Here is a 56817-nt window from a genome sequence, read left to right as displayed (position 1 = left end):
GAAGATCGGAAACAGCAGGTGGAAGGCACCCGCCGCCAGCATATAGCCGATCTCGTAACCGGCCACCATGATGCCTGATGCATGCGGCCGCACCCGCTCCGGCACCGTCTCCATCAGCAGCGACACGGATACGGTCCACTCCCCGCCAAAGCCGATCCCGAACAAAATCCGCAACACCATGAACGAAGCATAGCTCCATGCGAGCCCGCTCAAGCCGGCCGCACAGGAGAACCACAGCACTGCCGCCATGAAGACGATCTTGCGCCCATACCGGTCCGCCGCATAGCCCCACCCAATCGTCCCGACAATCTTGGCAAGACCGGTCGCCGTGATGATCAGCGTCATGGCCGGCAAGCCCGCGTGGAACACCCCGCCGAGGTGAGGCAGCAGGAACAGCAGCATGGCGAAATCGAAGGAATCCAATGCCCATCCCGCCGTCGCCGCAGCCACGATATGCCAATGCTCGCCCAACAGTTGCCACTGCCCCTTCTCGCCGGGCGATGTGGCATCGCGTGGCCCCGGCGTTTCCGACGTCTTGTTCCCGTCAAATTGATTCACGTTTCCTCTCCTCCCTCTCGCCTGTCTCGATACACGGACAGACCGCAAAAGCACTGTCAGAACAGCTCGTTGATCCCCATCGTGATAGCCAGTTGGTGCGACGCGTGCACGGCATTCAGCGTGGTATTCGTGATGTAACTGCCGTGATAAGTGGTGTAGTCGCTTTCCAGATAGAGCCTCGAGCGTTTCGACAGCGAATACACGAGGCTGGCGATCGCCAGGTTTTTTCGACCATTCGATGACGGGATATTCGTCACGTAATAGCCCGCTCCTAATTGGGTAAAGGGCGTGACGTCGTACGTCAAACCGCCCCAATAGTTTTCAGTCCGCGTGGTCGGGTTAGGACGGGCGTTGCCGGTGCTTTCGCTCATGAATCCGCCGGCCAGGCGCAGCGTGCCGAAGCGCAGTTCGGTACCGGTGGCCACGTAGTCGTCGGGCTGGTAGATCGTGCCGACGAGCACGGTACGATGGATATACGTGCCGCCGATATTGAAAAAGCCCACCTTGTATTGCAGACCCACGCCCCGCGCGGTGCCGGCGTTGAAATCGCCGGCGATGCCCCCCGGCGCGATCTCGGCACTAAACTTGAACGGCCCGTACGCGCCCTTGTACTTGATATCGTTATTGAAGTGCGTCCCGTCCACGGCCGGCGATAGCGGCAGGATGGCCGGATAGGAAAAATGAAAGGGGTCGTAGTCGTAGATGATGTCGTGACCGAGCGTGTATTGCCGCCCCAAGTCCAACGATCCGTAAGGGCCGCCGAGGCCGACATACGCGAAACGGTTGAACAGCAAACCCGTGGTGTTATCCAATGCCCCCGTGGCGGTATTGAATCCGGATTCGAGCATGAAATGCGCGTTCCACCCGTTGCCCAGGTTTTCCACGTCGCCGAGATCCCAGCGATTTGCCGAAAACCAGCCGTTGGAACTCATCGTATATTGCTTGGCCGTACCGTTGCTGATGTAACGCACGCCTCCGTCGATATCGCCGCTCAGTGTCACCGAATTTTGGGCGTGGACCGCGCAATACGCCGCCATGCCGCATACCAGCACGCAAGTGTGCCGAAGCTTTATTTTCATTGTAGGCCGCTCGATAGTCTTATCGTTCCGGCTTCGGCGGACACAAGGTCGTGTGGCACTGCGTCGGTATTCGCCCGCGCACCCACGCCTCGCGGCTAAGCAGTGCGATGCGCTCACGCGCTCGCCTACCTGCCGTTCATGTCGGGTCTCCTCCGGCATGACGCCACCGGCGTGCTCTTCGTCTCCAAAAGAGCCTCACTAAGCCGGACTATCGAAAATACTGGCCGCAGCGCGCAGGCACGTCTATTGAATAAACAGGCCGACGGCTTGACGAAACGGTTAAGGGTCCGCGCGGTATCAGGGCTAGCCCCTATCGGCTCGACGGCATCACAAAAAGGAAAAACGACCTGCCGGGAAGCGTTCTTCCCCACCCCTGCTTCGCAACCGTGAGCGTGAGCGGCAGCACGCCACTCAGCTCCCCTGCCCGTTCGATACACGCCCCATCCTCCCTGCGACAAACGAACAGCGCGCCATTCGCGTAGAGGTCGGAAAGCGCAAGCCAGCGCGTTTCCAGCGGCCGCACCGGATTCCAGTAGCGCGTGGTGCCCGCCCCGTAAAAGGCAATCGACCCCGCGTCCTGAATCGATCCGGCGACGATGGGCATGGCATGTCCCCTCTGCTGCTGCCACACACGGTGTGCCGCTTCGGCCAGCTCGATGCGGGGCGCGATCGCCCCCTCTGTGCCGCGCAATGCGCCCCCATAGCCCACGAGGGCGCTCACGGCGAGAACGCATGTCCAATACATCAGCATCATGGGCAAGACGCGCTTTGCCACCAATGCGACACCACGATCCTCGAGGGCCCACAACCACAACGGCACAATGGCGAACCACTGTGCCATGCCCCAGACAGACGCCATTTCGGTCTTCGTCACAAGGGCAAGCCCCGCTACCACGATCATGGGGCCGAATGCGAGCCACCAGACATCGGGACAGCGTGACGGTTTGACACTCGCTTGCAACATCGCCCCCAGCGCCTTGAATCGATGCTGACGAACGAGTACCAGCAAGACGACGCTGCTTGGCAACAGGTAGGCGAATTGCGCGAGTGCATACATGCCAAGGCGGCGCGTGGCTGCCGTGCGCGTTCCACCGCTACGATGCTGCGCGTAGGCCAGCGTTGGAAAGTCCTCACTGATCAGCCAGTGCAGATGCGGGAGCAGCACGATCGTGCCCGACATCACGATCCACAGTGACGCTGGCCGCAATAGTCGCGCACGCCAGACCGGCCGCGCCAATGCAGCGAGCAGCAGCGCGGCCAACAGCACCACGGAGAAGTACTTGCCCAGCACCGTGGCGCCTGCGAGCGCACCCAACAACACCGCGGATCGCCAGCCGCCCCCCTGCATGAAGCGCACGAAAAAATAGGCCGTCCACGGCCATAGCGACAGCAGCACCGCGTTCGCATTGAACTTGATCGCAAGGGTTGAATACAGCGGCGAAACCGCCATCGCCAAGCCGGCAATCACGGCGAGATGATGCGGTAGAAACCGCCGGGCAAGTGCGGCGATGCCCAGCAGCCCCAGCATGGCGTTCAGCGCCGACAACGCAAAGTACGCGATATCGAAACGCGGAAACACCATAAACCACGCTGCGGTGATCCACGCAAAAAGCGGCGGATGTTTGGCATACCCCGGCTGCCATTCGATGCCCCAGATATAGTTCTCAACCATATCGCCGGGCACATCGAGATTGCCGCGTGACAGCCAGGCAGCAAGTGTCCAGATGAACACGTGTGTCGCGAGCATTGCGCTCAGCGTCAAGGGGCTGAAACGGGCAACGCTTTCCCGCGCGACAGCCCATCGTCGCCGCGCGGCACAAGGTGGGGAAAGAGAGCGATGCGCACGGGCACCATCGAGCGAGGAGCGGTCCTGCATCTTGTCGTCTGGTGGACGACGCAAGCACCCGAAGACCGTTGCTGTTCGCGTCGTGCTACGTTGATCAGACTTGAACCGCCATGGGGGGCAGGACAGTGTGACGGGAAAGATGCCGATAGTTACATGCCTGTCCGGCAGCGCGCGCGAAACCTGACCTTTGTTGAAATAAAATCAGTTAAGCGAAGCATCCCGTCACGCTGCTTGATCCGACAATGACGGTTTATTCGAAACGACCCTTGGAAAACCGCGAATCATGCGCGATTCAGGCGATCCTCACTTCGCCACGCGCGCCACGCCGAAGGGATTGTCGACGGCATAGGCCCAGCTACCGTCCGGGCGCCGTCGTGCCACGTCGGTGCCGGTACCGCTTGCATCGGCATGGCCGTCACGCCCGATGAGACGCCAATTCACGATAATCAGGCCGGCAGTGTCGGATGACAATATTTCCATATCGCCGCCCTTCAGGGCCGAGTACTGTTCGCGAAATTTCTTGAAGGCGGCCAGAATGGCGGTACGACCACGGTGCTTCACGCCGTCGGGCGTGACGAAAATACTGTCTTCGTCGTAGAGCGTCGCCAGACCCGCGAAATCACCGTTATTGAAGTATTCTTCGGTGAACTGCGCGACATCCGTTGGAGATTGCGCGAGACGATATCCGCCTTTTTCGGCGTGATTGTGAATATGGGCGGGGGAGTGTCCCTGTGCCCACGCCGTTGAAGCGATACCCGCCGATAAGATGAGGGCCAGCGTGGCGGATAGGAACGGCTTCTGCATTGAGACACCTCGATACCTTGGTTGATGTCTCGCCACAATAGCCTGCGTCGGGGCAAGCAATAACCGCCGACCGTCTCAAATCACGCCACTATATTCAAACCGGTGTGGTCACCGACTCACCGCGAAAAACGCGTTGCGCGTTTTCGATAAACAGTGTGACCTGCCCTTCCACGGCCTCGTGAGAGGAGCCGGCGACGTGGGGCGACAGCACCAGCGTCTCGAAGCCCAACAGCGGCTCCGGCTTGGCCGGTTCCGATTCGTAGACATCGAGCCCGGCACCGGCAATCGTCTTGTTTTTCAGGGCCTCGGCCAGCGCGGCCGTATCCACCGCGCTGCCTCGCGCGACGTTGACGAGGAAGCCCTTCGGACCCAGCGCCGTCAGCACTTCAGCGTTGACCATATGGCGCGTGGCGGGGCCGCCTGGCATCGCCAGCACCAACACATCGCACCATGTGGCCAAGGCCAGCACATTGGCGAAGTAGGCATACGGCAGCGCGTCGCGCTTGTTGCGCGTGTGATAGGCGACTTCGCAATCGAATCCCAGCACGCGCTTGGCCACCAGCTCGCCGATGCGCCCCATGCCGACGATACCCACCCGCTTGCGGCTCAAGATCGGCAGCAGATCCTGCCCGTCGCGCCAGCCGCCGTCATGGACAACCCGATCGAACTTCGGCACTTTGCGGAAGGCGCCGAGCATCAACGCCAAGGCGTGGTCCGCCACCGTGACCGCGTTCGAACCGGCGCCGTTGCTGACGGCGATGCCTTTCGACTTCGCATGATCGATCGCCAGGTTCTCGGTACCGACACCGTAAGCGCTCAACACCTTCAACTTCGGTGCCGCATCGATCTCCTCGGGGGAAAAACCGATCGATCCATTGGTCAGCACCGCCACCGCTTCCGCCAGCCGACTCCGCGCTTGCTTGCGTTCCGCGTCGTTCGTGGCCATCACCACCTCGAACGCATCGGTGAGCAAGGGCATGTATTCCGCGGGAATCGGGATATTGAGATAGAGAACGGGTTTCATATTTTTGAGATAGCGTCAGCGGCGCCGAAGCAGGAAAGTGAATACCTTCTCATGCACACTGCTCTCGACGATCGTATTCCCCGTCTGCTTTGCAAACGCCGCGAAATCGCGTTGCGAGCCGGGATCGGTGGCAGTCACTTTCAGGATCTGCCCGGTGGTCATATCGGATAAGGCCTTCTTTGCCCGCAGGATCGGCAACGGGCAATTCAGCCCGGTCGCGTCCACTTCCTTGTCTACTGCTACCGTCATCTATTCCGGCCGGATAGCGCTCCGGCGCCTCCTTTGATGTCTTATGCGGCGGTCACGTCGCGCAGATCCGCGCCAAAGCGCGCCACCATCTCTTCGGGCGTGTCCCATGCGCACATCAGCCGGCACCCACCGGCCGCGATGAAGTCATGGAAGACCCATCCCTTGGCGCGCATCGCCGCACTGACGGCGGGCGCCATGTCGGCGAAGACGGCATTGGCCTGCACCGGATGCGCGATTTTGACACCCGCCGAAGCGACTTCCTGCGCCAGACGCTGCGCCATCGCATTCGCATGGCGCGCATTGCGCAACCACACGTCGTCATCGAGCAGACCGAGCCACGGTGCCGAGATGTAGCGCATCTTCGAGGCTAATTGCCCGGCTTGCTTGACGCGATAGGCGAAATCTTCCGCGCGCGCCTTGTCGAAAAAGACGACGGCCTCCCCTACCGGCAAACCGTTCTTCGTACCGCCGAAGCACAATACGTCGACACCCGCCTTCCACGTGACCTCGGCCGGCGTGACTTGCAGCGATGCCACGGCATTTGCAAAGCGCGCGCCGTCCATATGCACCGCCAAACCGTGCCGATGGGCCAGGTCGCTCAAGGCGCGCACTTCGTCCACGCTGTAGACGGTGCCCACTTCGGTCGACTGCGTCAGCGTCATCGCCTTCGGCCGCGGCCAATGGATATCGTTGCGGCGCGTGATCACCGATTCGACCGCGACCGGATCGAGCTTCCCGAGCGGGCCGCGCGACGTGATCAGCTTCGAACCGTTGGAGAAAAACTCCGGCCCGCCGCATTCGTCGGTCTCGACGTGGGACAGCTCGTGGCAAATCACCGACTGGTAGGACTGACACAGCGACGCCAAGGCCAAAGAATTGGCCGCCGTGCCGTTGAACACGAAAAACACTTCGCAGTCCGTTTCGAACAGATTGCGAATGCGATCGCAGACCTGCTTGGTCCAGCTGTCGTTGCCGTACGCGACCTCATGCCCGGTGTCGTTCGCGTTCACCAGATAACGCATCGCTTCCGGGCAGACGCCGGCGTAATTGTCTGATGCAAAATCCTGCATGCTCATGGTCCTGTGCTTATCCCCAAAGGCGATAACGTCGATGAATGACCGCTGGCATCGCGGCACGAAGGATCGCGCCGCGATGCCTGTCGCTTAAGCCGGCAGCTTCGACGCCACCCAGCCCGACACGCTGGCCAATGCAGCCGGCAACGCCGCCGCATCGGTACCACCGGCCTGCGCCAGATCCGGGCGGCCACCGCCCTTGCCGCCGATCTGCTGCGCGACCATATTCACCAGTTCACCGGCCTTGACCTGCTTCGACGCTTCCGGCGTCACGCCGGCCACCAGGCTCACGCGGCCATCGGCAACCGATGCCAGCACGATTGCGGCATGCTTCAGCTTGTCTTTCAAGCGGTCCACGGACTCACGCAGCACCTTGGCATCGGCACCGTCGAGGACGGCGGCCAATACCTGCACGCCACCGATTTCCACGGCCTGTGCCAACAATTCGTCGCCTCGGCTGGAGGCCAGTTTCGACTTCAACGCGCCCAGTTCCTTCTCCAACGCACGCACCTGCTCCTGCTGCTGCGCGATACGCTGGGTCAACTCCGACGGTTGGACCTTCAGGACCTGCGCCGCCGCGTTCAGACTGTCGTCGAGACGCTGCACGAAGCGCAAGGCGTTATCGCCGGTGATCGCCTCGACACGGCGAATACCCGCCGCCACGCCGCTTTCCGACGTGATCTTGAACAGGCCGATGTCGCCGGTCCGCGTCACGTGCGTGCCGCCGCACAGTTCCATCGAGCTGCCCAGCTTCAGCACGCGCACTTCGTCGCCATACTTCTCGCCGAACAGCGCCATCGCGCCTTCCTTGACGGCATCGTCATACGACATCGTGCGCACCAGCGCGGCCGCGTTCGACAGTACTTCGGCATTGACGCGTTCCTCGACGCGACGGATTTCGTCGGCCGACATCGGCGAATGATGCGCGAAGTCGAAACGCGTCTTGTCCGGATCGACCAGCGATCCCTTCTGTTGCACATGGCCGCCCAGCACTTCGCGCAAGGCCTTGTGCATCAAGTGCGTCGCCGAGTGGTTCCGACCCGTGCGGGCGCGACGCACGCCATCGACCTGTGCCGCCACGACGTCGCCCACTTTCAGCGTGCCTTGCTCCAAGGTACCGTGATGGCCGGATACGTCGGTCTGCACTTTCTGCGTGTCGTGCACGGCGAAGCGCGATGCATCGGTCGTCAGCAAGCCCTGGTCGCCGACCTGACCACCCGATTCGGCATAGAACGGCGTGTGATCGAGGACGACGACCGCGTCCTGTCCCGCCTGGACCGTATCGACCTTCGCGCCGTCGACATACAGCGCGATCACGCGCGCATCGTCGGACACGATAGCGTCATAGCCGAGGAACGACGTTTTCTCGCCGGCGTATTCGAGACCGGCAGCCATCTTGAATTTGCCGGCCGCGCGCGCCTGATTGCGCTGCCGCTCCATCGCCTGGTCGAATGCCGGCTCGTCCACCGCGATCTGTCGCTCACGACAGACGTCGGCGGTCAGATCCAGCGGGAAACCGTAGGTGTCGTGCAGCTTGAACGCCAGTTCGCCGGACAGCGTCAATGCCGCCTCCGGCGACGTGCGCGTGGCTTCCAGCTCGCCGATCGCCGCTTCCAGGATCGTCATGCCATGCTCGATCGTCTCGAAGAAGCGCTCTTCCTCCTGACGCAGGATATCGGTCACGCGACCCTCTGCCTGCGCCAGCTCGGGATAAGCCTCGCCCATTTGCGCGACGAGGTCGGGCACCATCTTGTGGAAGAACGCGTCGCGACGGCCGAGCTTGTAGCCGTGACGGATGGCGCGACGGACGATACGACGCAGCACATAGCCGCGTCCTTCGTTACCCGGAATCACGCCGTCGACGATCAGGAAAGAACAGGCGCGAATATGGTCGGCAATGACTTTCAGCGAGTTATTGCCGAGATCGGCCACGCCCGTTTCCCGCGCCGCCGCCTTGATCAAAGCCTGGAACAGGTCGATCTCATAATTGCTGTGGACGTGTTGCAGCACGGCCGCCACGCGTTCGAGGCCCATGCCGGTATCGACGCAAGGCTTGGGCAGCTTCGTCATTGTGCCCTGCGCGTCCCGGTTGAACTGCATGAACACCAGGTTCCAGATCTCGATGAAACGATCGCCGTCTTCGTCGGGCGATCCCGGCGGGCCGCCCCAGATTTCCGGGCCGTGATCGTAGAAGATCTCCGAGCAAGGGCCGCAAGGACCCGTGTCGCCCATCTGCCAGAAATTGTCCGAGGCGTAACGGCTGCCCTTGTTGTCGCCGATGCGAATGATCCGCTCGACCGGCACGCCGATTTCCTTTTCCCAGATGCCGAATGCCTCGTCGTCCTCGAAGTAGACGGTGACGGTCAGCTTGTCCTTCGGCAGCTTGAACACTTCGGTCAGCAATTCCCAGGCGAAATGGATCGCATCGCGCTTGAAGTAATCGCCGAAGGAGAAGTTGCCGAGCATCTCGAAAAACGTATGGTGGCGGGCCGTGTAGCCCACGTTTTCGAGGTCGTTGTGCTTGCCGCCGGCCCGCACGCTGCGTTGCGCGGTGGTGGCGCGGCTATAGGGCCGCGGGTCATTGCCCAGGAAGACGTCCTTGAACTGCACCATGCCGGAGTTCGTGAACAACAGCGTGGGGTCGTTCGATGGCACCAGGCTGGACGAACGGACGACCGTGTGTCCCTTCGATTCGAAGAAACCCAGGAACTTGCTACGGATATCGGCGGCTTTCATGACGTATCTGACGTGTGTGGCGTGCGGCGGCAATGTCGGCATCCGCTGCGCGAGGGCGCAGCGCGACTGCAATAATAGTCGGCGCGCATACCGGAACACCCCATCGAACCGGTCCGGGCATGACATCCCGAGACGACGATGGCGCGGATCCGTGTGCGCGCCGGACTGGCCTGCAGGGGCCGAAAGGCGCCCCAAACGGCCGATTATACCGTTTGCCCTTGCGCTGTGATGCCTCGCGTGTGGCTTCGGACGCCGCCGCGCCCCGCTTTCTCCTTGAATGACGCCAGATATGCGGTCATTTGACCACGGTCGCTACGCCGCGCCCGCGTGGATCCGCCTGCGGCACCGGTGCGTCGCCCTGCACCTGAACCGCCTGAACGTCGGCACCGGAAGTCGTGGGTCCCGACACCGCCTGCGCCAGCGGCTGCTTGTCGTGCACGATCGATGTGATGACGAGATATTCCACGAGCGGGCCTTGCAGGCTATCGGGGCGCCCGGCCCCGCCTGCGTCGAGCGCCAGGATCGCCTTGCCGCCGTCGGTCAGAATCGTCGGCGCCATCGGCGAGACCGGACGTCGGCCCCCGGCGATCGCATTGCCGTGTGCGCCGGACTGGGATTGTGCAGGATCGCGACCGTCCGCCTTGGCAGTGCCGGCGTCTTCGCCCGTCGACGCAAAGCCATCCATCGCGTCGTTCAACAGGAAGCCCGCACCCGGCACGACCACGCCCGAGCCGAACGGCGCATTCATCGTCATCGATACGGACACCGCATTGCCCCAGCGGTCGACGATCGCATACTGCGTGGAAATCGCCCGGGCCGGCTCCTCGGCGGGCTTCGCACCAGCCGATTGCGTCCCGGCCGAGGGGTGTGCTTTCGTCGAGACCGGTGCGGATGCCGTAGCGGCGGCAGCGGCGGCCGACGCCGGCGCCGGCGCCGGCGCCGTGCCCAGGGCCGACGCGCTGCTGGCCGGCGTAGCGACACTCGCACCGGATGCCGCATCGGCGCTCGACGCTGCACCAGCCACTGCGCCACTGGCCGCCGCACCTGACGCGGCCGACGCACCCGCTGCTGCAGCGGCCGTGCCGGCCTCGACATCCGCCTTGGCCTTGGTCGACGCGGCGATCTCCGTGGCTTGCCGCTTAATATAGTCGGCGCCGATCCATCGCGCGGCGCTTTGCGCGCCCCCGCTGCCGTCGGACGCGGCGGCGCTGTCGGGATCGCCGGGATAGCGGTGTTGGTCGGCATCGACCCGCTCGGCGATGGCCGCGGTCAGTTGCGCGTATTGCGGCGTATCGGGACCCACACCGTCGAACGCGCTTTGCAAGCCTTCGCGCAAGCGCAGCATCTGCACCAAGGCCAAGCCGCCGACGCTCGGCGCGGACGCGGTGATGATCTGATAGCCATGCCAGGGCGCGACCAGCGGCGCGCGCCACTTTGCCTGATAGTCGGACAGGTCCGACTGCGTGATCAGGCCATGACCGCGCATCGCCTCAGCGAGCAGATCGGCAACATGGCCGCTGTAGAACGCATTGCCGCCATTGTCGGCAAGCTGCTGCAAGGTCGCGGCGAGTTCCGGCTGCCGCAGATGACTGCCCGCATGCAAATCGGCGAAATAGACCGAGAAGTTCGTCTTGCCATTGAATCGTGGGCCGGCCTTGCTCAGGCGCTGCGCAAGCGGCTCGTCGACGTCGAAACCGTCACGCGCCAATTGGATAGCAGGCGCGAGGACCTGCGCCCACTTCAATTTGCCAAAGCGCTTCTGCGCTTCCCATAAGCCCGCCACGCTGCCCGGCACGGCCGCCGCGCGGCCACCCACCTCGCTGGCACCCGCGACGACCTTCCCTTTCGCGTCGAGGAACATGCCCGGAATCGCCCCTTGCGGCGCGCGTTCCCGGAAATCGAGGAAATACGGCTGATTGCCCATATAGAGCGTCATGAAACCGCCGCCGCCCAGGCCAGCGGTATCCGGCGACGTCACCGCCAGCACGAATCCGGCCGTCACGGCTGCATCGACGGCATTGCCGCCCTGTCGCAGCACTTGTTCGACCGCGGACGCCGCATAGCGGTTCGGCACCGCGGCCGCGGCACTGTCCAGCAACGACGGCGTCGGGGCCCGCTTGGCGAACGCGGGCGGGGCAGCGAACAAGGCGACCAGACTGGCAATGGCCGTCGCGGCTGCCGTCATGCGTCGCGCGCCACGCCAAGCGGGCGCCGAAGGCACGCGCATCGTGTGCGACTTATCGCGCCCGGAGGGCCGCGGGGCCATGGCGGCCCGGGGGGTCATCGACGCACTTCGGCTTGCCGCATCACGCATCATCCACTCCTTGTGTCGGGTCTACCACGCTAGCACATCAGCGACGTCCCGCGCCGGCGCCGATAACGCCCCCGACGGCGGCGCCCGCGATCGTCCCGATCGGGCCGCCGGTCAACACATAACCTAGCGCGCCCCCGGCCGCCCCGCCGATGGCCGCGCCCTTCTGGCTCCGACTCAACGGCGCACAGGCTGCCGCACTGGTCACCACCGCACCAATCACTGTCCACATCGCCACGCGTTTGAGCAACATGTTGTTTCTCCTATTGTGCCCGCCATGCTCCGCATCCTATGCCCCGCTTCAGGCCGCCGACAATGGGACTTACGCGCGGTTACGGCTGTTACCGCGCGTCAAGATGCCGCAAAACGGCGTTAAAAATACGCCGAGAAATCGCCGTTGCGTCATGCCACTTTGTCGAGGAATCCACACGGTCTTGCATGCGGGCGCCAGCTTCACGGGCCGGTACGGTAAAATGCGCCGATGGACCGGAAGCGGTCACGCCCCCGAGGCCCGCCCCGGAAACGGCGCGCTGCTTCCGATACGATTGTTATCGCTGTATTTACTGATTCGGCACGCGGCCCTGCATGAGCACTCCTTCGAACGATTCGAACGACCTCCCGGTCGTCTCAAACTTCATCCGCAATATCATCGACGAGGACGGTCGCACCGGTAAATGGGGCGGTCGCGTCGAGACGCGGTTCCCGCCCGAGCCCAACGGCTATCTGCACGTGGGCCATGCGAAGAGCATCCACGTCAACTTCGGCATTGCGCGTGACTACAACGGCGTCTGCCATCTGCGCTTCGACGACACGAACCCGGAAAAAGAAGACACCGAATACGTCGATTCGATCATCGACTCGGTGCGTTGGCTTGGATTCGAATGGCAACGCAGCGACGATCCGAGCGCAGCCTCCCATCTGTATTACGCGAGCGACTACTTCGAGCGCCTGTACGGGCTGGCGGTCAAGCTGATCGAACTCGGCAAGGCCTACGTCGATAGCCAGAGCGCCGAGGAAATGCGTGCGGCGCGCGGCTCCTTGACCGAACCGGGCAAGCCGTCGCCGTTCCGCACCCGCAGCGTCGAAGAAAACCTCGACCTGTTCACGCGGATGCGCGCCGGCGAATTTGGCGATGGCGCGCACGTGCTGCGCGCGAAGATCGATATGGCATCCCCGAACATCAATCTGCGCGATCCGGTGATCTATCGGATTCGCCATGCGCATCATCACCGCACCGGTGATGCCTGGTGCGTGTACCCGATGTACGACTACACCCACTGCATTTCGGATGCGATCGAGAACATCACGCACTCGCTTTGCACGCTGGAGTTCGAGGATCACCGGCCGTTGTACGACTGGATCCTCAATGCCTTGGCCGATGCCGGCGAGTTCAGCCGCCCGCTGCCGCAACAGATCGAGTTCGCGCGCCTGAACCTGACCTATGCGATCACCAGCAAGCGCAAGCTGCTGCAGTTGGTGAACGAAAAGCACGTCGAGGGCTGGGACGATCCGCGTATGCCGACGCTGGTGGGTCTGCGTCGCCGTGGCTTCACGCCGGAATCGATCAAACTGTTCTGCGAACGGATCGGCCTGTCGAAAGCGGACTCGTGGATCGACATGAGCACTCTCGAACAGTCCCTGCGCGACGAACAGGACCCCGTCGCGCCGCGCGCGATCGCGGTGTTGGATCCCCTCAAGCTGATCATCGACAACTACCCGGAAGGTCAGTCGGAGACCTGTCACGCCCCCATCCATCCGCACCATCCGGAACGCGGCAGCCGCGAGTTCCCGCTGTCACGCGAATTGTGGATCGAGCGCGAGGATTTCAACGAGACGCCGCCGAAGGGCTATTTCCGCTTGTTCCCGGGTAACAAGGTGCGTCTGCGTTACGGCTTCGTCGTCGAGTGCACCGGCGCGGACAAGGATGCCGACGGCAATATCGTCGCCGTCCATTGCACGTATTTCCCGGACAGCAAATCGGGCACCGAAGGCGCGAACACGTACAAGGTCAAGGGCAACATCCACTGGGTGAGTGCCGAGCACGCCTACGCGGCGGAAGTGCGGATCTACGACCGCCTGTTCAAGGATGCGCATCCGGGCGCCGGGGGGAGCGACTTCCTGGAAGCGATCAACCCGCAAGCCAAGCGTGTGGTGCAAGCGTTCGTCGAGCCGGGCGCGCGCAATGTCGCGGCCGAAGATCGCCTGCAGTTCGAGCGGCACGGCTATTTCGTCGCCGACCGCGTCGACTCGACGCCGGGACGTCCGGTGTTCAATCGGATCGTTTCGCTGAAGGACAGCTGGGGTAAATAAGCCGATATCGACGTGATCCCGCGCGGTCACGTCGGTATGGGCGCCGCGGTCACTAGCCGCGACGCTTATACGCATTGGGGTCGGCGCGCCTTATTTCTTGGGCTTGCCTACCGCCGCCAGCGCATTCAGCACATGGGATGCGGCAGCCAGACCAAAACTGGCCGTCACGACCATGCTGGAACCAAAGCCGGCACAGTTCAGGCCGGTCGGTCCCGCTGCAGGCGCAGCGGGGTGCCGGACGACCGCTGCATTCGATTTGGGGGCGTCAGCACCCGTTGCCGCCGCCCCTTCCCCGACGTCGATCTCGCAGGCGCCTCCCTGCGGATAGCGCAACGGCTCATCCGAATAAACGGCTGGAATGTCGAAGCGCACCTTCGGGTCGCGTGGGAACCGATGCATCTTGCGCAGCGTCCCGCGTACCTTCGCCAGCAAGGGATCCTGAATCGTGCGCGACAAATCGTCGATCTTGATTCGCGTCGGGTCCATCTGCCCCCCGGCGCTTCCCACCGTCACGATCTTTTGCCCGCGTTCCGCGCACCAGGCGATCAGCGCGGTCTTGGTCCGCGTATTGTCGATCGCATCGATGATGTAATCGAATCCCCCTCCCAGCAGCTGCGCGAAATTATCCGGCTCGGCAAAGTCCTCGACCGTCACCACGGTACAGGCCGGATCGATCAGCGCGATCCGCTCGGCCATCGCATCGACCTTGGCCTTGCCGTAGTTGCCATCCAGCGCATGGATCTGTCGATTGGTATTGCTCTCGGCGACATTGTCGAGATCGATCAACGTCAGCCGCCCCACCGCGGTCCGCGCGAGGGCCTCCGCCGCCCAGGAGCCCACGCCCCCGATGCCGATAACGGCAACGTGCGCCTGCGCGAAGCGCAGCGCACCCGCGTCGCCGTACAATCGGGCGATTCCACCGAAGCGACGGGCGCGATCCGGCGCCTCCGGAAGGTCCGGCTGCTCCGACACGCTGAACGGGTCGGGCGCACCACTCGGCGGCGCGGCATTGTCTTCCATCACGCTTCTATCCTCATCCTGTTGTCGGCCCCTGCACGGTCCGGTCCGATGCGCGCAACGCGCTATTTGCACCGTTAAAGACCTGTCGCTCGACAGACTATTTTGGATGTCGAGCATTAAATGACGGCGCGGAATAAGCAAACCATTCGTGCGATTATCAAGCCGCTGCTTACATTCTGGATTACACGCGGCAAAGAATCATTACAAATAGCATTCAATGCACCCCGTATCGCACAAGAAAAAAAGGCAGGGGCTATACTTGTCGCATTGTAGTGCCTAGACAAGCAGATCGTGAACGCTCTCGCCGACCTCAGAAAAAATTACGCCTACGGTTCCCTCTCGGAATCCGATGTACAACGTGATCCAATTCGGCAGTTTTCGCTCTGGTTCGACCAGGCGCTGGACGCACAGATCCCTGAACCAAACGCCATGAGCTTGGCCACGGTGTCGGCGGACGGTCGTCCCTCCGCGCGCATCGTTCTGATTAAAGGGGTGGATGCGCGGGGCTTCACGTTTTTCACGAATTACGACAGTCGCAAGGGCCAGGAGCTGGCAGCCCAGCCTTTCGCCAGCCTGCTGTTCCACTGGGTCGAGCTCGAGCGGCAGGTCCGCATCGAAGGCCGGGTGGAAAAGGTGAGCGACGCCGAAAGCGACGCGTATTTTCACTCGCGGCCTGCCGGCTCGCGCATTGGCGCCTGGGCCTCGGAACAAAGCAGCGTTATCGCCAGCCGCGACGTGATCGTCGCGCGCGAAGACGCGTTCAAGGCCCAATACGGCGACAATCCGCCACGCCCCCCCCATTGGGGCGGCTATCGGCTAACGCCCGACACCATCGAATTCTGGCAAGGGCGCCCATCGCGCCTGCACGATCGCATTCGTTTTCGCCGCACCCTGTCCGTTGATGCCGCTACGGCACCCGGGCCCTGGACGATCGAGCGACTTTCCCCCTGATTGGCATCGCGCGCACGTAGAAATAAGTCGCGTTATATTCTATCCACATGCTTTTATCGAGACGGCGCCTAAGCCGTCTCGATAAAACATCGAATAGGCAGTACAGCAGGTATTTATCACGCGACAAACGCAAAGCCGAAAAGCCAACGATCCGGAACTCGCACAAGGCAGTCCGTAGAGACGTCTATCCGATCGGGTTTTCAGCGCACTTCATCGACACAGCACGGAGAATATCGACATGTTTTGGGAGAAGAAGCTGGGAGAGTGGATCGCCGACGTGAGGTCACGTGCGAATCTACCGGCACGGCTCGCCCTCTGGAACGGGCAGACGTTCGATTTTGGTACGTTTGATATTCCGCAGGTGACCCTGCGCGTGAAGTCGGCAGCGGCCATGCCGCTGTTGCTCGATCCCAGCCTGGACAATCTCGGGGAAGCCTACGTCAAGCAGAAGATCGATCTGGAAGGCCGTCTGGCCGACATCATCAAGATCGGCTATGCCTTGGCGAACGTCTCGGTGTCCGCGCCCAGCAAGCTGCAGCGCGCCGTACGTTACTTCACGCATACGAAGGACTCCGACAAACAGTCGATCCAGTACCACTACGACGTATCGAACGCGTTCTACCAGCAGTGGCTCGACCCGAATATGGTCTACTCGTGCGCCTATTTCGAGACAGGCGATGAGGATCTGGCCACCGCACAGCTGAAGAAAATCGATCACATCCTGACCAAGATCGACGTACAGCCGGGACACACGCTGCTCGACATCGGTTGCGGTTGGGGCGCGTTGGTGATCCGCGCTGCGCAGAAGTTCGGTGCGCGCTGCGTCGGCGTCACGCTGTCGCAGAATCAATTCGATCTGGCAACCGAGCGTGTGAAGGCCGCGGGCCTGTCGGACAAGATCGAAATCCGCCTGCAGGATTATCGGGATGTCGGCGGCGAATTCGATCGGATCACCAGCGTCGGCATGTTCGAGCACGTGGGTCGCGCCAATCTGCCGGAATACTTCGCCAAGGTGCGTTCCCTGCTGAAGGACGACGGCGTGGTGATGAACCACGGCATTACGTCGACCGATGCCGAAAGCGGCGAGACTTCGCACGGCGGCGGGGATTTCATCGACAAATATGTCTTCCCGAACGGCGAATTGCCGCACATCGGGCTGGCGCTGAAGACGATGCAAGAAGGCGGCCTCGAGGCATTCGATGTCGAAAATCTGCGCCGCCATTATGCGAAGACGCTCGACATCTGGGCCGACAACTTCGAAAAAGCGACGCCGACCTTGCGCGAAATGGTCGACGAAGAGCGCTTTCGGATCTGGCGCGTCTATCTGGCCGGTTGCGCGTATGCCTTCGACAACGACGACGTGGCCATCTACCAGATCGTCGGTCGCAAGGCGGGACGCAAGGGCACGACGCTGCCATGGTCACGTCGCTACATGTACGATGGCGCGGCCAATCGCTGATCGCCGTCCGCGCCTCTTCGCCCGTACGTGACAAGGAAAACCGCTGCCGACGCGCAGACATCGTTGTTCGATCCGGCCCCGGCAGCGCCTGAAGCGGGGGCCGGGGTTGGGGCCGATGTTGCCGATGCCGCCGGTGTCGGCGAGACCGCCGCCCCGGCGGCCCACGCACCGACACGATCCGTTCGCGCGCCGATGCCGACGATCGGCGTCGCCTCTCCTGCGCACCCCTTCCTGAAACAGGCGGCTGAACATCTGCCGCCCTCCGTCCATCTGGGCACCTCCTCCTGGTCCTTTCCAGGCTGGCAGGGTCTGCTTTACGACCGGGCGCACACCACCACCGCATTGGCACATGGCGGTTTGTCCGCTTACGCCGCGCATCCTTTGATGCGCACGGTGGGGATCGATCGCTCCTTCTACGCGCCACTGACCATCGAGGAATACCGGGCCTATGCGGCACAGGTCCCCGCGGCGTTTCGCTTCCTCGTGAAGGCACCGGCCGCCGTTTGCGACGCGGCATTGCGCGGCGCTCGCGGCGTGCCGACGCGCGCCAATCCCGATTTTTTGAACGCCGACCTGGCCGCGGAAACCTTCGTGACGCGTTGCCTCGCCGGACTCGGCGTACACGCCGGGCCAATGGTTTTTCAACTCTCGCCTCTGACCGATGCGCAATTGGCCGATCCCGCCGCGTTGATCGACCGACTGGGGCAGTTCTTCGCCGCCCTGCCGCCTCTGGAAGACGATGCCCGTGCCCGAGGCGTTTGCTACGCGCTCGAACTGCGCGATGCCAGCCTGCTCACGCCGCGCCTGATCCGCATGTTGCGCGAGCGACGCGTGCGCTATTGCCTGGGCGTGCATGCCCGAATGCCGGACGTCGCACGCCAGGCCGCGGCACTGCAGATGCTGGATGCGCCGGAAGTACCGGTGGGTTCGGCGACCGCCCCGATCCCACACCCCTTGCCGACGCCGGCGGTCGATCCCCGCCCCTTGATCGTGCGATGGAGCCTGCATGCGGGAATGCGCTACGAGGGCGCGAAGGATCGCTACGCGCCCTTCGATGCCATCGTCGACGCCGATCTGCCCACGCGACAGGCATTGGCCGCCTTGATTCTGCGGTACCTCGCCGCGGGGCAATCGAGCTTCGTGATCGTCAACAACAAGGCGGAGGGCTCCTCACCGCTAAGTTGCGGCTGGCTCGCCAGCGCCCTTGCCGCCTTATGCGGTGTTGCACCCGAAATCCAAGCCGGATGATGGTTTACACTGGCGCGGCCCCCCTCGACACCAAGTCACATTGACAGGCGGCGGCCGAGCCCGCAACATCGATCCGGTTATTGCCGAAGGAATGTGCGATGTCCGCCCTGAATCATGGTCCCCTCGACCACACGCTGCCTCCGCCGCTCGCCGCGTCGGATGTCCTCCCCTGCGCCCTATCGACGCCGGCCAACGGTCTGGCTTTCAGTCCGGAGGAGAAGGCGGCCGTATATCGGGCCATCCACGAGCGGCGCGATATGCGGCACTTCTGCGGTGGCGAGGTGAGCGAAGCGCAGCGCACGCGTCTCTTGTCGGCCGCACACCACGCGCCAAGCGTCGGCTTCATGCAGCCCTGGCGCTTCGTGCGGATCACCGATTCGGCGGTACGCCAACAATTGCATGCGATCGTCGAAGCCGAGCGACTCGAAACCGCGCGGGCCTTGGGCGAACGCGGCGACGACTTCATGGCATTGAAGGTGCAAGGGATTCTCGACGCCGCCGAGGTGATCGTGGCGGGCCTGATGGATCGTCGCGAGGAGCACGTGTTCGGACGGCGGACGCTGCCCGAGATGGATGTCGCCTCCCTGTCGTGCGCCATCCAGAATCTCTGGCTGGCCGCACGTGCCGAGGGGCTGGGCATGGGTTGGGTTTCGCTATTCGCGGTGGAACCGGTGCGTGCGCTGCTCGGCATGCCGCCCGGCGCCAAACCGCTGGCGATTCTGTGTCTCGGGCCGGTAACGGCCTTCTATCCGCAACCGATGCTGCAGCAAGAAGGTTGGGCCTCCCGCGCGGATCTGAACCGATGCGTCGCGGAAAACCGATGGCCTGAGTAGGCTGGCGCCTGCAGCATCGACGCCGCCGCTGCTTCGATGCTTGCTTTCGCGCTTGTGTCAGCTTCTGTTTCGGCGCCCGCTCTAGCCGCGATTTTTCAAGCGGTAAGCGAATGCCGAGCGCATCTTCGCCACCTTCGGCGCGATGACGTAGGCACAGTATCCCTGATTGGGATGATGTGCGAAGTAGTCCTGGTGATAGGCCTCCGCTGGAAAATAATTGCCGTTCAGCGGGGTGACTTCGGTGACGATCGGCTTGCCGAACACGTCTTCGGCCTGCAAGGCGACGATGGTTTGCTCAGCTTCCTTCGCCTGGGCGTCGTTCAACGTGAACACCACCGAGCGATACTGGGTGCCGACATCGTTCCCTTGACGGTTCAAAGTCGTCGGATCGTGCGTCGCGAAAAAGATATTTAGCACATCGCGATAACTGAGCGTGGCCGGATCGAAGCGCACACGGACCACTTCGGCGTGTCCCGTGTTACCGGTACAGATCGCTTCGTAGGTCGGGTTCGGATGCTGGCCGCCGGCATAGCCGGATTCCACGGCCAGCACGCCGTCGACCTGGAGAAATACCGCTTCCGTGCACCAGAAGCAGCCTCCGCCCAGAACGGCTTCGGCGGTGACGCCATCGGTCGACGCTTGGCCGGATTCATGAACGGTGCCGGCCGGCACACTGCTGTCGGTACTCATCGTAGGCTCCTTTGGAAAGCTATGGGTGTCAGATTACCGGCTTTCTGGCGGTAGGGGATACAAACTGAAACAAGGCCCGGGTGGATTCGGCCGCCAGGAACGCGCATTTTCCGTTAGGATAATAGGCATCCCGGTCCTGACGAAACCCGATGCGTCCGCAACAGCGGCGCGGGATTGCCAGGACGACTTATCCATCTGTGCTTCGAGCCAGCCTCGAACGCGCCTTCAAAGGGACTGCGATCATGCCGGAGACAAACAAGGAGAAACTGATGACGGATATCAAAACGGTGCTGACGGATGCCGAAGAACTGCTGAAGCAAGCAGCTAGCGCAACCGGCGAACAAGCGAACGACCTCCGCAACAAGGCCATCGCGCAGTTAAAGCAGGCGAAGGAAAAGGCGTCTGACGTGCAGGTTGTCGTCGTCGAGAAAGGCAAGGCCGCGGCGCGCAAGACCGACGACTACGTTCATCAGAAGCCTTGGCAGTCCCTTGGTGTGGCTGCGGCGGTGGGATTCGCGCTCGGTCTGCTGATCAATCGCAAATAAGATGGCATCGAACGGGACGCCGGATAACACCCCTTCCGCTTTGGGACGTATCGGCGCCTCGCTGATGGGTCTGGCGCACACGCGCATGGCATTGATCGGCATCGAGCTGGCCGAGGAGAAAGAGCGCATCGTCGGTGCGCTGGTCATCGCCGCGGTCGCGGGCGTCTTTGGCCTGGTCATGTTGATCAGTCTGACCGCATTGATTGTCATCGCCTTGTGGGACAGCTATCACTGGCAACCCTTGCTCGGCTTGACGGTGCTCTACGGCATCGTGACCTTGGCGTGCGTACTTCGACTTCGATACGCGGCCCGGCATGCGCCGCCGTCTTTCGAGGCGACCCGCGCCGAATTCGATAACGATCGTGCCTTGGTCGTGCACCATCTGCGAGGACAGGATGCCGATTGATTCGTCACATCCCACGCGGGCTGCGCGCGATACGTTGCAGGCCCGCTATGCCGGGCTCAGCCCGCGACAAGCGCGTGCGGTGCAAAAGGAATTATTGATCGCCCGCGCGGCATTGGAACGCTTGTCGATCGCGGAAGCCAGTGCCGATCTGCGATCGCATTTCACGGGCTTGGGTGCCTTGGGCTTGATCGGCCGCCTGTTCGGTCGCTCACGTGCGGCCGCTGGTGGGCAGCCTGGCCTCACGGCCCTACTGGGCGTCTTGCCCGATTTCCTCCAGCCTTTTGCGCGTGCCGTTTTGCCATTACTGGCGCGATACCCGCTATTCTCCGGTCTCATATCACTGATACTCGGCGGTAGGTCGAGCGGCGCCTTGCAACGCGCCGGCAAGGCTGGCAAGTGGGCCGGACTCGCTGTCGTTGGACTGAAGACGCTCGGCATCGCCCGTCGTCTGCGGTCTTGGCGCAGCAGCCGCCAGCAACGAAAGGCTGCCCGGCGCGGGGCGGTCTGATCTCCGCTCAAACCGGCTAGCTTTTCGATCGACTGTCGCTACGAGGCACGCGGGTTCAGCCGCGTCCTCGCCAGCAGGCCTGTTGCCGCTCGGCAGCAAGCACCCGGCCGCCGGGTTCGACATTGCGTTGTACGCCATTACTGACTAACTCATAAATTCCGCATCGATCGCCGTGCATCGGACCACCGGACACCGGCGTTGCGCGGACAACGTTCTCGCCATTGCCGCTCTGTAGCACCTCGAGCCGATAAATGCCCTCCATCGCCGCATGCGGCGAAACACCCATTGATCGCGCATCGTCATGCGCCGAGCGCGTCACGGGTCGCAATACACCACCTGCAGCCCCGTTCGAAGACGCCCCGTTCAGCCAGGCCATCGCAAACGCCCGCTCTCGAAGGGCATCGATGGCCATCATACGATGACTGCGGGCAGCGGCATCGCGGTACATCGGCACAGCGAACAGCGTGATCGCGGATAGCAGCATCACCGCGATCAAGGTCTCGATCAGCGTGAATGCACGGATCCAACGCCTACTGGAAAGACGCCGCGTAATTGGTGCCGGCGTCGGCGTCGGCGTCGGCATCGGCATCGGCACCGGTAAGTTCGCACGACGCGTCCTGCGGCACTTCACTAAGACGATCCGCCACGATGCCAAGGCTCGACAATTTCCAGAACGCGGCGCGCCGTCCGCGCGCACGGTGCCGTTTGCCGCGCAACAATCGACTGTAACCATATCCCCTCCTCCCCCCTGCGGGCAATTCCATCGAGATCGACTTGGCTGTGCTGCGCGCGAATCGTCGACACCACCACGCGCCCCAGCGTCGCGTCGTCGATCCACACCTCTCGCAGACAGAAGGCCTCCACGACGGCGGGAGCAAAACCGAGCCCGGCGCCCTTGCCTGCTGTCGTAGGGAGGGGCGCAGCCCATGTCAGACGCGAAACGCCAACCGCGTTTTCTGACAAACTCCGGGCCGCACGCCATCGCACCGGCGGCGGCCTCGCGGCCATCGCGTCGTGCAAGGCCGTCCAGGACCTCGGCGCATCGCACATCGCTGCATTGCCGTCGCCCCGCCCGTCCGGCGAATGTTCCCCTTCGCAACGTGCGAGTAGCGCGTGCGCGGCATAACGCACGACCTGCCGCGCCTGCTCGGTACGCCAATCGATCCATTGCAAGTACATCGCCCGATAGGTCATCCCCGCCATCAACGCCATGCCAGCCGTCGCGAGCAGCGTCCAGAGCAATACGGCGCCCCGCGAATGCCAACGGCGCCATCGCCGTACTCGCGGCCGCGTCATCGGGTCGGTGCCGGCCAGAAGGCGCGGATAACGTGCCGACGATAGCCGTCCGGCGCCACATAGTCGGTGTGCGATGCGTAGTGCCCGCGCTCGCTCAGTGCCGCCTCGCATCGGTCTCCCTCGGCGCGTTCCGCACGGACGGCACGGCGAGGCATTCCCGAGCCGCCATCACGCACCGATGCGCCCCCAGAGGGCGGATCGGGCGTCGGCATCGGCGTCGGCGCGCGCCGGATCCGCCCGCGCATCACGATGCAGACTTCGTCGTACGATCCGCGACGCCACAAGGCCAGCCGCTCGACCCCATCCACGATCGCACTGCCCGACTGCTTGCCCTTGTGACGAATCCGATCCGGCGAGCCCTTACAGAACAAGGCAGGCGTCACATCGCCTCTGCTGACGCTAATCCACAAGGCCGCTTGCATCATCGGTCGGCCCTGCGGAGGCGGCGCGTTCGGCTTGGTATTGGCCGCCGACAAAGCCGTACCCTGGCAGTCGGCCGGCCGATTTGAAACATCGCGCCACGATGCCTCACGGTCGCTCGGATAATCGATCGTGAGGCGGCCCCGATGCGAGGTCAGATCGCAGTGCAATCGTCGCGTGATGCCATCGGAATCCCGCCCCCGCCGCGCGACTGAATAAGCCGAAACCGGAACGGAAGCACGCCACATCGAGACAGGTCTCGCATCCCCGGTATCGCATTCGATACGGCCTGCGCTCAGCCGCCCAGGCATCCCAGGATCCGCCGCACGCGTCATGTAATGGCGCAGGAATCGCAGGGCTATGGCTGCATCGGCGCGGAGTTGCGCCGTTTCGGCCACCGCACTCGTATGGCGGCGAAAGCCGGCCAGCGCGGCAAGCACCGCCACGGCAAACACCAAGCCTAACGCAGCGGCCAGTGCCCATTCGAGCAAAACGAAGCCATGCGCACGGCGTGTGGCTATACGCTTACGGAAGGGCCAGTGATTGGCAACGACGCGCATCGATCTCCCCCTCGACTCGATTTTCAGCAAGTGCGGTTTTTTCGTAGTCCGTATCGTTTGGAAGCCGATCTTTTCCGCGAATGTTTTCCCGCCAGCACAGTGTCCAGCCGTTGCCATCGATCGTGTCGCGCGTGCGCCGCCACACCGGCGACGGCAGCCGCGCGGTCAATAGCACCCAATCCGTCTCTGCGTCGTGCACCGCATCGACGCCATCCCGCGCAGTCGATCGTCGTCCGTCGTCACCGCCCCCGCGCGGACCCGAATCCATGGCGATCCGCGCTTCCAACGCCCGCAGGGCAACGCGATGCCGATCGATCTGCTGCATCATCGTCATCTGCCAGAGCTGCGTTTTGATCGTCAACTGCACCGCTGTGCCAAAGAGTGCCATTGCGATCACCAATTCCAGCAGGGCCTGGCCCGATTCACGACGTCGCGCCAAGCCGCGGTGACATACATACCGCGCATGACACGCATAACGCGGTCCGTGCCACACGTTCCGGCCCGTCATCGGCAAGGGCCACGCGCTACCCGCGCTCGACCATTGCCACTCAGCGTCAGACAGCGCATCGCCAGCAACCCCTCGGCGCTTGCGGATTGTCCCGTCGGCATGTTCTCAGGCCGAATCTCGAAACCACCCCATCGTGCGACGATCAATCCCATCGGCGGCCGGAACACGAGCGGCCCGGCACTCTTGTGAACCGACACGCGAATGCCGCCGATGGGATCGACGCGATGCAAGACCATCGGTGCGCCCTGCGGCTCGCCCTGACGCACCCGCGCGCTTTTTTCTCGCCGGACCGGGCGATCGACCACGACGAGCCAACCGAAGCGCCATTCGCGTCCAGACGAATGGGCGCCAAAACCGTCACGATGCGGTGTCGATGCACACTGCCCCTCTGCGGTGGCAGGGCATAGGGTCACGGGCCGGTTCTGTCGCACGGCCTCATGGCGCGCGATCGCGAAGGACGCCAGCATCGCATGCTCGGCCTGCGATAGCGCGATGCCCACCCACCAGCGTCGCCATGAGCCGGCCGCCATCGCGACAAGGCTCGTTGCGATCGCCAGCGCCAACAGCCACTCGATCAGCGCGAATCCCTGCTGTACACGACGGTCGCATCCTTGCGGGACAGTGTGCATCGGCGCCTCCTCTCAGCACGATGCCCCACTTTATCCACGCGCCAGCGTCGATGACAGTTGTCCGAATGGCCAGATAGGGGCGCATCGCACTGACAGCCCCACATCGCCACTGCAAAAAAACTGCCGCCCGAAAAGACAGAAAGCCCGCCTCCAACAAGTGGAGGCGGGCTTCTATTGCACGCTTTCGAGCGGCGTTTCGGCCTACGTCAAGCACACCGCATCGACCATACCGCGCGTTGCGGGCGGTATCGATGCGGCCTCGCTCAAGACTTCCCGGGCGGGGCCTCCTGCGTGCGATTGAACTCGTCGATCACGCGCTGGAAATCGTCCATATTATCGAATTGGCGATACACCGAGGCGAAGCGGATATAGGCAATCTTATCCAAACGCGCCAAAGCGACCATCACCAATTCACCGATGGCATCGCTGCGAATTTCGCGTTCACCGCGCGCCACCAACTGGAATTCGATCTGCGCGAGGGCATCGGCCAGTGCATCGGCGCTGACAGGACGCTTGCGCAGCGCAAGCCGCATGCTCCCTTCGATCTTCTTCCGATCGAACTCCGCGCGGCTGCCATCCCGCTTCACCACCGCCGGCAAGGCCAGTTCAGACCGTTCGTAAGTGGTGAATCGTTTGTCGCACGCCGGACAACGCCGGCGACGACGGATGGCCGCACCATCCTCCGATACCCGCGAGTCAATCACTTGGGTATCGTCATGCCGACAGTAGGGGCAGCGCATCGGAGGGCTCGCTCGTATCGGGGAAAGAGATTAGCCGTAGACAGGGAAACGCTTGGTCAAGGCCGCTACCTGCTCACGGACCTTTGCAAGGTTTGCTTCATCTTCCGGCGCGTCCAGCACGTCCGCCACCAGATTCGCGACGAGCTTGGCTTCTTCGGCGCCGAAACCGCGCGTCGTCATTGCCGGCGAGCCGATACGAACACCGCTGGTCACGAACGGCGATTCCGGGTCGTTCGGGATCGCGTTCTTGTTGACGGTGATATGCGCCTTGCCCAAGGCCGCTTCCGCTGCCTTCCCAGTCAGCTTCTTGGCCCGCAGATCCACCAACATCACATGGCTTTCCGTGCGACCCGACACGATCTGCAAGCCGCGCGAGATCAACGTCTCCGCCAGAATGCGCGCGTTTTCGACGACTTGCTTCTGATACGTCTTGAAGTCCTCGCCGGCCGCTTCCTTGAATGCCACCGCCTTGCCGGCGATCACATGCATCAGCGGACCGCCCTGGATACCCGGGAAGATGGCCGAATTGATCTTCTTTTCAAATTCCGCCTTCATCAGGATCACGCCGCCACGCGGGCCGCGCAGGCTCTTGTGCGTCGTCGTCGTGACGAAGTCGGCGTGCGGCACCGGGTTCGGATAGACGCCGGCGGCAATCAGGCCGGCATAGTGCGCCATGTCGACCATGAAATACGCGCCCACTTCCTTCGCGATCTTCGCCAGCCGGGCGAAGTCGATCTTCAGCGCGAAGGCGGATGCGCCTGCAACGATCAGCTTCGGCTTGTGTTCCTTGGCCGCTTCTTCCGCCTTGTCGTAGTCGATGTCGCCTTCGGCATTGAGACCATAGCTGACGACCTTGAACCACTTACCCGACATATTGACCGGGGAGCCGTGCGTCAGGTGACCACCTTCGGCCAGGCTCATGCCCATGATCGTGTCGCCCGGTTGCAGCATGGCGAAGAACACGCCTTGGTTCGCCTGCGAACCGGAATTCGGCTGAACGTTCGCCGCGTCGGCGCCGAACAGCGCCTTGACGCGGTCGATCGCGAGTTGCTCGACGACGTCGACATATTCACAGCCGCCGTAGTAACGCTTGCCGGGATAGCCTTCGGCGTACTTATTCGTCAGCTGCGAACCTTGCGCGGCCATGACGGCTGGGCTGGTGTAGTTTTCGGAGGCGATCAGCTCGATGTGGTCTTCCTGACGCTGGTTTTCCTTGCCGATGGCGGCAAACAGTTCCGGGTCCAGGGTTTCGAGCTGGTATTTGTCTTTCGCGAACATAGGGCGATTTCCGAGGTTGACGCTTCAGGTTGACGTTAAGCCCGACCCAACGGCGCACCCCTCTCCCCCGTCCTGGTACACGTTTCGACACGACCGACGGGCGTGCCACGCATGGGTATGCGCAACGTGGAAAGCGGACGAGGCGAGGGATGGTCGACCATCGACTCACGGCTCTGCCCAGGCGAACGGCGCAAACGACGCTTAGCGCTTCACGGTGGGCGGTTCCACCTCGACGCCGCGCGCGGCGGATGGCCGGAGCATTCCGGAGACGGACTTGGCGGGAAGTCCTCACTATCGCTTTTGCAAGCAACAGAAAGGATCCCGCAAGCCCGGCCGGAATGCCCGATCACGCGGCCCCTCGGTATTTGCCGGGGCCCGCGTCGGCCATCGCCGCGAACGACGTCGTATCGCCAGTTACGCTAAGCTGGGACCGGATAGTGTAGTGCATCCGCCACGCACTGGCAATGTCGATGCGATCACTGACGTGACTGCCGTTGCCACCGCACACAGCGCGCCGAAAACTTGTAACAAGATTTTCCAAGTCACTTTTACCTGCGAGGCGTTCGGGTAGAATTCGCGCATGATTTCCGTACCGTCGCCGCACCGCTCGTCAGCATCGCCACGCGCCCCGTTCGCTTGGCAGACACGCATTTACTATGAAGATACCGATGCGGGCGGCATCGTGTTTTACGCGAATTATCTTAAATTTTTCGAGCGCGCGCGGACCGAGTGGTTACGGGCCGGCGGCATCGACCAAAGCCGATTGAGCGTGGACACGGGGACGTTATTTGTCGTACGCCGGACGGCTGTCGATTATTTTGCGCCGGCGCGGCTCGATGACATGTTACGGATTGAAAGTCATGTGGCGCGAATGGGCCGGGCCTCGGTTGAATTCGAACAACACGCATTCCGCTCAGGTGAACGGCTTTGTAGCGGAACGATCCTGGTCGCATGCGTCAACGCGAACACGTTGCGCCCGACCGGGCTACCGCATACTGTAGTCGCGGCGCTCCATCACGAATAACGAACGCCACCGCGTTTTCCAGGGACTAAAATTGTCGCGCCGTCATTCCGGCGAATCGCACTGTTACTTCACGCGTTACCGGCCGGGGCGACCAGACTCACGACAACGGCCCGGTACGCGAACGCGACTCGCCGGGCCGGCATGCCCGCCTCTCGAACCAGCTCTATGAATAACACCGAAGACCTGTCGATCATCTCCCTCGTCCTGCACGCCAGCGTTCTCGCGCAAGCGGTCATGGCGCTCCTGCTCGTCCTGTCCTTGATTTCGTGGACATTCATTTTCCGCAAATGGGCGACGGTCCGCCGTGTTCGCTCGGAAACCGAGCGCTTCGAACGCGATTTCTGGTCCGGTGGCGATTTGAACGCTTTGTTTCAGAGCGCGACACACAATCGCCATTCGATCGGCGCGCTGGAACGCATCTTCGAAGCCGGCATGCGTGAGTTCCTGAAAGGCAAGGAACGTCATGGCGACGCCACCGCGATCGTCGACGGCTCACGCCGCGCGATGCGTGCCGCGTTCCAACGCGAGCTCGACGTGCTGGAACTGAACCTGCCCTACCTCGCGTCGGTCGGTTCGGTCAGCCCGTACATCGGTCTGTTCGGCACCGTCTGGGGGATCATGAATTCGTTCCGCGGGCTCGCGAACGTGCAGCAGGCAACGCTCGCCAACGTCGCACCGGGCATTGCCGAAGCGCTGGTCGCAACGGCGATCGGCCTGTTTGCCGCGATCCCTGCGGTGGTGGCGTACAACCGCTTCGCCACCGATGTCGACCGGATTGCGATTCGTTTCGAGACCTTCATCGAAGAGTTCTCGAACATTCTGCAACGCCAGGCGTCCTGAACGTACGGCCCGGATTACCGGAAAGATAGGAGCCTGATTCGATGGCAGATTCGATGCGATCGGGAATGCGCGGCGGCCGTGGCCGCCGGGCAAAGTCCGACATCAATGTCGTGCCCTACATCGATGTGATGTTGGTGCTGCTGGTTATTTTCATGGTGACGGCACCGCTGGTGACGCCCGCTGTCGTGAACTTGCCCACCGTGGGTGGCGCGTCGCAACAGCAGCAGACACCGCCGGTCATCGTCAACGTTCGTGCGGACGGCACGATGTCCGTGCGCTATAAGAGCGACGGCGGCGCCGCGCAGGAAACGCCGATGACCTTGCGTGACCTGACGGCGTTTCTGCAGGAACGTACACCGACACACCCTGACGAGCCCGTCGTCATTGCCGGCGACAAGTCCGTGCAATACGACAAGGTCATGGCCGTCATGTCTGAATTGAAGAGCCAGGGCGTCAAGCGCGTCGGCTTGCTCGTGAAGAGTCAATGAGCAGAAACGTAACACCATCGGCCAAGCCGGCATCGCCGCGCTTCGAACCACGCGAGGAGAAGGGAACCTGGCGTGCGTTTGCGCTCGCGGTGCTGATGCACTTGTTGCTGGTCGCCTTCCTGTATTTCGGGATTCAGTGGCCGGTGTCGGACTCCTCGGGCGTGCAGGCCGAAATCTGGACCGAAGTCCCTGATCTGAACGCCCCTGCCCCGCGCCGCACCCCGACGCCGCAACCGCAGCCGCCTCAACCGGACACGCCGCCGCCCCCGCCGCCGAAAGCAGCAGCGCCGGCACCGACGGCGACCGATGAGGACGCCGAGATCGCGCTCGAAAAAAAACGTAAGCAGCAACAGGCGGCGAAGCAAGCCGCGCTGGCGGCGGAGCAACAACGTCAAGCGGCGCAACAGGCTGCTGCCGCTGCGGCCGCCGCCGCGGCGAAGGCGCAAGCCGAGGCCCAGCAGAAAGCCGAGTTGAAGCAGCAGCAACAAGCGCAACAGAAGGCCGAAGCCGCCGCGCAGGCCAAGCACGATGCTCAGGTCAAGGCGCAACAGGCGAAGGCCGCCGCCGATAAGGCCGCGCAGGAAAAAGCCGCGCAAGAGAAGGCACAGCAGAAGGCCGCTCAGGAAAAGGCGGCTGAGGAAAAAGCAGCGCAAGACAAAGCAGCAGCCGATAAAGCCGCTGCGGATAAAGCGACGGCGCAAAAGGCGGCCGCTGCGAAGGCGGCAAAGGACAAAGCCGCGGAAGCGAGCCAACGTCAGGCCGATCAGGCGCGCAAGGCACGTTTGGCGGCATTGCAAGGCATGGCCGCTGCCGGTGGGGATAGCGGAGGTGGCGCGTCGAATAGCGGCAATGGCTCCGGCTCGGGCAATGCCTCGCCCGGCTATGCCGACAAAGTGCGTCGTCGTGTCATTCCGAATATCATTTTCGCAGGCAACACGGGCGGAAATCCGGTGGCGGTGATCAATGTCGTCTGCGCCCCTGATGGCCGGATTTTGAGTCGCCATCTGACGCAATCGAGCGGCAACCCGGCGTGGGACGATGCCGTGTTGAAAGCGATCGATGCGTCCGATCCGATGCCGCGCGACGATGACGGTAAGGCGCCACGAACATTTAATGTGCGGATGCGCCCGAATGATGCGAAATAATAAGCGCGCCGGGATGGGCGGGTACAACAAGCGGGTACGACTCGTGCTAGGGTAAGCAGCGTCCTATTTCACGAAGATAGCAACCAAAGCAGGTACACGTTTCCAAGTCTATGAAATTAGTTGATAAATTCGGCCTCAAAGCAATCGTCGCAGGATTTTTCCTAGCGGGCGCCGCTGCCGCGCATGCGCAATTGACTATCGATATTGCCGGCGTCGGTTCGAACCTCTACCCGATCGCGGTGGCGAACTTCAAGGGCGAAACCGCTTCGCCGCAGCAGATCGCCGCGATTATCCGGGCGGATCTGGCGCGCAGCGGTCGCTTCTCGAATATCGACGCCGGCCCGACGCCGGTAGCGGAAACCGACTCGGTCGATCTGGGCAGCTGGAAAGCGCGTGGCGCCAATGCCTACGTCTCGGGTAGCGTGACGCCGTTGTCGAATGGACAGTTCGATGTGCGCTTCCGCCTCTACGACACGCAAAGCCAGCAAAGCCTAGGCGGCCTGTCGCTCGTCAGCCCGGCCAGCGGCCTGCGGATGAGCGCGCACAAGGTTGCGGACTATATCTACGAGAAATTGCTGGGCGTGCGCGGCGTGTTCGCGACCCGACTGTCGTATGTGATCAAGTCGGGCGGCCGTTATCAACTGCAGATTTCCGACTCCGATGGTCAGGACGCGAATATCGCGTTGTCGAGCCCGGAACCGATCATTTCGCCAACCTGGTCGCCGAACGGCACCAAGGTGGCATACGTTTCGTTCGAACGGAAGAAGCCGGTGGTATTCGTGCATGACCTGCCGACTGGACGCCGGACGATCGTAGCGAACCAAAAAGGCGACAATAGTGCGCCGGCGTGGGCACCGGATGGGCAACACCTCGCGGTGGCGCTCTCCTTGCCGGGCCACACCCAGATCTACGCGGTCAACATCGACGGCTCGGGGCTACGCCGCTTGTCGAATGGACCGACGATCGATACCGAACCGACCTATTCGCCGGACGGCCAGTGGATTTATTTCACCAGCGACCGTGGCGGCGAACCTCAGATCTATAAGATGTCTGCCGGCGGGGGCAACGCGCAGCGCGTCACGTTCAAGGGTAGCTATAACACCAGCCCCCGGCTCAGCCCGGATGGCAAGACGCTGGCCTATATCGGCCGTAGCGGCGGTGGCTACAAGTTGTACGTTCAAGATCTCAGCACCGGTGAAGTGACAGCCGTCACCGATACCAACCATGACGACTCGCCTAGTTTCGCGGCCAATGGGCAGTACATTTTGTACGCCACTGAGGTTGGGGGGCGTGGTGTGCTGGCGGCCGTGTCGACAGACGGTCGGATTAGGCAGGTTCTGTCGGTTCGGGGCGGCGCAGTGAGCGCGCCGTCCTGGGGTCCATTCATGCAATAACACAAAAAGGAGAAGTAAAAATGGTTCGTCAGCTTCGTGGTGCTGCGATTGTCGGCCTGGTTGGCCTGCTCGCCGCTTGTCATTCGGGCGTCAAGATGGACAAGGACGCTAACGCCGGTGGCGCGGGTTATGGCACGCAGCCTAATCCGAATGCCGTGCAACAAGTGAACGTGGATCCGTTGAACGATCCGAACAGCCCGCTGGCCAAGCGCAGCGTGTATTTCGATTTCGACAGCTACACGGTGAGCGATCAGTACCAACAAGTGCTGCAAGCCCACGCCGACTACCTGAAGGGTCATCCGGAACGTCACGTTCTGGTCCAAGGCAATACCGACCCGCGCGGTACGGAAGAGTACAATCTGGCACTGGGCCAGAAGCGTGCTGCTGCTGTAGCGCGCGTGCTGGAAACGCTGGGCGTGCCGCAATCGCAAATCGAATCCGTCAGCCTGGGCAAGACCAAGGCATCGGGTGACGGTGAAGACGCGTATGCACAAGACCGCCGTGCTGATCTGATCTATCAATAAAAAAACCAATGCAACGAAACTCGTTCACGCCCCCGTCCACGAGGGGCATAGCCCGGACGGCTTTCGTTGCGCTGCTCGCGTGGGGCGCGCTGTCCGCAGCGCCGGCCCACGCTTTCAGCGACGACGAAGCACGCAAGGCCATCTTAGACCTGCGTCAACGCCTCGATAATACGAATGCGCAATTGTCCGCCGCCCAGCGCGCGGTCATCGACCTACAGAATCGCAACGACCAGCTGAACCAGCAAGTCGCGCAGGTTCGCGGTCAAAATGAAGATCTCCAGAATCAGCTCACCACCGTGCAGCAGACGGAGAAGGATTACTACTCGGATCTCGATGGTCGCCTGAAGAAATTCGAACCGCAGCAGCAAACGGTCGACGGCGTCCAGGGCACGGTGCAACCGGGCGAATCGACCAAGTTCAACGCCGCGCTCCAGCAGTTCCGCAGTGGCGACTACAAGGGTGCGAGCTCGGCATTCAGCGACTTCGCCGATGCCTATCCGCAGAGCCCCTATCGCCCCACCGCCCTGTTCTGGCTCGGCAACGCCTACTATGCGTTGCGTGACTACAAGAAGTCGAATGCCACGTTGAAGCAAGTGGTCGACAACTATCCGACGCATCCGCGCGCGCCTGATGCGCTGCTGCAGATAGCGACGAACCAGGCGGAGCAAAACGAGCGCGCCGCGGCGAAGAAGACGCTGCAGCAAGTGGTGAGTCAATATGCCGGCACGCCTTCGGCGACGACGGCACAAGATCGCCTCTCCAAGCTGAAGTAAAGCGGGTAAAGGCGTCGCGGTAGACGGTATCGGACGGGACGAGCGCGGGACATTCGGTTAGTTTCCGCGTTCGCTCCGGTTTTTACCGGGGTTCTCGCGAAATGTCTTGACAACATCGCGTTGCCTACCTATAATCTGCGACTCTCTTGGGTCCTTAGCTCAGTTGGTAGAGCAGCGGACTTTTAATCCGTTGGTCGCGAGTTCGAGTCTCGCAGGGCCTACCAAGATATAAAAAGGGTCTAGCTTCGGCTAGGCCCTTTTTCTTTTGTCTCTCCCCATACGCCCCTCCTTTTCTTCGTCGATCGTCCGGCGCACCTTTCCGCATTCGCGGAAGCACACAATACCCGTGTTTTGCAACTAAAAAATAGCACGGCGTGCTAATAGACCACACTTCGCGATATCGCAACCCCAAGTCGTAACAAAATCTCCAAAACTTTCCTTACATCTCGCCTCACGTCAGAGAGCAGGCACCGTTATTTACCGTAACGCTTTTCGGAAAATGAAATAAAGATTCACTTCGGACTGCCATCTTTACGGGTATTCCCTTGTATTGACGTGGTATTTTTTTTACACATATACAGCAACTTAGCGGTGCACCGCGGCACATCGAAGCATAAAAACAACAAAGCATTGACGGATGGCGACCGTAACATCGCGTTACAGTCGAACGTAAATAGAAGGTAATTGACAGCAAATTAGATGCTTTTACCGTCGTTGTGGAAAAACACCAACAATAGATTGTTGCAGTAATTGGCGTGTCACATGAGCCAGGGTCTTCTACACTCGGTCCCGATGTATCGAGAAGTAGTCGTGGAATTTTGATACGTGTAGGCCGATGCCCCCGTTTCGGCGCGCCGTCATCACATCTCACGATTCCTTACAAAGCATTCGTTTAATTAGATTCTGGAGAGACCATGAAGAAGACCCTGATGGCTGCCGCACTGGCTGGCGCCTCCGCTTTCGCGATCAACGCTCACGCGCAAAGCAGCGTCACGCTGTATGGCACGCTGGACGCAGGTCTGGTGTACCTGAACAATGCCGGCACTGGCGCCAGCTATTCGGAAGGCAGCGGTAACGTTTCGAACACGTACTGGGGTCTGCGCGGCAATGAAGACCTGGGCGGCGGTCTGCATGCGATCTTCACGTTGGAAGATGGCTTCAACCTGAACAACGGCGCTAGCCACGAATCGGGTTCGCAATTCAACCGTCAAGCCTATGTCGGCCTGAAGAGCGATCAGTACGGTACGCTGACGCTGGGTCGCCAGTACAGCTCGGCTGTGGACTTCCTGGGCCCGCTGTCGGCTACGGGTCAAGGCTATGGCAACAACCTGGCTGCTCACCCGCTGAACAACGATGACCTGGACGCGATCTCGTCGATCAAGAACGCCGTCAAGTATCGTAGCGCCAACTACTACGGCTTCGAATTCGGTGGCTTGTACGGTTTCAGCAACCAAGCCAACGGCTTCTCGAACAACCGGGCTTACAGCGCAGGCGTGTCGTACAACAACGGCCCGCTGTCGGCAGCCGCGTCGTACTTGCAGTTGAACAACGGCGGCACGAACACGACCGGCGCAACGTCGCTGGGTAATGGTTCGGCAACGGTTGCAGCAAACCTGCAACGTACGTTCGGTGCTGGCTTGAACTACACGTTCGGCCCGGCAACGCTCGGCTTCGTGTACACGAACACGCACCTGGATGGTCTGGGCGGCGTTGAACTGGGCGGCACGACCTTCGGTGGCCTGAACGGTTCGAACCTGCACCTGAGCAACTACGAAGTGAACGGCCGTTACGCGTTGACGCCGGCGTTGAACCTGTCGGCTGCCTACACGTTCACGGACGGCAAGGCCAGCGGCTTTGGCGGTACGGGTTCGCCGAAGTGGCAACAAGTGTCGCTGCAAAGCGATTACTCGCTGAGCAAGCGCACCGACGTGTACCTGGAAGGCGTGTATCAGAAGGCAACGGGCAGCCTGGGTAACAACGCGGCTACCGGCGTGAACTACGCTAACCGCGCTGCGATCGGTACGTCGTCGCCGTCGTCGACGGGCAACCAAGTCGCCGTGACCGTCGGTCTGCGTCACCGCTTCTAATTGGGATGTTTGCCCGGGCTTTGGATGGATTGCGAAGCCCGGGCAAACAGGTCGTCGCGCATTCCATCGCGCGTGACAGCATGACGGATCGATTCCCAAATCGATCCCACCCTCCCGGCCTGGCGCCGGGATTTTTTTTGCCCGTTACAAACGTCTGACGCGAGCTTAGACCAACTGCGTCACATGCTGGCTGAGGGCCGTCTGGGACGGTAGCAACGCGCCCACGATCGATCGAACCGTTTCCGCTACGCGATAAGCGGCACTGCTCAACCAGGGATGCCATGTTTCGACGGTGCTGTTCTTGAGATCGGACCACTGATATAAACCGTCGCCTTCGTGCCGGGTGGGCAGTCTCACGAACGCATCTTTCGTCGCATAGACCTTGTCGAACAGATGCGTCAGGATCCCGGCATAGCCGCTTCGATGCAGCACATCGAAGGTGCCCGCCTCACTAGCGCGATCGATCTGTGTCTGAATCTCGTCCAGGCGCTGCGCGTTCATCATCGGCACCGTAGTCGCGGCGCCTGGGATCGTCTCGTTGATGACGCTTCCCCACTGACGCAGATGATCGGCGACGCGCATCCGCATACCACTGCCTACCGCCTCGGCGAGCCCCGTGTCGAAGGCCCCTTTTTTGTGCCCCCCTACCAGCATCGCGTGGTTTCCGGCCATCGGGCGGACCCACGTCGCATCGTCCATACGGCCTTCATTATTTGTCGGCAGGAATGTCTCGAAAAAATAGGAGCGTTCGTTCCGTGCCGTGTAGACGATCAACTCCTTCACATTCGGCGCGATCGTCATGACATTCGCGCCATGATTCGCGGGCCCGGCCACCGGATCGATCGCCACCATACGGACATCGATCTTGCTGAGTACCGGATCCTCGCTGAGCATGTTCGCAAAGAGCTGGGCCGTCGCGGCGCCGCGACTCCATGCGACCACGTTGATCTGCGTAATCTCGCCTTCGCGGTGATTGGCGATCAGGTCTTCCAGGGACCGCACTTTCGCACGCGCCTCGAGGATCTCCGCCGACTCTCCGCCCAACCCTGTCAGCGCCCGCCATTGCGCCTGACACCAGCCAACGAGTCCGTTCACGCCTCCGGCAATCGGGCATTCGCTCGGAAAGACACGCTCCGACTTCCCAAGCACGACCTTCATCGCGTGACGCGCATTCTGATCCATGCCGACACCGGCCAGTTTGCCCATCGTATCGGCGTGTTTCTCAAAATCGGTAAACGCGCTGCCCATCAGGTGATTGCCGCTTCCCGGGCCATCGACGGTCAGTTTGTCGACGTACTCGTCACCGTCGGTGTGTCGTAGCAATGTACTGACCAATTCGCCGTTACCGTACCGCGCGCTGATGTCTGCATCCCGCGAATTCGAGCCGGTCCCGCAAAATCCGATCGTGAAGACGCGACTGGCATTGGCGAGGCCCGGATAGCGCTCGGGCGCCCGCGCCGTGGGCAAGGCGGATTGCTCGGCCGGCGCATCGTCATCGGCAATCGACGCCGTGGCGTTGGCGCCTTCTGCCGGCTCCGGTAAGTCAAAATGCGGCTGATAGCCGCCAAGAAGAGATTGGATCGACATACGCGGCATCCCGGTCGGATTGAATGACGTGGGAATGCACAGAACGGTTTCCACCCCGCCCGCATGCGCCGACGCGTGGTACTACGCCAGAGGCATCGCCTGCATTCCGATACCACCGATCGTCGCATCCAGTTGCGCACACAACCATACCTGGAAACAGGTATCTTTCCTCAATAATGCGCTTCTGATAAACGGCAAAACGCCCATGACGACGGTGTCATGGGCGTTTTAACGCCATCGCAAACAGCGGCAAGCGCTTTTGATCAATGCGGCTCGACGCCTTACAGCGTGCGCGCTCCCCAAGATCCGAATGGCGCGCTCAGCCAGGATCCGATCGTGTTGGCCACGCTTTTGATGCCGGTCCACACCTTTGCCGCAACGCTGTGCAACCACGGCACCGGCGTCTCATCGGCGAACGGCAGCATGCTGGCCGCCATGGCGTCATTGACAATGGTCGAACGGCTGAGGGCATCGTCCGATTGCACGGCATACCCGGTCTCGGTCACCCATATCTTCTTCTCCGCGTGCGTCAGACCGGCGGCATAGCCGGTTTGGTGCAAGGGCGCGAATGCACCGCCCTGCTTCCCTTCTCGAATCAGCGCCTTCATTTCGACCAGGCGCTGCGTGTCCATCTTCGCAATCCGCGTTGCCGACCCTTCCACGGTCTCGCGGATATCACTGCCCCATTGACGCAGCTGATCGGCAACGCACATGCGCATGGTCTCGGCCACCGCTGTCGCCACTTCGGGCGTGCCCGGCAACGCGGTGATATTGCCGACGACCATCGCGTGATTGCCGGATACCCGATGAAATGACGTTCGCGTGTTCTCGATCGACTGACGCCGGACATGGAAGGTTTCGAAAAAGAACGAGCGCTCGTCTTCCGCCGTGTAATACACCGCCTCGCGCACATTGCTCGGCACCGTCAACACATTCGCCGAGTGGTTCCCCGGGCCTGCGACGGGATCGATGCAGACCAGCCGCACTTCGATATCGCGCAAGGTCGGATTATCGTTCAGCAGATGCGCGAAGATGTGCGCGCACGCGGAACCGCGGCTCCATGCCACGACATTCACGCGATGAATCGGATGATCCCGGTTGTCTCGGATCATCGCCTCGAGGCCTTGAATCTGTGCACGCGCTTCAGCGATGTCCTGCGCCGTGGTACCCAGGCCGATCAGCGCCCCCAGCCGTTCACCCAGCAACGTCGTCATCGCCGTGAAACCGGTAGGCTGCAGCGCCGGCTCGTCACCGAACTGACGTGCCGACTTGCCGACCAATACTTGCATCGCATGCGCGGCATGTTGTTCGAGCCCACGCCCGGTGAGCTGCGCGACCACGTCATGATGCTTGCTGAATGTCGCAAACGCGTGCCCCGCCATCAAATTTCCGCTTCCGGGACCGTCCACGGTGAGCTTGTTCACGAATTCGTTGCCGGCCGTATGGCGCAACAAGGTCGATACCATCTCGCCGTTGAAGTAGTTTTTGTCCGTGCCGGCGTCACGCGCGTTCGATCCGGTACCGCAAAAGCCAATGGTGAAAATACCGTCCTCCAACGACGTCGGAAGGGCGCGCAACGCGCTGGCCGTCCGATTCTCGCCGTCGGTAAGGACCAACGACCGGGTCAGGTCGGTCTGCTCGCTTTGGGAAAAACCGGACGCCGCCGGCGCTGCGGCGACCTTGACGGAGGAGGTGTCCTCGATCAGATCGCCGCCAAACGCCGCGAATACCTGGGATGTCATCAGACCGGCCGAAATGGAATCGGACATGTGTACTACCTATGATTAAGAAGAGGACTAACGGAACCGCTTTCACCGCTCGCCTGCCAATATGGACCGTGCGATGTCAGGAATACCCTGATCGAGTCGCATCATTACATTGATCGGTCATCGATGAGACGCGAGACGCGCAAAGGCCGACCATGACGCGAAGCACGCGCGATCCACTTTGCATCGGACGCTCCCGCTCCTCCCGCCCCCCGCCCGCCGCCATGCCCGTAAACGGAAGAAGCCCTGTAGACCGATTGGTCTACAGGGCTTCGCATGCCGTTTCAAGCGGCGCCGTGGAACACGGCGGCCGCGATCGGGCAGGCTTTAACGCAGCATCATGTTCGTTGCCACGTTGTGCATGATCCAGATCGAACCACCGATGACGATCGCGGCCGTCAAGACGGTGAAAACGAAGGCGACCACATTCCAACGTTGCGACGACGAGGCATCCATATGGAGGAAGTACGTCAGGTGGACCAGCACCTGGACCAGCGCCAGGATCGCCAGCACCGGCACTGCCGTGCCTGCCGAGAACATATCGCCCATGACGACGCCGAACGACAGCGCGGTCAGGATCACCGAGAAAATGAAACCGATGATGTAGGACTTGTAGCTACCGTGGCCTTCGCCACCGGCGCCGTGTCCGTCGTGGGAGTGAGTATTCGTATTCGCCATCAGACCATGCTCACGAGATAAACGAAGGTGAAAACGCAGATCCAGATGACGTCCAGGAAGTGCCAGAACAAGCTAAGGCAGGACAAGCGCGTCATGACGCGTTCGTTCAAACCGTTCTTGCCCATCACTTGGAACATCATCACGACCATCCACACCATACCCAGCGTCACGTGGATACCGTGCGTCGCCACCAGCGTGAAGAACGAGGACAGGAAAGCGCTCTTGTCCGGACCATGACCCTCAGCGATCAGGCCGATGAACTCGTGCACTTCCAGCGACACGAAGGAAATACCCAACAACAGCGTCACGAGCAACCAGCCCATCACGCCGGCACGGTTGCCCTTGTGACCGCAGAGCATCGCAAAACCGTACGTGATCGAGCTGAGCAGCAGTGCGGCCGTTTCAATGGCCACGCCCTTTAGATCGAACAATTCCTTCGGTCCCGGACCGCCGGCGTATTCGTTGTGCATCACAGCGAACACGGCGAACAGCGTGCCGAACAGAATACAGTCGGTCATCAGGTACAGCCAGAAACCGAACGTCGTCGTGCCGCTGTGATCGTGATGCTCTTCGTGTTCCGCAGCCAGACCCGCCGCCGTTGCGGCCGGTCCGGTGCTTTGATGTGCATTCGACATCAGTTTGCCTCCGCCATGGCGACGCGTCGTGCAATCGCCTCTTCGGTCGCCTTCACTTCAGACGCCGGAATGTAGAAATCGATGTCGTTGTCCGAGCAGCGAACGATCGCCACGACCACGATGCCCAGGAAACCGGCAATCATCATCCACCACATGTACCAGATCGCGCCGAAACCCATCGCCGTGGCGAACATGCCGATCAGGAAGCCGGTCGACGTGTTACGCGGCATATGAATGTCCGTGTACACCGGCGGCGTGGTTTCCTTCACGTGTTGCTTGGCATGGTGGAAGTGATCCAGCTCTTCCACGTGCGGGATGACCGCGAAGTTGTACGACGGCGGCGGCGAAGCCGTGGCCCACTCCAGCGTACGGCCATTCCACGGGTCACCCGTGAAGTCACGGTTGCCCGGCAGATCACGGTCGCGGATCGAAACATAGATCTGCACCAGTTGGCAGATGATGCCGCACAGCACCAGCACCGCGCCGATGAAGGCGATGATCATCCACGGATGCCATTCCGGATTGTCGTAGTGGTTCATACGGCGCGTTGCACCCATGAAGCCCAGCACGTACAGCGGCATGAAGGCGACGTAGAAGCCCACCAGCCAGAACCAGAATGCAGCCTTGCCCCACTTTTCGTTCAGCTTGAAGCCGAATGCCTTCGGGAACCAGTACGAGAAGCCCGCCAGGTAACCGAACACCACGCCGCCGATAATCACGTTGTGGAAGTGAGCGATCAGGAACAAGGAGTTGTGCAGCACGAAGTCCGCGCCCGGGATCGCGAGCATCACGCCCGTCATACCGCCGATCGTGAACGTCACCATGAAGCCGATCGTCCAGAGGATCGACGGATGGTATTGCACGCGACCCTTGTAGATCGTGAACAGCCAGTTGAAGATCTTCACGCCCGTCGGGATCGCGATGATCATCGTCGTGATACCGAAGAACGCGTTGACGTCCGCGCCCGAACCCATCGTGAAGAAGTGGTGCAGCCACACGACGAACGACAGGACCATGATCGAGCAGGTCGCGTACACCATCGTCTTGTAACCGAACAACGGCTTGCGCGCGAAGGTCGATACAACTTCCGAGAAAATACCGAACGCTGGCAGGATCAGGATGTACACCTCGGGGTGACCCCATGCCCAGATCAGGTTCAGGTACAACATCTGGTTGCCGCCACCGTCATTGGTGAAGAAGTGCATACCCAGATAACGGTCCAGTCCCAGCAACGCCAGCGTCACGGTCAGGATCGGGAAGGCCAGCATGATCAGCACGTTCGTACACAGCGCCGTCCACGTAAACACCGGCAGCTTGAAGTACGTCATGCCCGGCGCACGCATCTTGACGATCGTGACGAAGAAGTTCACACCGGTCAGGAGCGTTCCCACCCCCGATATCTGCAAGGCCCAGATGTAGTAGTCCACCCCCACACCCGGACTGAACTGCAGCTCCGACAGCGGCGGATAGGCCAACCAACCCGTCTGTGCGAACTCGCCGATCAACAACGACGCGTTGATCAGGATCACGGCCGATGCCGTCATCCAGAAGCTCATCGAGTTCAGGAACGGGAAGGCCACGTCACGTGCGCCGATCTGCAGCGGCACGACGATATTCATCAGGCCGATCATGAACGTCATCGCCATGAAGAAAATCATGATGACGCCGTGCGCCGAGAAGATCTGGTCGTAGTGGTGTGGCGGCAGATACCCCGGGGCATCGTAGGCAATCGCCAACTGCGAACGCATCATGATCGCGTCGGAGAAACCGCGAATCAACATGACCAGGGCGACGATGATGTACATCACGCCCAGCTTCTTGTGGTCGACCGTGGTGATCCACTCTTTCCAGAGGTAGGTCCACTTCTTGTAATACGTGATGAGGGCCAGTAAGGCGAGGCCACCCAAAATAATGACGATACCGACACCGGCCACGATGGGCACGTTATACGGAATATCCGCTAGTGTAAGTTTTCCAAACATGCTTTATCCCCTGGGAGCCGAGGCTGCAGCAGGCGCTTCCGGCATTTTCATGCCTTCCATGCCCTTCTGCGCTTCCGGCTCGCCCATCTTCATGCCCATATGATTCCCGCCGACGTTGTATTGCGCCAGAATCTGACCAAATACATCGCCCTGCACCGTCGGGTAGTACTGCACCGGGTTCGCTTCGCTGGGCTTCGCGAGTTCCTTGAAGGAATCGAAGCTCAGTGCGCTACCGCTCGACGACTTGACCTTTTGTACCCAGGCGTCGTAATCCGACTGCGATAGCGCCAGTGCACGGAACTTCATGTCCGAGAAGCCACGGCCGCTGAAGTTCGCCGACAAGCCAGCGTAATCGCCTGCTTCATGCGCATCCAGGTGCAGCTTCGTGTGCATGCCGGCCATCGCGTAGATCATGCCGCCAAGCTGCGGGATGAAGAACGCATTCATCACCGAGTCAGACGTGATCTCGAAGTTGACCGGCGTATTGATCGGGAACGCCACCTGGTTCACCGTCGCCACACCTTCCTTCGGATAGATGAACAGCCACTTCCAATCCAACGCTACAACCTGCACTTCCAATGGCGGCGTGCTGGATTCAAGCGGTTTGTACGGATCGAGGGAATGGCTGGTCACCCATGTCAGGTACGCCAGGTACGCAATGATGATCGTCGGGATGGTCCAGATGACGATTTCGATGGTCGTCGAGTGCGCCCAGCTAGGACGGTACTCAGCGGACTTATTCGTCGCTCGGTATTTCCACGCGAAATACAGTGACAGGAAGATCACTGGAATCACAACGATCAGCATTGCCCACGTGGAAATGGCGATCAGATGCTTTTCCTGGACCCCAATGCTGCCCTTCGGATCGAGGATGCCACTGCTGCACCCCGACAGTCCCAATATCAAGCTACTGGATAGGAGTCCCGCCAACTTTGGCGCGCCCCTTTCTTTCAAATATTTCACCGGCCTCTCCGATACCCAGGGTCGCACGTCGCGGCCCGAGCCCCATGAATGGAAGTGCGCAGAGAATAACTCCACCTGCGACATTTTTACACTGAAAAATGCGGAAATTGATTATTACCTCGGCCAGCGTGCGTCAAATCGCCGCACATTCCTCCAAAATACGCGACGGCTTGTCACGCACCGCCGGCCAATGCCAATTACCAGCGCTGATTTTACACGTTTGACTAGCGGATTTCTCCGGCGATCACAAGTCAATTTTCGTTGCGCTTGTAAGCGTGTATGAATGCCACAGCCTTGCTACATAAGGACTTCGCGAGCGAGTCTCAAACCGCGCAAACCTTACGTGTAACTAACAAACGTCTGATTGATGCGCCTTTCATTCGGGTGTTGAAAGGGGAAAACCGGTTCCACTCGTATGACGCGTTCCCGGAAACGCATCGGGGTCTCTTACAATAACGGAGGCGCCGATTTTTCACCGATTGCCGGCGCCTATTTAAACAGGCGGCCGCAACACATTTTTCGGACTTGCCGTCTGTCCTTGAGAACTCTGTGAATTCAGACGACGCTTTTCACTCGCGCCCATCGGCGGCGCCTCCCCTCCCTGTCAGCGACGCCCCGGTGCCGCTGTCGACGGAAGGCAACAGCCCATCCGGGCTTGCATCGCAGTCCAGCTTCACGCTGCATCCGCGGCAGCAGGCGCTTTTGGAATTGCTGAAGCGCGATGGTTTCGTGACCGTCGACGAATTGGCGCGGGTGCTCGGCGTCACCCATCAGACGATTCGCCGCGATGTTAACCAATTGGCCACGCAGAACTTGCTGCGTCGGCACCATGGGGGCGCCAGCCTGCCAACCAGCGCGGAAAATGTCGCCTACACCGCGCGGCAACAGATGTTCCGCGATGAAAAGCGCCGCATAGCCCAATTGGTGGCGACGCATATACCGCATCAAGCTTCCCTCTTCGTCAATCTGGGAACGACGACCGAAGAAGTCGCGCATGCGCTGGCCCGCCACGAAGGACTGCGGGTCGTCACGAACAATCCGCACGTTGCCAGCGCAATGTGCGATTACCGCGATTGCGAGGTCATGATCGCGGGTGGCACCGTCCGCCCGTGGGACCGTGGGATCGTCGGCGAAATGACCGCCGATTTCTTCAAGCAATTCAAAGTGGATTTCGCCGTGATCGGCGTGTCCGGAATCGAAGCCGACGGGACACTGCGCGACTTCGATACGCGGGAAGTCCGCGTCACCGCGACGATCATCGAGAACGCGCGCCAGGTGTTCCTCGTGGCCGATCGCTCGAAATTCGGCCGCTCCGCCTTGATGCGCGTTGCGGACATGTCCCGCATCGACGCTTTCTTCACCGATCAAGCGCCGCCCGCCGCGATGCGCGACATCTTCGACGCAGCCGGAACCCAGGTTTTCGTCGCCTCCTGATCCTCCCCCCTTCCATCATGTGTCTCCCTTGGGTCCCGGCACCGGTTCGCGGGGTAGCATAGTTTTATGCTATTGCAACGATAGAGAGAATTGCATTTCTCTATTTTCTATTTTCGCATTCGGACTTTATATTTTCGTTAACGAACATTTCATGCGCATTCGACCGCACGTTATGTCCTAACACGAACCTCGTCCGGTTCAGCAGTGGTGAAAGAAAGGCAGGCTGCATCGGCCTTGCCCAACCTCGGCGCAAGATTCGAAGCCGATGTAACGGCTTACGGCGCGAATCCTTCGCGTGAGTAAGGGGCGGCCCAGTCGGCGAAGTCGAAGACGATGGCGCGGCCTGCACCCATCGCTAGCCGGACTTTGTGGAACGGTGGAAATGACAATGCACGCAACAGCGCAACAGCAACGACAGACGGCGGCCAGCACCGCCCAAACGCTCGCTTTGGCCGATACGCCGTCTCAGGACGTCGATCTGCTGGTCGTCGGCGGCGGCATCAATGGCGTCGGCATCGCGCGCGACGCGGCGGGCCGTGGTCAACGCGTGGTGCTCTGCGAAAAGGACGATCTCGCCTCGCACACATCGTCGTCCAGCACGAAATTGATCCATGGCGGCTTGCGCTACCTCGAGTACTACGAGTTTTCCCTGGTCCGCAAGGCCTTGCAGGAACGCGAAGTCCTGCTGAAAAGCGCACCGCACATCATCTGGCCGCTGCGCTTCGTCATGCCGCATCAACCCGATCTGCGGCCCGCATGGATGATCCGCGCCGGGCTCTTTCTCTACGATCACCTAGCAAAGCGTGAATTCCTGCCCGGCTCCACCGGCGTGTCGATGCGGAACTCCGCCGTCGGCGCCCCATTGGTGGATTCGATCAAACGTGGCTTCATCTACTCGGATGCGTGGGTCGACGACGCGCGCCTGGTCGTATTGAATGCCAAGGCCGCAGCCGATAAGGGCGCGCGGATCCTGACGCGCACGCGCCTCAGTACCGCGCGCCGGGTCAGCACGGCCGCCGGCCCGCGCTGGGAAGCGGTGTTGGAAAGCGCGGGCGCCGACGGCGGCATCGAGACCACGGTGTTGCGCGCTCGCGGTATCGCCAACGCCGCCGGTCCGTGGGTCGATCACCTGCTGCGCGACGTCGTCGAAGGCAGTCCGGCGAGCCATCGCGTGCGCCTCGTCAAGGGCAGCCATATCGTCACCCGCAAGCTGTTCGATCACGATCACGCGTATATCTTCCAGAATCCGGACAAGCGGATCATTTTCGCGATTCCCTATCAGGGCGACTTCACGCTGATCGGCACCACCGATGTTCAGATGGGCGCCGATCCCGAAGCAGTCAACGGCGTCCGAATCAGCGACGAAGAAGTGCGTTACCTGTGCGACTCGGTCAACCGCTACTTCAAGCAATCGATTTCCCCCAAGGACGCCGTCTGGAGCTACGCCGGTGTGCGGCCGCTGCTCGAGGAAGCGAGCGATAATCCGTCCGCCGTCACGCGTGACTACCGCCTCGATCTAGATGCTCCCGCAGGCCAGGCGCCGCTGCTGTCCGTCTTCGGTGGCAAGATCACGACCTTCCGCAAGCTGGCCGAAGAAGCGGTGGACCGATTGGCCGCGCCCCTTGGCATCCAAGGCGCATCGACAACCGAAACGGAAACGCTGCCCGGTGGCGATATCCCCGGTGCGGACTTTGCCGCCTTCCTCGGTGACGTCCGTCGACGTCATCCCTGGCTGACGCCGGCGCTGTCGCACCGTTACGCCAGAACCTATGGCACGCGGATCGCCGCGGTGCTGGGTGAGGCAAAGACCATGACCGACCTCGGCAAGGAATGGACGCCCGGATTGTACGAAGCCGAACTCGCGTACCTCTGGACGCACGAATGGGCTCGCACCGCGCAGGACGTGCTGTGGCGCAGGACGAAACTGGGCTTACAGTGCTCGGCGGCGGATGCCGACACGCTAACGGAATGGTTTGCCGGGCGTGCCGGCGGTGCGAGCGCACTCGCGGCCACCCCCGCATCCGATTCGCCTGTTCTGCCGGCGTATGTCAGCGGGCGCAATGGGTCCGGCGATCTGCCTTTGGACGCCTCTTCGGAAATGCACCCTTCAGAGGTGCAGGCCTGACAAACATCGCGGCGACGCGATGCAATACGGTACACATCGATAACACCGATAACGACAGATGATGGAGAAGACAATGGAACTGCAAAAGGGCTATATCCTCGCGCTCGATCAAGGCACGACGAGCTCGCGGGCGATGCTGTTCGACCATGAGGGCAAGGTCGTCTCGAGCGCGCAGCGCGAATTCACCCAATTTTTCCCGCAAAGCGGATGGGTGGAGCACGACCCGGATGAGATCTGGTCGTCACAAGCCGGCGTGGCAACGGAAGCGCTGACGCGGGTGAACCTGACCAGCGCCGACGTGCATGCAATCGGTATCACGAATCAACGCGAGACCACCATCGTCTGGGATCGCACGACCGGCAAGCCGGTCTATCGCGCCATCGTCTGGCAGGACCGCCGCACCGCCAAGTTCTGCGATGAATTGAAAGCGCAGAAGTACGACGAAATGGTCCGGGCAAAGACCGGCCTGCCGATCGACTCTTATTTTTCGGCGACGAAGATCCGTTGGATCCTCGATAACGAGAAGTCGCTGCAGGCAAAAGCCGAACGCGGCGAGCTGGCGTTCGGCACTGTGGACAGCTGGCTGATGTGGAAGTTCACGAAAGGCGAGTGTCATGTAACCGATATCACCAATGCGTCGCGGACGATGCTGTTCAATATCCACACGCAGGAATGGGACAAGGAACTACTGAAACTGTTCAACATCCCGGAAGCGATGTTGCCCGAAGTGCGCAGTTCGTCCGAGATCTACGGCAAGACCAACGATGTCTTTGCCTCGAAGATTCCGTTGGCGGGTATCGCCGGCGACCAGCACGCCGCGCTGTTCGGTCAGATGTGCACGGAGCCGGGCATGGTGAAGAACACTTACGGCACGGGCTGTTTCCTCGTCATGAACACCGGCGAGAAACCGATCGAATCGAAGAACAATCTGGTCACGACCATCGCATGGAAGATCGGCGACCGTGTGGACTATGCGCTCGAAGGCAGTATTTTCATCGGCGGCGCCGTGGTGCAATGGCTGCGTGACGGTTTGAAGCTCATCACGCATTCGCGCGGTGTCGAGCCGTTGGCCGCATCGGTCAAGGACAATGGCGACGTGTATCTGGTCCCCGCCTTCACCGGCCTGGGCGCGCCGCACTGGCAAGCGGACGCCCGCGGCACGATCTTCGGTCTGACACGGGATTCGCAGGACGGCCACGTCGCCCGTGCCGCATTGGAAAGCATCGCCTATCAATCGCTGGACGTGCTGCGTGCGATGGAGACCGATTCGGGCATCAAGATCCCCGAACTGCGCGTCGACGGCGGTGCCGCGTCGAACAATCTGTTGATGCAATTCCAGGCCGATTTGCTCGGTGCGCCGACGGTTCGCCCCACAGTCACGGAAACCACCGCATTGGGCGCCGCCTACCTGGCGGGTCTTGCAACCGGTTACTGGGACGATATCGAGACGATCAAAAAGCAATGGAAACAGGATCTGGCGTTCGAGCCGAAGATGGATCCGACGCAGTGCGATCACTACGTGACGGAGTGGCATCGCGCGGTCGACGCCACCATCACATGGGCCAATAAAGGCGCCAACAAGCGATAAACCCTCAAGGAGAGCAGGCATCGCGTGACATGTGACCGCGTGATGCCTGAAAAAAACAATCAGGATTCAAAAGGACTCCTGATGTTTTTTGTAAAAAAATAACCATACCCGTATTTAGGAGACATCCGTGGAAACGACCTTTGCACGCCGACGCTTCATCGGCGAATTGATTTCGGAAGCCGTTGCGGTTTTCATCATCATCGCCTTCGGGGACTCCGTCGCCGCGATGTACGTGCTGTACGATCCGAGCCCTTATCTGAACGCGTATTGGGGCGTCGCCATGTGCTGGGGCCTGGCCGTGATGATCGCCATCTATGTCACCGGATCCATTTCCGGCACGCATGCGAATCCCGCCGTCACTCTCGCCCTTGTTCTGTTTCGCGGCTTTCCGGCCAAGAAACTACTGCCGTATTGGGTCGCGCAGGTGGTTGGCGGTTTTATCGGGGCGGCGGTGGTGCTATTGCTGTTCGGGCCGGTGATCGATCACTTCAACGCGGCGCATTCGCTGACGCGTGCCGACGGCGGCGCGGCCGGCGTGTTCTTTACCCATCCGGGTCTGGCGATCACGCCGATGCATGCGCTCGTCGATGAAATCATCCTGACGGCATTGCTGATATTCGGTATTTTTGCGATTACCGAGAAATTCAACGAGGTCGCGCCGCAAGGCAATACCAGCGCCTTGATGATCGGTCTGCTGGTCGCGCTGATCGGTGGTTCGATGGGATATTTGGAAGCATGGGCGTTGAACCCGGCGCGGGACTTCGGACCGCGGTTATTCGCCTACTTTGCCGGTTGGAGCACGTCTGCCTTGCCCTCGCCCGACAACTACTGGTGGGTGCCGATCGTCGGCCCGCTAGTCGGCGGTGTCCTCGGCGCCGGCGCATTCCAGACGCTGATCTACCCCTTCCTGCCGGCCCGTCTGGCCGCATTGAAAGAAGCCTCGGTCGGTAAAGGCGCGCAAACCAGTCACGCCAACGCCGTGGCGCGCACGACGTCGATCGAAACGTCGTGAACGCATGATCTGCGATCGGTCAAGCCGATTGCAGATCATGTCAAGCCAAACCCTCAGCCAGGGAAGCGGCCTTCGAACGCGATGCTCGAAAGCGGTTGCCGGTCGCTTGGCACTTCACGTGCTTGCAAGCCTTCCGGCAATTGGCTCTTGTCGCCCAAGCGACCGATAGCGACCGCTGCTTCTACGCGGAAGCCGGCATGCACCCCCAGATCCGCAAATGCCTTGTCGAAATCCACGCCGGTCATGCCGTGCGTGTACCAGCCGGACTTCGTCGCTTGCAATGCGAGGTAGGCCCAGGCCGCGCCGGCGTCGAACGAATGGCTGCGCGACGGGACATCCTTATCGCCGCCCGGCGGACGCAACACCGAATTCGACACGACGAACACCAGCGCCGAAGCGTGCTTCGCCCAGCTTTGATTGAACTCACCGAGACAGGCCAGCAGCGTCGCGAATTGCGGCGTGTCGCGGCGAGCGTAGACGAAGCGCCAGGGCTGCGAGTTGTAGGCCGACGGCGCCCAACGGGCCGCCTCGATCAAGGTCAACAGCTCGTCTTCCGTGATCTCGTCTTTCGCGAACGCGCGGGGCGACCAACGCTCCGTGAAAACTTTATCGATCGGATGGGTGGGGCGGCGCGGATTGTCGCTCATGATCGGATTCCAAATTGAGGGAGGTTGATCGGCATGCCGCGCGATGTCGATACAGCGCACCGGCCTGCAAAAGCCTCAAAAATACCCCAATTTGGAAAAGTGTGTGCTGCAGCACGGCGTGCACGCCGCCGCCGACTAGTTTTCGTAGCGCTTGAGAAGATGCTGGGCGAGCGCGCCCGCTTGTTCGAGCGCCTCGCTTTCGGAATCGAGCGTCGGTTCCGCACGATAAACCTGGGCGTCATCCGACCCGCCGCCGTCGCGTGACAGCAGCACGAGACCACGATAGCGCCCATCCTCCAGCGCATTGACAAAGGCACTGGCGACCATGTCGCCCTTAGTAAAACGAAGCTCCGGCATATGCTGCCTCCTGGCCAAACGCGCCTCCCCGCCGCCGAGCGAGGCGGGGAGCGAACGTGCGTCATATTTCATGCCGCTTACATCCTTTATACCAGTATCGGCGATATTTCGCCGAGCCCGGCCCACGCCTTCAGCAGCGCTTGTTTGTCTACCCGTCTTCGCCCCAATATGCGCCGCCATGGCGCGCGACGCGCGCTCGCCGGGACGTTACACTGATCGGACAGTTTCTTTCTTTACAGGAGCACCGACGATGACCGACTTTCGCCTGCTGTCCGACGACTTTGCCCCGGACAGCCACTTCGGCAAGGACCAGGAGCTGAATAACCCGGATTTCGGGACCAGCGGCAAGAACCTGTCGCCGGCGCTGCGCTGGGAGGGCGTGCCGGCCGATGCCAAAAGCCTGGCATTGACCGTCTATGATCCCGACGCTCCCACCGGCAGCGGCTTTTGGCACTGGGTCGCGATCGACATTCCGGTGACGACGACGTCCCTTCCCACCGATGCCGGGCGCGCGAGCGGCGACCTGATGCCGCAGGGGTCGACGCAGATGCTGAACGATTACGGCTTTCCAGGATTCGGCGGCTGGGCGCCGCCGAAAGGCGATAAAGCCCACCGCTATGTCTTTCAGATCCACGCATTAAAGGTGGAGAAGCTCGGCATCCCCGCGGACGCCACCAATGCGATCGCGCGCTTCATGCTGCACCTGAACCAGATCGCCTCGGCCAGCCTCACCGGCTATTACGCCATCGCGTGAGCGCCGCGCGGCGGACGCGGTCATCGGGGCACGACGGGCAGCGTCGCACGGTGGCACAGCACTTGCTCGCGTTCGTTCATTCATGACCAGGTGCTTGGGCAGATAGGCATCTTTAACGGCTTATCGCCTCCCGGTCTCGCACGCCCGACGGCGTGCGTTCTCCAGCGATCGCGAGGCTTACCCATGGACTGCTTCTTTCCCAATGTCGAACCGGAGTACCACGGTTCCCCCCCGGAGGTACGCTTCCTGGTACGGGTGGACGGCGCACCGGTGATCTGTTCGATCTCGGCCGAAGCCTTGCAGGATCACTTCGACGCCCACGGGCCTTTCGAAGACGAGCTACTGCATGCCTTCGTGCGGGGACGCCAACGGATATCGGCGGTCTGCATTGCCGCGCTGCGTCGCAGCCATGGCGACCCCGTCGTGCTGCGAAGCGGCATGTTCCGCTTCGCGGAAGCCGCAATGGGCAAACGTTACGCCTCCGAACTCAACGGACGCGGCGTTCGCCCCGCCATGGCCGCCATGGCAACGAGTGGCCGACGGTAAGCGCGGCAGCGGGGGCCCCTTCTTCGAATCATTCCCGCTAGCGGAGAAGAAAAAAGCCGCTGCGCTGGCGCACATTACGTGCGCCGCCGCAGCGGCTTTCCTGCAACACCCGGAATGAAGCTTACGCTTGGCGATCCGTCAGCCATGCATAACGGCGGTTTTCCGCCTGCACATCACGCGCAAACTGCATCGCGTCGTCCATACGATCGAAGCGTGCCAAAGGCCGCTTGGCGGTTTCCTGCGTCACTTCCCAGCGCCCATCCTTCCCCCGCAGCACGCGGTAGATCGTTTCGTTCGACGTGTCGTAGTACATGCGATTTCTCCATTCCGTTCGGTTGGGTGGGCGTCTCATCGACCCCGATCCAGTACGCCGCGCCAGCGGGCCTGCGCTTTCGCAATTCCCTGCCCGGCCCACCGTGCAGCGTTTGCATCGGCGTCTGGTATGTGCCTATAAGCAACCCGTGTGCCAGGTCGCTAAAAGCCAATAGATATCGGCCTCGCGCCAGGATTTATCGTTGTACGGGTAACTAGCTCAAAGATTGCACTGGCAAGCACGACATGGCTGCATGCAAAACTTACGCGCCTTGCACGGGAAAACCCTTGGACCAGCGTGAAATGAATACTTCCGTTCCCCGCTACGCCCGCCTGCCCGTGGGGGCGACGTCGATCAGGGTTAGCGGCTACAGGCGCAGGCACAGCGGATGCGTCACTACCGTTACTTTCTGTCGGTGAGATCCGCTTACCGGCACGTCAGGAGGAAAAACATGCAAAACGTCACGGACACAGACAAGACTGTCAATACCGTTCTGAACGAATTGATCGAAGTGTCGAAGGATGGCGAACAAGGATTCCGCCAGGCCGCCTCGGAGGCACACGATAGTCAGCTTAAGGTACTGTTCTCTGCACGCGCGGCCGACTGCGCTCGCGCGGCAACTGAGCTGCAAGGCGCGGTCACCCAGCATGGCGGCAAGCCGGAGTCTGGCGGGACCGTTGCAGGGGCCCTGCATCGGCGATGGATGCAAGTGAAAGCCAGCGTCGGATCGCACGACGATACGGCAATCCTGGAGGAAGTAGAACGCGGTGAAGACAGTGCCAAAATGCATTACCGTAAGGCGCTGGATCGCAATTTGCCCGCGGACGTACGTGCGCTAGTGGAGCGGCAATACCAGGGCGTAATGCAGAACCACGATAAGATTCGTGACCTGCGTAACGAATATCGCGCGCGCCCGCACTGATTGACGCGTTGCCCTGTCGCCCGGACACACAACGGGGCGGCAAGCGTTAAAACAAAGCCGCCGGAAAGACGAACTTTCCGGCGGCTTTGTCATTGGGACATTGCTGGATGGCTGGCGAAAACCTAACTCGCACTGCCAAGTCGTTTAGCAATGTCCCCGCGTAGAAATGACAAACGAGCCAAAAAGGCCCGTTTGCAATAGCTTCCGACACGAAGAGGATGGTTACATACCCCCGCCGTCTTGACGATTTAAATCGGCTCAGCCGCCGTTCGACGAATTAGTCTTGGTGTTATCCATTGAGCCCATATTGCCGCCCGTCGTGGATTGACCCATTCCCGTACCACTGCCGGACGCGCCCGAGCTGCTATTCGTCGACTTTTTCATGTGCTTCGTGTGATGGCCCTTGCCCGGCGACGAGCTGCCCGTCAGCGAGCTACCCGTGGTGCTTTTGGCCGTCACATCGGAATTCGTCGTGCCATCGGTATTCGATTGGGCGAATACCGGCACTGCTGCGCCTGCGGCGATCAGTGCTGCTGCGCCATAGGTCATCAGCTTCGGCGATACGTTCAAGAATTTTCGCATTTTGTTCCTCCTGTCTATCTCAGACAAACTGTCTCAGAAATGGTCCTGCAATGACCGGGCTCGTTTATCGCGCCCGACTGCTTGAAAGAGCGGCTTATGCTAAGCAAATCGACTGTTCGCTTTTTCTTGCTTCGGCCGCTCTCCTGAAAGCCATCGCAAAATCCATACCGCGTCTGACCGTTTGCCTGCACTACCTGTCCAACTCGACAACATTCCTTACTTGGTCGCATCGACCTTCAGGTTGTTGCGGATCGACTTCACACCGCTCACATTCGATGCCGTTTCACCGGCCAGCGAACGTTGCGTCGCATCCGGCACATAGCCGGTGAGGCGAACGACGCCATTCGTCGACTTCACGTGGATATGCAGCGCCTTCAGGTTGCTTTGCGCGGCCAACGACGTTTTTACCTTCGTCGTCAACGCGCCATCGCTGATTTTTTCGCTAGCGGTTTCGTGCGGTGCCGAAGCGCCTGCGCCCGTACCGGTCGTCGTGATCTGCGCGTTGGCCGACAGCGCCAGTGCCAGAACTGCTACGCCGCTTGCTGCCTTGATGAGGTTCGATGCCTTCATGTCATTCTCCCTTGTAGATGTTATTGAACTGCTTTCCTACAGTACCGCTGAAACCACGTTCAGCGGTCATCAAAAACAATCTTCGCAGTCCTTATTGCCTGTAAAACTGCTCGGATCGCCTTCCAATGTGCTAAATCAATGCGAATACCCTACTCGCATCTGATTATCGATGCGCATCACGCCTTCACAACTGGCGATCAACGCTTCAATTCTTCCCATGCTACGGCGCGTGGGCACTTCGCCACGCAAGGTAACGCAGGCGCGCTGCACCGCGACATGTACCCGATCCACTTCCCCATCGTCCGCCGCAGCCAGCCGAGCGGCGATCGCGGCGGAGAGGATATCGTCCGGCGCAGCGCCTACACGCTTGCTAGACTTGTCACTCGCGCCCCCGCTGTCGGTAACGCCGCGCTCGCCCTCGAAGGTGCTTTGCAGTGACGCCAACCGGAGAGCATTGACCAATGACTGTTGCATGGAGTGCCTCCTCACGTGAATACCCTGAATCGATAACCCATACTGCCTGCATATTCGTGTCGCATGTGATTCCAGGTGTATCGAGTTGTGTCTGTCCCCTCGATGATCATGCGTCATGCGTTGCTATGTCCACCCTGCGCTGTCACCAGCGACGGCACCTGCACCAGGAATTACTTCATGGCTTTCCATAAGCAAACCTCATGCCGGAAGCCAACAAAGCCCGCGTGCTATAGCGTCCGTCGCTTCTCAATTGCACGATCCGCGACAGACAATGGGCAATTCGCGCGCCTGCTCGCGTAAATCTTTCGTGTTTTCGCCGCCGTTCGATGCCCCTTACGCCTCGCGAAAGCATATCGATACTGCCTTTGGCCGAGCTGGCACACTCGTTGCTCATTACAGGCATCGCAACGGAAGCTGGCACTTGAACCGGTGCGCGGCATGGATCCACCGTCCAACGCAATAGGCCACGCGATTTTCCTCCACGGCCTGACCGCGCTAACGCCGATATACCTGCACGATCGCGCCGTGCTCTGCACAGAAGGTCATCCCGTGGACATCGGTGCCGCGGATCCACAGAAAGGGCATCGACTGCCACCCAGCGTCGGCAACGGCCCTGGCCTCCGATCTTTGGTTCAGTGCTGTTTTGCGCCTTGCGCACAGAGCTTCCGATCTTTTGCACGACGACACAGATAGATTGCCGAGGTAGCCAGTGAACAGCCCATCGATTGAACTACGCGCCAAACAAAGTCTGACCCTGACCCCCCGCATGCAGCAGTCAGTGCGCCTGCTGCAATTGTCTGCGTTGGAATTTACGCAAGAGGTCAATGACGCGTTGGCCAACAACCCCTTCCTCGAAAGCGACGAGCCGGGCTCAGGCAACGAAGCCGACACTGGCGAGCGCCAGCGTGCTGCCACCTCCAGCGATACGCCGGAAGTGAGCGAAGCCGCTGAATACGTTTCCGCGGCTTCGTATAACGTCGATTCGATCGACAATATGGACCATTTCGACGGCGCGGCCTTCAGCGGCGACGCAGCCAGCGCGGCAATCAGTGATGCCAACGATGCAATGCGCGACGGCCATGTCTCCAATACCGTGGAGAGCGGCCCGGAAAGCGCATTGAATCCGGACGGTATCGGCGGCGTCGCGGAGATGCGTGATCTTGGCTTAAGCGAAGGCAGTACCGAGGGCGCCGGCGATGGCGCGGATCCGTACAGCAGCCGGCAATATGCCGGAGACGGATTCGATCCGGGCGAGTGGATGCACTCCGCGCCGTCGCTGCGCGAAAAGTTACATCAATCGCTCCGCCTAACCCCGCTCGACTCGCGCGACCGACTCGCCGCATTGATCATCATCGAGTCGTTGGAAGCCGATGGATATCTGCGGATGCCCTTCGATGAACTGGCCGATATCAGTGACTGCGATCCGCCGCTCACGCACGACGAATTGGAAAATGCAGTGCGCTTGGTGCAGACGCTGGACAAGCCAGGCATTGCCGCGCGCAGCTTGAGTGAATGCCTGCAATTGCAGTTGCAAGCGATGCCGGAGTCGCGCGCGCGCAATCTGGCCATCGAGCTGGCCGGCGCCCACCTCGGTCGCCTCGCGAAACGGGAACATGCGGAATTGCAAAAGCGACTCGGCTGCGATGCCGACACCCTGCGCGCCGTCACGGCGCTGATCCGCCGCCTCGACCCGAAACCGGGCGAGAGCGCGGCCGTCGACGAGCATCAGTACCTGATCCCAGACGTCATCGTGCGTCAGATCAAGGGCCGTTGGACCGTGGCGATCAACCCCGCTGTCATGCCGCGTGCGCGGGTACATCGCATGTACGCCGATATGTTCGCGCAAAGCGAAGGCAGCAGCCGCTCCCCGCTTGCCCAGCAATTACAGGAAGCGCGCTGGTTGCTACGCAACGTACAGCAACGTTTCTCGACGATACAACGCGTGGCCGAGGTGATCGTGTCGCATCAGCGCGCGTTCTTCGACTATGGCGAGATTGCGTTGAAGCCACTGGTCTTGCGGGATGTCGCCGATGAGCTGAGCCTGCACGAGTCCACCGTATCGCGCGCAACCGGCAACAAGTATATGGCCACGCCGAGAGGGATCTTCGAGTTCAAGCACTTCTTCCCCCGCGAACTGGGAACGGAAAGCGGGGGCACTTGCAGCGCCGCTGCCGTGCGGGCGCTGCTGAAGGAGATGATCTCGGGCGAAAACACCGAGGCGCCGCTTTCCGATGTGACGCTCGCGAAGCTGCTGGCACAACAAGGGGTGATCGTGGCGCGGCGGACCGTCGCGAAATATCGGCGCTTGATGAAGGTCCCGCCTGCGGAATTGCGACGCGCGGCGATCTGATCGTCCGATGGCAGACGGTCCTCTTTTTCAATAAGGGGGACCGCAGCGGATAGACCGGCGCGAGGAATCGCACATCGGCGTGTTGTTAGCGGCCCGCGGTTTTTAAATCGCTTAACGGCGCCAGCAAGCCACGGCGTCTCGCCGCCGCGGCCATGACCTCGGCACCGAGCAGGAAC

At 61.4% G+C, this 56817-nt stretch carries 56 protein-coding genes and 1 tRNA gene (2 of these 57 only partly in view); 25 read left to right on the top strand and 32 right to left on the bottom strand.

What is annotated here, in order from left to right; translation table 11 throughout:
* The 10 genes from ABEG21_RS06020 to ABEG21_RS05975 form a co-directional block, all read right to left on the bottom strand.
* Positions 1 to 558, bottom strand: partial view of an MFS transporter gene (locus tag ABEG21_RS06020; protein WP_347556326.1) — the 5' portion only. Its footprint begins 777 nt before the window's first position; 558 of the gene's 1335 nt are visible here — the first part of the coding sequence; its start codon is at positions 556 to 558; its stop codon lies off the left edge, out of view.
* A gap of 56 nt (positions 559 to 614) precedes the next feature.
* Positions 615 to 1637, bottom strand: coding sequence for a porin (locus tag ABEG21_RS06015; RefSeq protein ID WP_347556325.1), 1023 nt, complete (start codon positions 1635 to 1637; stop codon positions 615 to 617).
* Positions 1638 to 1947: 310 nt separating this feature from the next.
* Complete coding sequence (locus ABEG21_RS06010; RefSeq protein ID WP_347556324.1) at positions 1948 to 3513, bottom strand: glycosyltransferase family 39 protein; 1566 nt, start codon at positions 3511 to 3513, stop codon at positions 1948 to 1950.
* Between the two features lie 273 nt (positions 3514 to 3786).
* Positions 3787 to 4287, bottom strand: coding sequence for a nuclear transport factor 2 family protein (locus tag ABEG21_RS06005; protein ID WP_347556323.1), 501 nt, complete (start codon positions 4285 to 4287; stop codon positions 3787 to 3789).
* A gap of 94 nt (positions 4288 to 4381) precedes the next feature.
* Entirely contained in the window at positions 4382 to 5311 is a 930-nt protein-coding gene (locus ABEG21_RS06000) for a 2-hydroxyacid dehydrogenase (protein ID WP_347556322.1), read from the bottom strand.
* A gap of 15 nt (positions 5312 to 5326) precedes the next feature.
* Positions 5327 to 5560, bottom strand: coding sequence for a sulfurtransferase TusA family protein (locus ABEG21_RS05995; RefSeq protein WP_347556321.1), 234 nt, complete (start codon positions 5558 to 5560; stop codon positions 5327 to 5329).
* Positions 5561 to 5601: 41 nt separating this feature from the next.
* On the bottom strand, positions 5602 to 6630 hold the full coding sequence (locus tag ABEG21_RS05990; protein ID WP_347556320.1) for a low specificity L-threonine aldolase: 1029 nt from the start codon (positions 6628 to 6630) through the stop codon (positions 5602 to 5604).
* Between the two features lie 93 nt (positions 6631 to 6723).
* Positions 6724 to 9369: an alanine--tRNA ligase gene (gene alaS / locus ABEG21_RS05985; protein ID WP_347556319.1), complete on the bottom strand. Its 2646-nt coding sequence runs from the start codon at positions 9367 to 9369 to the stop codon at positions 6724 to 6726.
* 295 nt (positions 9370 to 9664) lie between these two features.
* Entirely contained in the window at positions 9665 to 11554 is a 1890-nt protein-coding gene (locus ABEG21_RS05980; protein ID WP_347556318.1) for a gamma-glutamyltransferase, read from the bottom strand.
* A 166-nt stretch (positions 11555 to 11720) separates the two neighbouring features.
* Positions 11721 to 11933, bottom strand: a complete 213-nt coding sequence (locus ABEG21_RS05975; protein WP_347556317.1) for an ornithine carbamoyltransferase — start codon at positions 11931 to 11933, stop codon at positions 11721 to 11723.
* A gap of 332 nt (positions 11934 to 12265) precedes the next feature.
* Here ABEG21_RS05975 and ABEG21_RS05970 point away from each other — a divergent pair, with 332 nt between their 5' ends.
* On the top strand, positions 12266 to 13990 hold the full coding sequence (locus ABEG21_RS05970; RefSeq protein WP_347556316.1) for a glutamine--tRNA ligase/YqeY domain fusion protein: 1725 nt from the start codon (positions 12266 to 12268) through the stop codon (positions 13988 to 13990).
* A gap of 90 nt (positions 13991 to 14080) precedes the next feature.
* On the opposite strand, the gene ABEG21_RS05965 is transcribed toward ABEG21_RS05970, so the two are convergent.
* Complete coding sequence (locus ABEG21_RS05965; RefSeq protein ID WP_347556315.1) at positions 14081 to 15013, bottom strand: tRNA threonylcarbamoyladenosine dehydratase; 933 nt, start codon at positions 15011 to 15013, stop codon at positions 14081 to 14083.
* A 288-nt stretch (positions 15014 to 15301) separates the two neighbouring features.
* On the opposite strand from ABEG21_RS05965, the gene pdxH reads away from it, so the two are divergent.
* The 4 genes from pdxH to bluB all read left to right on the top strand — a co-directional run bounded on the left by pdxH (position 15302) and on the right by bluB (position 19501).
* A complete protein-coding gene (gene pdxH, locus ABEG21_RS05960) occupies positions 15302 to 15961 on the top strand; it encodes a pyridoxamine 5'-phosphate oxidase (protein WP_347556314.1) in 660 nt (219 codons plus the stop codon).
* A gap of 238 nt (positions 15962 to 16199) precedes the next feature.
* Entirely contained in the window at positions 16200 to 17420 is a 1221-nt protein-coding gene (locus ABEG21_RS05955; protein WP_347556313.1) for a cyclopropane-fatty-acyl-phospholipid synthase family protein, read from the top strand.
* A gap of 27 nt (positions 17421 to 17447) precedes the next feature.
* Entirely contained in the window at positions 17448 to 18668 is a 1221-nt protein-coding gene (locus ABEG21_RS05950; protein ID WP_347556312.1) for a DUF72 domain-containing protein, read from the top strand.
* 98 nt (positions 18669 to 18766) lie between these two features.
* The gene (gene bluB / locus ABEG21_RS05945; RefSeq protein ID WP_347556311.1) at positions 18767 to 19501 is read left to right on the top strand and encodes a 5,6-dimethylbenzimidazole synthase; all 735 of its coding nucleotides are present in this window, start codon (positions 18767 to 18769) and stop codon (positions 19499 to 19501) included.
* An 81-nt stretch (positions 19502 to 19582) separates the two neighbouring features.
* On the opposite strand, the gene msrA is transcribed toward bluB, so the two are convergent.
* Complete coding sequence (gene msrA / locus ABEG21_RS05940) at positions 19583 to 20191, bottom strand: peptide-methionine (S)-S-oxide reductase MsrA (protein WP_347556310.1); 609 nt, start codon at positions 20189 to 20191, stop codon at positions 19583 to 19585.
* A 242-nt stretch (positions 20192 to 20433) separates the two neighbouring features.
* Between msrA and ABEG21_RS05935 the strand changes: the two genes are divergently transcribed.
* Genes ABEG21_RS05935 through ABEG21_RS05925 form a run of 3 tightly spaced genes read left to right on the top strand, consistent with a single transcriptional unit; the run spans position 20434 to position 21650 of the window.
* Positions 20434 to 20736, top strand: a complete 303-nt coding sequence (locus ABEG21_RS05935; RefSeq protein ID WP_347556309.1) for a DUF883 family protein — start codon at positions 20434 to 20436, stop codon at positions 20734 to 20736.
* A gap of 1 nt (position 20737) precedes the next feature.
* Positions 20738 to 21142 (top strand): phage holin family protein, encoded by a 405-nt coding sequence (locus ABEG21_RS05930; protein ID WP_347556308.1) that lies wholly within the window; start codon positions 20738 to 20740, stop codon positions 21140 to 21142.
* Entirely contained in the window at positions 21132 to 21650 is a 519-nt protein-coding gene (locus tag ABEG21_RS05925) for a hypothetical protein (protein WP_347556307.1), read from the top strand. The genes ABEG21_RS05930 and ABEG21_RS05925 overlap by 11 nt, the downstream gene beginning before the upstream one ends.
* A gap of 55 nt (positions 21651 to 21705) precedes the next feature.
* On the opposite strand, the gene ABEG21_RS05920 is transcribed toward ABEG21_RS05925, so the two are convergent.
* The 7 genes from ABEG21_RS05920 to glyA form a co-directional block, all read right to left on the bottom strand.
* Positions 21706 to 22233 carry a hypothetical protein gene (locus ABEG21_RS05920; RefSeq protein WP_347556306.1) on the bottom strand — a complete coding sequence of 176 codons (528 nt, stop codon included), beginning with the start codon at positions 22231 to 22233 and terminating at the stop codon, positions 21706 to 21708.
* A gap of 47 nt (positions 22234 to 22280) precedes the next feature.
* Positions 22281 to 22946: a hypothetical protein gene (locus ABEG21_RS05915; RefSeq protein ID WP_347556305.1), complete on the bottom strand. Its 666-nt coding sequence runs from the start codon at positions 22944 to 22946 to the stop codon at positions 22281 to 22283.
* Positions 22943 to 23926, bottom strand: coding sequence for a hypothetical protein (locus ABEG21_RS05910; RefSeq protein ID WP_347556304.1), 984 nt, complete (start codon positions 23924 to 23926; stop codon positions 22943 to 22945). Before ABEG21_RS05910 ends, ABEG21_RS05915 begins: the two co-directional genes overlap by 4 nt.
* Positions 23892 to 24314, bottom strand: coding sequence for a hypothetical protein (locus ABEG21_RS05905; protein ID WP_347556303.1), 423 nt, complete (start codon positions 24312 to 24314; stop codon positions 23892 to 23894). Before ABEG21_RS05905 ends, ABEG21_RS05910 begins: the two co-directional genes overlap by 35 nt.
* Before the next feature lie 116 nt (positions 24315 to 24430).
* The gene (locus ABEG21_RS05900; RefSeq protein WP_347556302.1) at positions 24431 to 25063 is read right to left on the bottom strand and encodes a GspH/FimT family pseudopilin; all 633 of its coding nucleotides are present in this window, start codon (positions 25061 to 25063) and stop codon (positions 24431 to 24433) included.
* A gap of 263 nt (positions 25064 to 25326) precedes the next feature.
* Positions 25327 to 25803, bottom strand: a complete 477-nt coding sequence (nrdR, locus tag ABEG21_RS05895) for a transcriptional regulator NrdR (protein ID WP_347556301.1) — start codon at positions 25801 to 25803, stop codon at positions 25327 to 25329.
* A gap of 30 nt (positions 25804 to 25833) precedes the next feature.
* A complete protein-coding gene (gene glyA / locus ABEG21_RS05890) occupies positions 25834 to 27081 on the bottom strand; it encodes a serine hydroxymethyltransferase (protein ID WP_347556300.1) in 1248 nt (415 codons plus the stop codon).
* A gap of 580 nt (positions 27082 to 27661) precedes the next feature.
* On the opposite strand from glyA, the gene ybgC reads away from it, so the two are divergent.
* The 9 genes from ybgC (at position 27662) to ABEG21_RS05845 (ending at position 35356) form a co-directional block, all read left to right on the top strand.
* Positions 27662 to 28105 (top strand): tol-pal system-associated acyl-CoA thioesterase, encoded by a 444-nt coding sequence (gene ybgC, locus ABEG21_RS05885; protein ID WP_347556299.1) that lies wholly within the window; start codon positions 27662 to 27664, stop codon positions 28103 to 28105.
* A 165-nt stretch (positions 28106 to 28270) separates the two neighbouring features.
* Positions 28271 to 28945, top strand: coding sequence for a protein TolQ (gene tolQ, locus ABEG21_RS05880; RefSeq protein ID WP_347556298.1), 675 nt, complete (start codon positions 28271 to 28273; stop codon positions 28943 to 28945).
* A 41-nt stretch (positions 28946 to 28986) separates the two neighbouring features.
* Positions 28987 to 29433, top strand: a complete 447-nt coding sequence (gene tolR, locus ABEG21_RS05875) for a protein TolR (protein ID WP_347556297.1) — start codon at positions 28987 to 28989, stop codon at positions 29431 to 29433.
* Entirely contained in the window at positions 29430 to 30578 is a 1149-nt protein-coding gene (gene tolA, locus ABEG21_RS05870; RefSeq protein ID WP_347556296.1) for a cell envelope integrity protein TolA, read from the top strand. The genes tolR and tolA overlap by 4 nt, the downstream gene beginning before the upstream one ends.
* A gap of 110 nt (positions 30579 to 30688) precedes the next feature.
* Entirely contained in the window at positions 30689 to 31972 is a 1284-nt protein-coding gene (gene tolB, locus ABEG21_RS05865; protein WP_347556295.1) for a Tol-Pal system beta propeller repeat protein TolB, read from the top strand.
* A 20-nt stretch (positions 31973 to 31992) separates the two neighbouring features.
* Entirely contained in the window at positions 31993 to 32496 is a 504-nt protein-coding gene (locus ABEG21_RS05860) for an OmpA family protein (protein ID WP_347556294.1), read from the top strand.
* Positions 32497 to 32504: 8 nt separating this feature from the next.
* Positions 32505 to 33269 carry a tol-pal system protein YbgF gene (ybgF, locus tag ABEG21_RS05855; protein ID WP_347556293.1) on the top strand — a complete coding sequence of 255 codons (765 nt, stop codon included), beginning with the start codon at positions 32505 to 32507 and terminating at the stop codon, positions 33267 to 33269.
* Between the two features lie 148 nt (positions 33270 to 33417).
* A tRNA-Lys gene (locus ABEG21_RS05850) sits at positions 33418 to 33493 on the top strand.
* 690 nt (positions 33494 to 34183) lie between these two features.
* The gene (locus ABEG21_RS05845) at positions 34184 to 35356 is read left to right on the top strand and encodes a porin (RefSeq protein ID WP_347556292.1); all 1173 of its coding nucleotides are present in this window, start codon (positions 34184 to 34186) and stop codon (positions 35354 to 35356) included.
* Between the two features lie 165 nt (positions 35357 to 35521).
* Here ABEG21_RS05845 and ABEG21_RS05840 read toward each other — a convergent pair whose 3' ends face one another.
* From ABEG21_RS05840 to cyoA, 6 genes are all read right to left on the bottom strand, one after another.
* On the bottom strand, positions 35522 to 36943 hold the full coding sequence (locus ABEG21_RS05840) for a hypothetical protein (RefSeq protein WP_347556291.1): 1422 nt from the start codon (positions 36941 to 36943) through the stop codon (positions 35522 to 35524).
* Positions 36944 to 37224: 281 nt separating this feature from the next.
* Positions 37225 to 38712 carry a hypothetical protein gene (locus ABEG21_RS05835; protein ID WP_347556290.1) on the bottom strand — a complete coding sequence of 496 codons (1488 nt, stop codon included), beginning with the start codon at positions 38710 to 38712 and terminating at the stop codon, positions 37225 to 37227.
* A gap of 324 nt (positions 38713 to 39036) precedes the next feature.
* Positions 39037 to 39387 (bottom strand): cytochrome o ubiquinol oxidase subunit IV, encoded by a 351-nt coding sequence (gene cyoD / locus ABEG21_RS05830; RefSeq protein ID WP_347556289.1) that lies wholly within the window; start codon positions 39385 to 39387, stop codon positions 39037 to 39039.
* Positions 39387 to 40022 carry a cytochrome o ubiquinol oxidase subunit III gene (cyoC, locus tag ABEG21_RS05825; RefSeq protein ID WP_347556288.1) on the bottom strand — a complete coding sequence of 212 codons (636 nt, stop codon included), beginning with the start codon at positions 40020 to 40022 and terminating at the stop codon, positions 39387 to 39389. The genes cyoD and cyoC overlap by 1 nt, the downstream gene beginning before the upstream one ends.
* Complete coding sequence (gene cyoB, locus ABEG21_RS05820; protein WP_347556287.1) at positions 40022 to 42004, bottom strand: cytochrome o ubiquinol oxidase subunit I; 1983 nt, start codon at positions 42002 to 42004, stop codon at positions 40022 to 40024. The genes cyoC and cyoB overlap by 1 nt, the downstream gene beginning before the upstream one ends.
* Before the next feature lie 3 nt (positions 42005 to 42007).
* A complete protein-coding gene (gene cyoA / locus ABEG21_RS05815; protein ID WP_347556650.1) occupies positions 42008 to 42958 on the bottom strand; it encodes a ubiquinol oxidase subunit II in 951 nt (316 codons plus the stop codon).
* 633 nt (positions 42959 to 43591) lie between these two features.
* Here cyoA and ABEG21_RS05810 point away from each other — a divergent pair.
* From ABEG21_RS05810 to ABEG21_RS05795, 4 genes are all read left to right on the top strand, one after another.
* Positions 43592 to 44401: a DeoR/GlpR family DNA-binding transcription regulator gene (locus tag ABEG21_RS05810; protein WP_347556649.1), complete on the top strand. Its 810-nt coding sequence runs from the start codon at positions 43592 to 43594 to the stop codon at positions 44399 to 44401.
* A gap of 382 nt (positions 44402 to 44783) precedes the next feature.
* Complete coding sequence (glpD, locus tag ABEG21_RS05805; protein ID WP_347556286.1) at positions 44784 to 46526, top strand: glycerol-3-phosphate dehydrogenase; 1743 nt, start codon at positions 44784 to 44786, stop codon at positions 46524 to 46526.
* 79 nt (positions 46527 to 46605) lie between these two features.
* On the top strand, positions 46606 to 48114 hold the full coding sequence (glpK, locus tag ABEG21_RS05800) for a glycerol kinase GlpK (RefSeq protein ID WP_347556648.1): 1509 nt from the start codon (positions 46606 to 46608) through the stop codon (positions 48112 to 48114).
* Between the two features lie 127 nt (positions 48115 to 48241).
* Complete coding sequence (locus ABEG21_RS05795; protein WP_347556285.1) at positions 48242 to 49126, top strand: MIP/aquaporin family protein; 885 nt, start codon at positions 48242 to 48244, stop codon at positions 49124 to 49126.
* Between the two features lie 53 nt (positions 49127 to 49179).
* On the opposite strand, the gene ABEG21_RS05790 is transcribed toward ABEG21_RS05795, so the two are convergent.
* Positions 49180 to 49773, bottom strand: coding sequence for a nitroreductase family protein (locus ABEG21_RS05790; protein WP_347556284.1), 594 nt, complete (start codon positions 49771 to 49773; stop codon positions 49180 to 49182).
* A gap of 135 nt (positions 49774 to 49908) precedes the next feature.
* Positions 49909 to 50202 (bottom strand): hypothetical protein, encoded by a 294-nt coding sequence (locus ABEG21_RS05785; protein ID WP_347556283.1) that lies wholly within the window; start codon positions 50200 to 50202, stop codon positions 49909 to 49911.
* Positions 50203 to 50380: 178 nt separating this feature from the next.
* Here ABEG21_RS05785 and ABEG21_RS05780 point away from each other — a divergent pair, with 178 nt between their 5' ends.
* Positions 50381 to 50884 (top strand): YbhB/YbcL family Raf kinase inhibitor-like protein, encoded by a 504-nt coding sequence (locus ABEG21_RS05780; RefSeq protein ID WP_347556282.1) that lies wholly within the window; start codon positions 50381 to 50383, stop codon positions 50882 to 50884.
* A 183-nt stretch (positions 50885 to 51067) separates the two neighbouring features.
* Entirely contained in the window at positions 51068 to 51430 is a 363-nt protein-coding gene (locus tag ABEG21_RS05775; RefSeq protein WP_347556281.1) for a DUF1488 domain-containing protein, read from the top strand.
* Positions 51431 to 51551: 121 nt separating this feature from the next.
* Here ABEG21_RS05775 and ABEG21_RS05770 read toward each other — a convergent pair whose 3' ends face one another.
* On the bottom strand, positions 51552 to 51743 hold the full coding sequence (locus ABEG21_RS05770; protein WP_347556280.1) for a DUF2188 domain-containing protein: 192 nt from the start codon (positions 51741 to 51743) through the stop codon (positions 51552 to 51554).
* Between the two features lie 451 nt (positions 51744 to 52194).
* Between ABEG21_RS05770 and ABEG21_RS05765 the strand changes: the two genes are divergently transcribed.
* Positions 52195 to 52665, top strand: coding sequence for a PA2169 family four-helix-bundle protein (locus ABEG21_RS05765; RefSeq protein ID WP_347556279.1), 471 nt, complete (start codon positions 52195 to 52197; stop codon positions 52663 to 52665).
* Between the two features lie 258 nt (positions 52666 to 52923).
* On the opposite strand, the gene ABEG21_RS05760 is transcribed toward ABEG21_RS05765, so the two are convergent.
* The 3 genes from ABEG21_RS05760 to ABEG21_RS05750 all read right to left on the bottom strand — a co-directional run bounded on the left by ABEG21_RS05760 (position 52924) and on the right by ABEG21_RS05750 (position 54291).
* Positions 52924 to 53247 carry a hypothetical protein gene (locus ABEG21_RS05760; protein ID WP_347556278.1) on the bottom strand — a complete coding sequence of 108 codons (324 nt, stop codon included), beginning with the start codon at positions 53245 to 53247 and terminating at the stop codon, positions 52924 to 52926.
* A gap of 216 nt (positions 53248 to 53463) precedes the next feature.
* Entirely contained in the window at positions 53464 to 53817 is a 354-nt protein-coding gene (locus ABEG21_RS05755) for a BON domain-containing protein (protein WP_347556277.1), read from the bottom strand.
* A gap of 135 nt (positions 53818 to 53952) precedes the next feature.
* Entirely contained in the window at positions 53953 to 54291 is a 339-nt protein-coding gene (locus ABEG21_RS05750) for a BON domain-containing protein (protein WP_347556276.1), read from the bottom strand.
* A 709-nt stretch (positions 54292 to 55000) separates the two neighbouring features.
* Between ABEG21_RS05750 and rpoN the strand changes: the two genes are divergently transcribed.
* Positions 55001 to 56641, top strand: coding sequence for an RNA polymerase factor sigma-54 (rpoN, locus tag ABEG21_RS05745; protein ID WP_347556275.1), 1641 nt, complete (start codon positions 55001 to 55003; stop codon positions 56639 to 56641).
* Positions 56642 to 56726: 85 nt separating this feature from the next.
* Here the strand turns inward: rpoN and ABEG21_RS05740 are convergent, their stop codons facing one another.
* Positions 56727 to 56817: the final stretch of a YihY/virulence factor BrkB family protein gene (locus ABEG21_RS05740; RefSeq protein WP_347556274.1), read on the bottom strand. It continues 929 nt past the right edge of the window; the window shows 91 of its 1020 coding nt (coding positions 930-1020); its start codon lies beyond the right edge, outside the window — the gene reads right to left on this strand; its stop codon occupies positions 56727 to 56729.

The organism is Robbsia sp. KACC 23696 (genome assembly GCF_039852015.1).
Lineage (GTDB): Bacteria > Pseudomonadota > Gammaproteobacteria > Burkholderiales > Burkholderiaceae > Robbsia.
The sequence above is the reverse complement of the archived record's forward strand: the minus strand, read 5'-3'. Positions and strand labels throughout refer to the sequence as shown.

Excerpts from the sequence above, each read along its gene's own strand:
- ABEG21_RS05770 (WP_347556280.1), bottom strand. The coding sequence starts at position 51,743 with ATGTACTACGACACGTCGAACGAAACGATCTACCGCGTGCTGCGGGGG.
- ABEG21_RS05785 (WP_347556283.1), bottom strand. The coding sequence starts at position 50,202 with ATGAAATATGACGCACGTTCGCTCCCCGCCTCGCTCGGCGGCGGGGAG.
- bluB (WP_347556311.1), top strand. The coding sequence starts at position 18,767 with ATGTCCGCCCTGAATCATGGTCCCCTCGACCACACGCTGCCTCCGCCG.
- tolA (WP_347556296.1), top strand. The coding sequence starts at position 29,430 with ATGAGCAGAAACGTAACACCATCGGCCAAGCCGGCATCGCCGCGCTTC.
- cyoC (WP_347556288.1), bottom strand. The coding sequence starts at position 40,022 with ATGTCGAATGCACATCAAAGCACCGGACCGGCCGCAACGGCGGCGGGT.
- ABEG21_RS06000 (WP_347556322.1), bottom strand. The coding sequence starts at position 5,311 with ATGAAACCCGTTCTCTATCTCAATATCCCGATTCCCGCGGAATACATG.
- cyoD (WP_347556289.1), bottom strand. The coding sequence starts at position 39,387 with ATGGCGAATACGAATACTCACTCCCACGACGGACACGGCGCCGGTGGC.
- ABEG21_RS05760 (WP_347556278.1), bottom strand. The coding sequence starts at position 53,247 with ATGCGAAAATTCTTGAACGTATCGCCGAAGCTGATGACCTATGGCGCA.
- ABEG21_RS06015 (WP_347556325.1), bottom strand. The coding sequence starts at position 1,637 with ATGAAAATAAAGCTTCGGCACACTTGCGTGCTGGTATGCGGCATGGCG.
- ABEG21_RS05775 (WP_347556281.1), top strand. The coding sequence starts at position 51,068 with ATGGACTGCTTCTTTCCCAATGTCGAACCGGAGTACCACGGTTCCCCC.
- ABEG21_RS05860 (WP_347556294.1), top strand. The coding sequence starts at position 31,993 with ATGGTTCGTCAGCTTCGTGGTGCTGCGATTGTCGGCCTGGTTGGCCTG.
- ABEG21_RS05765 (WP_347556279.1), top strand. The coding sequence starts at position 52,195 with ATGCAAAACGTCACGGACACAGACAAGACTGTCAATACCGTTCTGAAC.
- ABEG21_RS05845 (WP_347556292.1), top strand. The coding sequence starts at position 34,184 with ATGAAGAAGACCCTGATGGCTGCCGCACTGGCTGGCGCCTCCGCTTTC.
- ABEG21_RS05910 (WP_347556304.1), bottom strand. The coding sequence starts at position 23,926 with ATGCGCGTCGTTGCCAATCACTGGCCCTTCCGTAAGCGTATAGCCACA.
- alaS (WP_347556319.1), bottom strand. The coding sequence starts at position 9,369 with ATGAAAGCCGCCGATATCCGTAGCAAGTTCCTGGGTTTCTTCGAATCG.
- ABEG21_RS05930 (WP_347556308.1), top strand. The coding sequence starts at position 20,738 with ATGGCATCGAACGGGACGCCGGATAACACCCCTTCCGCTTTGGGACGT.
- ABEG21_RS05790 (WP_347556284.1), bottom strand. The coding sequence starts at position 49,773 with ATGAGCGACAATCCGCGCCGCCCCACCCATCCGATCGATAAAGTTTTC.
- ABEG21_RS05755 (WP_347556277.1), bottom strand. The coding sequence starts at position 53,817 with ATGAAGGCATCGAACCTCATCAAGGCAGCAAGCGGCGTAGCAGTTCTG.
- ABEG21_RS05840 (WP_347556291.1), bottom strand. The coding sequence starts at position 36,943 with ATGTCGATCCAATCTCTTCTTGGCGGCTATCAGCCGCATTTTGACTTA.
- tolR (WP_347556297.1), top strand. The coding sequence starts at position 28,987 with ATGGCAGATTCGATGCGATCGGGAATGCGCGGCGGCCGTGGCCGCCGG.
- ABEG21_RS05990 (WP_347556320.1), bottom strand. The coding sequence starts at position 6,630 with ATGCAGGATTTTGCATCAGACAATTACGCCGGCGTCTGCCCGGAAGCG.
- ABEG21_RS05955 (WP_347556313.1), top strand. The coding sequence starts at position 16,200 with ATGTTTTGGGAGAAGAAGCTGGGAGAGTGGATCGCCGACGTGAGGTCA.
- nrdR (WP_347556301.1), bottom strand. The coding sequence starts at position 25,803 with ATGCGCTGCCCCTACTGTCGGCATGACGATACCCAAGTGATTGACTCG.
- glpD (WP_347556286.1), top strand. The coding sequence starts at position 44,784 with ATGACAATGCACGCAACAGCGCAACAGCAACGACAGACGGCGGCCAGC.
- ABEG21_RS05925 (WP_347556307.1), top strand. The coding sequence starts at position 21,132 with ATGCCGATTGATTCGTCACATCCCACGCGGGCTGCGCGCGATACGTTG.
- ABEG21_RS05750 (WP_347556276.1), bottom strand. The coding sequence starts at position 54,291 with ATGCAACAGTCATTGGTCAATGCTCTCCGGTTGGCGTCACTGCAAAGC.
- ABEG21_RS05975 (WP_347556317.1), bottom strand. The coding sequence starts at position 11,933 with ATGTTGCTCAAACGCGTGGCGATGTGGACAGTGATTGGTGCGGTGGTG.
- ABEG21_RS05780 (WP_347556282.1), top strand. The coding sequence starts at position 50,381 with ATGACCGACTTTCGCCTGCTGTCCGACGACTTTGCCCCGGACAGCCAC.
- ABEG21_RS05915 (WP_347556305.1), bottom strand. The coding sequence starts at position 22,946 with ATGACGCGGCCGCGAGTACGGCGATGGCGCCGTTGGCATTCGCGGGGC.
- ABEG21_RS06010 (WP_347556324.1), bottom strand. The coding sequence starts at position 3,513 with ATGCAGGACCGCTCCTCGCTCGATGGTGCCCGTGCGCATCGCTCTCTT.
- ABEG21_RS06005 (WP_347556323.1), bottom strand. The coding sequence starts at position 4,287 with ATGCAGAAGCCGTTCCTATCCGCCACGCTGGCCCTCATCTTATCGGCG.
- cyoB (WP_347556287.1), bottom strand. The coding sequence starts at position 42,004 with ATGTTTGGAAAACTTACACTAGCGGATATTCCGTATAACGTGCCCATC.
- tolQ (WP_347556298.1), top strand. The coding sequence starts at position 28,271 with ATGAATAACACCGAAGACCTGTCGATCATCTCCCTCGTCCTGCACGCC.
- ABEG21_RS05995 (WP_347556321.1), bottom strand. The coding sequence starts at position 5,560 with ATGACGGTAGCAGTAGACAAGGAAGTGGACGCGACCGGGCTGAATTGC.
- ybgC (WP_347556299.1), top strand. The coding sequence starts at position 27,662 with ATGATTTCCGTACCGTCGCCGCACCGCTCGTCAGCATCGCCACGCGCC.
- ABEG21_RS05905 (WP_347556303.1), bottom strand. The coding sequence starts at position 24,314 with ATGGCACTCTTTGGCACAGCGGTGCAGTTGACGATCAAAACGCAGCTC.
- msrA (WP_347556310.1), bottom strand. The coding sequence starts at position 20,191 with ATGAGTACCGACAGCAGTGTGCCGGCCGGCACCGTTCATGAATCCGGC.
- ABEG21_RS05980 (WP_347556318.1), bottom strand. The coding sequence starts at position 11,554 with ATGACGGCAGCCGCGACGGCCATTGCCAGTCTGGTCGCCTTGTTCGCT.
- ABEG21_RS05835 (WP_347556290.1), bottom strand. The coding sequence starts at position 38,712 with ATGTCCGATTCCATTTCGGCCGGTCTGATGACATCCCAGGTATTCGCG.
- ABEG21_RS05935 (WP_347556309.1), top strand. The coding sequence starts at position 20,434 with ATGCCGGAGACAAACAAGGAGAAACTGATGACGGATATCAAAACGGTG.
- tolB (WP_347556295.1), top strand. The coding sequence starts at position 30,689 with ATGAAATTAGTTGATAAATTCGGCCTCAAAGCAATCGTCGCAGGATTT.
- ABEG21_RS05920 (WP_347556306.1), bottom strand. The coding sequence starts at position 22,233 with ATGCCGACGCCGACGCCGACGCCGGCACCAATTACGCGGCGTCTTTCC.
- glyA (WP_347556300.1), bottom strand. The coding sequence starts at position 27,081 with ATGTTCGCGAAAGACAAATACCAGCTCGAAACCCTGGACCCGGAACTG.
- ABEG21_RS05900 (WP_347556302.1), bottom strand. The coding sequence starts at position 25,063 with ATGCACACTGTCCCGCAAGGATGCGACCGTCGTGTACAGCAGGGATTC.
- ABEG21_RS05970 (WP_347556316.1), top strand. The coding sequence starts at position 12,266 with ATGAGCACTCCTTCGAACGATTCGAACGACCTCCCGGTCGTCTCAAAC.
- ybgF (WP_347556293.1), top strand. The coding sequence starts at position 32,505 with ATGCAACGAAACTCGTTCACGCCCCCGTCCACGAGGGGCATAGCCCGG.